Annotated in this window: 53 protein-coding genes and 2 pseudogenes (2 of these 55 running past the window's edge); 13 read left to right on the top strand and 42 right to left on the bottom strand. The window is 43.9% G+C overall.

What is annotated here, in order from left to right:
• From deoB to IGI76_RS01045, 10 genes are all read right to left on the bottom strand, one after another.
• Positions 1–467: the beginning of a phosphopentomutase gene (gene deoB / locus IGI76_RS01090; protein ID WP_015508806.1), read on the bottom strand. 700 nt of this gene lie to the left of the window's left edge; only the first 467 of its 1,167 coding nucleotides appear in the window; its start codon is at positions 465–467; its stop codon lies beyond the left edge, outside the window.
• A 194-nt stretch (positions 468–661) separates the two neighbouring features.
• Positions 662–1,615, bottom strand: coding sequence for an ABC transporter permease (locus tag IGI76_RS01085; RefSeq protein ID WP_005232556.1), 954 nt, complete (start codon positions 1,613–1,615; stop codon positions 662–664).
• Complete coding sequence (locus tag IGI76_RS01080; RefSeq protein WP_005226844.1) at positions 1,615–2,766, bottom strand: ABC transporter permease; 1,152 nt, start codon at positions 2,764–2,766, stop codon at positions 1,615–1,617. The genes IGI76_RS01085 and IGI76_RS01080 overlap by 1 nt, the downstream gene beginning before the upstream one ends.
• Positions 2,759–4,369, bottom strand: coding sequence for an ABC transporter ATP-binding protein (locus IGI76_RS01075; protein WP_005232559.1), 1,611 nt, complete (start codon positions 4,367–4,369; stop codon positions 2,759–2,761). Before IGI76_RS01075 ends, IGI76_RS01080 begins: the two co-directional genes overlap by 8 nt.
• A gap of 137 nt (positions 4,370–4,506) precedes the next feature.
• A complete protein-coding gene (locus IGI76_RS01070) occupies positions 4,507–5,625 on the bottom strand; it encodes a BMP family lipoprotein (RefSeq protein WP_010748607.1) in 1,119 nt (372 codons plus the stop codon).
• Positions 5,626–5,688: 63 nt separating this feature from the next.
• Positions 5,689–6,087 (bottom strand): cytidine deaminase, encoded by a 399-nt coding sequence (locus tag IGI76_RS01065; protein WP_005226837.1) that lies wholly within the window; start codon positions 6,085–6,087, stop codon positions 5,689–5,691.
• 54 nt (positions 6,088–6,141) lie between these two features.
• Complete coding sequence (deoC, locus tag IGI76_RS01060; RefSeq protein ID WP_333718885.1) at positions 6,142–6,804, bottom strand: deoxyribose-phosphate aldolase; 663 nt, start codon at positions 6,802–6,804, stop codon at positions 6,142–6,144.
• 13 nt (positions 6,805–6,817) lie between these two features.
• Complete coding sequence (locus IGI76_RS01055; protein ID WP_005226834.1) at positions 6,818–8,119, bottom strand: pyrimidine-nucleoside phosphorylase; 1,302 nt, start codon at positions 8,117–8,119, stop codon at positions 6,818–6,820.
• Positions 8,120–8,242: 123 nt separating this feature from the next.
• Positions 8,243–9,262 (bottom strand): LacI family DNA-binding transcriptional regulator, encoded by a 1,020-nt coding sequence (locus IGI76_RS01050; RefSeq protein WP_005226832.1) that lies wholly within the window; start codon positions 9,260–9,262, stop codon positions 8,243–8,245.
• A gap of 250 nt (positions 9,263–9,512) precedes the next feature.
• Complete coding sequence (locus IGI76_RS01045; RefSeq protein WP_010748606.1) at positions 9,513–10,118, bottom strand: class I SAM-dependent methyltransferase; 606 nt, start codon at positions 10,116–10,118, stop codon at positions 9,513–9,515.
• A 336-nt stretch (positions 10,119–10,454) separates the two neighbouring features.
• On the opposite strand from IGI76_RS01045, the gene coaA reads away from it, so the two are divergent.
• Complete coding sequence (coaA, locus tag IGI76_RS01040) at positions 10,455–11,378, top strand: type I pantothenate kinase (RefSeq protein ID WP_005226828.1); 924 nt, start codon at positions 10,455–10,457, stop codon at positions 11,376–11,378.
• A gap of 80 nt (positions 11,379–11,458) precedes the next feature.
• On the top strand, positions 11,459–13,024 hold the full coding sequence (gene guaA, locus IGI76_RS01035; RefSeq protein ID WP_010748605.1) for a glutamine-hydrolyzing GMP synthase: 1,566 nt from the start codon (positions 11,459–11,461) through the stop codon (positions 13,022–13,024).
• Positions 13,025–13,289: 265 nt separating this feature from the next.
• Here guaA and IGI76_RS01030 read toward each other — a convergent pair whose 3' ends face one another.
• From IGI76_RS01030 to IGI76_RS01020, 3 genes are all read right to left on the bottom strand, one after another.
• Positions 13,290–14,099: a PTS system mannose/fructose/sorbose family transporter subunit IID gene (locus IGI76_RS01030; RefSeq protein ID WP_034695281.1), complete on the bottom strand. Its 810-nt coding sequence runs from the start codon at positions 14,097–14,099 to the stop codon at positions 13,290–13,292.
• On the bottom strand, positions 14,083–14,871 hold the full coding sequence (locus tag IGI76_RS01025; protein ID WP_005226797.1) for a PTS mannose/fructose/sorbose/N-acetylgalactosamine transporter subunit IIC: 789 nt from the start codon (positions 14,869–14,871) through the stop codon (positions 14,083–14,085). The genes IGI76_RS01030 and IGI76_RS01025 overlap by 17 nt, the downstream gene beginning before the upstream one ends.
• Positions 14,872–15,011: 140 nt before the next feature.
• Positions 15,012–15,974: a PTS mannose/fructose/sorbose transporter subunit IIAB gene (locus IGI76_RS01020; protein ID WP_010748603.1), complete on the bottom strand. Its 963-nt coding sequence runs from the start codon at positions 15,972–15,974 to the stop codon at positions 15,012–15,014.
• Between the two features lie 190 nt (positions 15,975–16,164).
• Here IGI76_RS01020 and IGI76_RS01015 point away from each other — a divergent pair, with 190 nt between their 5' ends.
• Complete coding sequence (locus IGI76_RS01015; RefSeq protein WP_010748602.1) at positions 16,165–16,872, top strand: GntR family transcriptional regulator; 708 nt, start codon at positions 16,165–16,167, stop codon at positions 16,870–16,872.
• Positions 16,873–16,896: 24 nt separating this feature from the next.
• Here IGI76_RS01015 and IGI76_RS01010 read toward each other — a convergent pair whose 3' ends face one another.
• From IGI76_RS01010 to IGI76_RS00940, 15 genes and pseudogenes are all read right to left on the bottom strand, one after another.
• Positions 16,897–18,672, bottom strand: a complete 1,776-nt coding sequence (locus IGI76_RS01010; RefSeq protein WP_010748601.1) for a glycoside hydrolase family 35 protein — start codon at positions 18,670–18,672, stop codon at positions 16,897–16,899.
• A gap of 13 nt (positions 18,673–18,685) precedes the next feature.
• Positions 18,686–19,849 (bottom strand): glycoside hydrolase family 88 protein, encoded by a 1,164-nt coding sequence (locus IGI76_RS01005; RefSeq protein ID WP_010748600.1) that lies wholly within the window; start codon positions 19,847–19,849, stop codon positions 18,686–18,688.
• A gap of 150 nt (positions 19,850–19,999) precedes the next feature.
• Positions 20,000–20,827, bottom strand: coding sequence for a DUF7402 domain-containing protein (locus IGI76_RS01000; protein ID WP_010748599.1), 828 nt, complete (start codon positions 20,825–20,827; stop codon positions 20,000–20,002).
• Entirely contained in the window at positions 20,802–22,568 is a 1,767-nt protein-coding gene (locus IGI76_RS00995; RefSeq protein WP_333718883.1) for a DUF2264 domain-containing protein, read from the bottom strand. The genes IGI76_RS01000 and IGI76_RS00995 overlap by 26 nt, the downstream gene beginning before the upstream one ends.
• Positions 22,569–22,985: 417 nt before the next feature.
• Positions 22,986–23,195 (bottom strand): annotated as a pseudogene (locus tag IGI76_RS00990) (tagatose-bisphosphate aldolase); the annotation flags it as partial.
• Entirely contained in the window at positions 23,122–23,532 is a 411-nt protein-coding gene (locus IGI76_RS00985; RefSeq protein ID WP_010748597.1) for a PTS sugar transporter subunit IIA, read from the bottom strand. The gene IGI76_RS00985 and the pseudogene IGI76_RS00990, both read right to left, overlap by 74 nt.
• A gap of 647 nt (positions 23,533–24,179) precedes the next feature.
• Positions 24,180–24,776, bottom strand: coding sequence for an alpha/beta hydrolase (locus IGI76_RS00980; RefSeq protein ID WP_010748596.1), 597 nt, complete (start codon positions 24,774–24,776; stop codon positions 24,180–24,182).
• Positions 24,777–24,789: 13 nt separating this feature from the next.
• A complete protein-coding gene (locus IGI76_RS00975; RefSeq protein WP_008376465.1) occupies positions 24,790–25,398 on the bottom strand; it encodes a flavin reductase family protein in 609 nt (202 codons plus the stop codon).
• A gap of 17 nt (positions 25,399–25,415) precedes the next feature.
• Positions 25,416–26,309, bottom strand: a complete 894-nt coding sequence (locus IGI76_RS00970) for a VOC family protein (protein ID WP_010748595.1) — start codon at positions 26,307–26,309, stop codon at positions 25,416–25,418.
• A gap of 13 nt (positions 26,310–26,322) precedes the next feature.
• On the bottom strand, positions 26,323–27,285 hold the full coding sequence (locus IGI76_RS00965; protein ID WP_010748594.1) for a ring-cleaving dioxygenase: 963 nt from the start codon (positions 27,283–27,285) through the stop codon (positions 26,323–26,325).
• 10 nt (positions 27,286–27,295) lie between these two features.
• Positions 27,296–27,724 carry a MarR family winged helix-turn-helix transcriptional regulator gene (locus tag IGI76_RS00960; RefSeq protein WP_010748593.1) on the bottom strand — a complete coding sequence of 143 codons (429 nt, stop codon included), beginning with the start codon at positions 27,722–27,724 and terminating at the stop codon, positions 27,296–27,298.
• A gap of 300 nt (positions 27,725–28,024) precedes the next feature.
• On the bottom strand, positions 28,025–29,089 hold the full coding sequence (locus IGI76_RS00955) for a bifunctional transcriptional activator/DNA repair enzyme AdaA (RefSeq protein ID WP_438781734.1): 1,065 nt from the start codon (positions 29,087–29,089) through the stop codon (positions 28,025–28,027).
• Positions 29,090–29,384: 295 nt separating this feature from the next.
• Positions 29,385–29,897 carry a hypothetical protein gene (locus IGI76_RS00950; protein WP_010748591.1) on the bottom strand — a complete coding sequence of 171 codons (513 nt, stop codon included), beginning with the start codon at positions 29,895–29,897 and terminating at the stop codon, positions 29,385–29,387.
• Positions 29,898–29,909: 12 nt separating this feature from the next.
• Complete coding sequence (locus IGI76_RS00945; protein WP_333718882.1) at positions 29,910–31,016, bottom strand: glycosyltransferase; 1,107 nt, start codon at positions 31,014–31,016, stop codon at positions 29,910–29,912.
• Between the two features lie 11 nt (positions 31,017–31,027).
• Entirely contained in the window at positions 31,028–32,515 is a 1,488-nt protein-coding gene (locus IGI76_RS00940; RefSeq protein ID WP_010748589.1) for a phytoene desaturase family protein, read from the bottom strand.
• A 747-nt stretch (positions 32,516–33,262) separates the two neighbouring features.
• Here IGI76_RS00940 and IGI76_RS00935 point away from each other — a divergent pair.
• Complete coding sequence (locus tag IGI76_RS00935; protein ID WP_010748588.1) at positions 33,263–33,640, top strand: DUF7006 family protein; 378 nt, start codon at positions 33,263–33,265, stop codon at positions 33,638–33,640.
• Between the two features lie 201 nt (positions 33,641–33,841).
• Here the strand turns inward: IGI76_RS00935 and IGI76_RS00930 are convergent, their stop codons facing one another.
• Both IGI76_RS00930 and IGI76_RS00925 read right to left on the bottom strand, forming a co-directional pair.
• Positions 33,842–34,375: a hypothetical protein gene (locus tag IGI76_RS00930; protein WP_228077336.1), complete on the bottom strand. Its 534-nt coding sequence runs from the start codon at positions 34,373–34,375 to the stop codon at positions 33,842–33,844.
• Positions 34,376–34,398: 23 nt separating this feature from the next.
• Positions 34,399–35,340 carry a helix-turn-helix domain-containing protein gene (locus IGI76_RS00925; protein ID WP_010748586.1) on the bottom strand — a complete coding sequence of 314 codons (942 nt, stop codon included), beginning with the start codon at positions 35,338–35,340 and terminating at the stop codon, positions 34,399–34,401.
• Positions 35,341–36,088: 748 nt separating this feature from the next.
• Here IGI76_RS00925 and IGI76_RS00920 point away from each other — a divergent pair.
• Positions 36,089–37,575 (top strand): annotated as a pseudogene (locus IGI76_RS00920) (helix-turn-helix domain-containing protein).
• 160 nt (positions 37,576–37,735) lie between these two features.
• Here IGI76_RS00920 and budA read toward each other — a convergent pair.
• The 3 genes from budA to IGI76_RS00905 form a co-directional block, all read right to left on the bottom strand.
• Positions 37,736–38,452 carry an acetolactate decarboxylase gene (gene budA / locus IGI76_RS00915; RefSeq protein WP_010748584.1) on the bottom strand — a complete coding sequence of 239 codons (717 nt, stop codon included), beginning with the start codon at positions 38,450–38,452 and terminating at the stop codon, positions 37,736–37,738.
• Positions 38,453–38,470: 18 nt separating this feature from the next.
• Positions 38,471–40,123 carry an acetolactate synthase AlsS gene (gene alsS / locus IGI76_RS00910; RefSeq protein ID WP_010748583.1) on the bottom strand — a complete coding sequence of 551 codons (1,653 nt, stop codon included), beginning with the start codon at positions 40,121–40,123 and terminating at the stop codon, positions 38,471–38,473.
• Between the two features lie 254 nt (positions 40,124–40,377).
• A complete protein-coding gene (locus tag IGI76_RS00905) occupies positions 40,378–41,337 on the bottom strand; it encodes an alpha/beta hydrolase (RefSeq protein ID WP_015508776.1) in 960 nt (319 codons plus the stop codon).
• A gap of 218 nt (positions 41,338–41,555) precedes the next feature.
• Between IGI76_RS00905 and IGI76_RS00900 the strand changes: the two genes are divergently transcribed.
• The gene (locus IGI76_RS00900; protein ID WP_081116133.1) at positions 41,556–42,482 is read left to right on the top strand and encodes a methyl-accepting chemotaxis protein; all 927 of its coding nucleotides are present in this window, start codon (positions 41,556–41,558) and stop codon (positions 42,480–42,482) included.
• A gap of 100 nt (positions 42,483–42,582) precedes the next feature.
• Here IGI76_RS00900 and IGI76_RS00895 read toward each other — a convergent pair whose 3' ends face one another.
• The 4 genes from IGI76_RS00895 to IGI76_RS00880 are packed head-to-tail and all read right to left on the bottom strand — an operon-like array spanning position 42,583 to position 46,108.
• The gene (locus tag IGI76_RS00895; RefSeq protein ID WP_333718881.1) at positions 42,583–43,173 is read right to left on the bottom strand and encodes a hypothetical protein; all 591 of its coding nucleotides are present in this window, start codon (positions 43,171–43,173) and stop codon (positions 42,583–42,585) included.
• A 15-nt stretch (positions 43,174–43,188) separates the two neighbouring features.
• The gene (locus tag IGI76_RS00890; RefSeq protein WP_333718880.1) at positions 43,189–43,356 is read right to left on the bottom strand and encodes a hypothetical protein; all 168 of its coding nucleotides are present in this window, start codon (positions 43,354–43,356) and stop codon (positions 43,189–43,191) included.
• Between the two features lie 4 nt (positions 43,357–43,360).
• Positions 43,361–44,746 (bottom strand): hypothetical protein, encoded by a 1,386-nt coding sequence (locus IGI76_RS00885; RefSeq protein ID WP_010748579.1) that lies wholly within the window; start codon positions 44,744–44,746, stop codon positions 43,361–43,363.
• Between the two features lie 45 nt (positions 44,747–44,791).
• Positions 44,792–46,108 (bottom strand): hypothetical protein, encoded by a 1,317-nt coding sequence (locus IGI76_RS00880; protein ID WP_010748578.1) that lies wholly within the window; start codon positions 46,106–46,108, stop codon positions 44,792–44,794.
• 462 nt (positions 46,109–46,570) lie between these two features.
• On the opposite strand from IGI76_RS00880, the gene IGI76_RS00875 reads away from it, so the two are divergent.
• On the top strand, positions 46,571–47,671 hold the full coding sequence (locus IGI76_RS00875; protein WP_333718879.1) for a serine protease: 1,101 nt from the start codon (positions 46,571–46,573) through the stop codon (positions 47,669–47,671).
• 109 nt (positions 47,672–47,780) lie between these two features.
• On the opposite strand, the gene IGI76_RS00870 is transcribed toward IGI76_RS00875, so the two are convergent.
• The 4 genes from IGI76_RS00870 to IGI76_RS00855 form a co-directional block, all read right to left on the bottom strand.
• Complete coding sequence (locus IGI76_RS00870) at positions 47,781–48,281, bottom strand: hypothetical protein (protein ID WP_010748576.1); 501 nt, start codon at positions 48,279–48,281, stop codon at positions 47,781–47,783.
• 241 nt (positions 48,282–48,522) lie between these two features.
• The gene (locus tag IGI76_RS00865; RefSeq protein WP_010748575.1) at positions 48,523–48,951 is read right to left on the bottom strand and encodes a DUF1761 domain-containing protein; all 429 of its coding nucleotides are present in this window, start codon (positions 48,949–48,951) and stop codon (positions 48,523–48,525) included.
• Between the two features lie 107 nt (positions 48,952–49,058).
• Complete coding sequence (locus tag IGI76_RS00860; protein ID WP_081116136.1) at positions 49,059–50,405, bottom strand: amino acid permease; 1,347 nt, start codon at positions 50,403–50,405, stop codon at positions 49,059–49,061.
• Positions 50,406–50,700: 295 nt separating this feature from the next.
• A complete protein-coding gene (locus IGI76_RS00855) occupies positions 50,701–51,069 on the bottom strand; it encodes a YxeA family protein (protein ID WP_034695268.1) in 369 nt (122 codons plus the stop codon).
• Positions 51,070–51,389: 320 nt separating this feature from the next.
• On the opposite strand from IGI76_RS00855, the gene IGI76_RS00850 reads away from it, so the two are divergent.
• From IGI76_RS00850 to IGI76_RS00825, 6 genes are all read left to right on the top strand, one after another.
• Positions 51,390–51,941: a GNAT family N-acetyltransferase gene (locus IGI76_RS00850; protein WP_194185215.1), complete on the top strand. Its 552-nt coding sequence runs from the start codon at positions 51,390–51,392 to the stop codon at positions 51,939–51,941.
• A gap of 75 nt (positions 51,942–52,016) precedes the next feature.
• Positions 52,017–52,943, top strand: a complete 927-nt coding sequence (locus tag IGI76_RS00845; RefSeq protein ID WP_010748571.1) for an ROK family protein — start codon at positions 52,017–52,019, stop codon at positions 52,941–52,943.
• 57 nt (positions 52,944–53,000) lie between these two features.
• Complete coding sequence (locus IGI76_RS00840) at positions 53,001–53,759, top strand: MurR/RpiR family transcriptional regulator (RefSeq protein ID WP_010748570.1); 759 nt, start codon at positions 53,001–53,003, stop codon at positions 53,757–53,759.
• Between the two features lie 159 nt (positions 53,760–53,918).
• Entirely contained in the window at positions 53,919–55,229 is a 1,311-nt protein-coding gene (locus IGI76_RS00835) for a PTS sugar transporter subunit IIC (protein ID WP_010748569.1), read from the top strand.
• 32 nt (positions 55,230–55,261) lie between these two features.
• Positions 55,262–56,701 (top strand): 6-phospho-beta-glucosidase, encoded by a 1,440-nt coding sequence (locus IGI76_RS00830; RefSeq protein ID WP_010748568.1) that lies wholly within the window; start codon positions 55,262–55,264, stop codon positions 56,699–56,701.
• Positions 56,702–56,906: 205 nt separating this feature from the next.
• Positions 56,907–57,410, top strand: a complete 504-nt coding sequence (locus IGI76_RS00825; protein WP_010748567.1) for a GNAT family N-acetyltransferase — start codon at positions 56,907–56,909, stop codon at positions 57,408–57,410.
• 43 nt (positions 57,411–57,453) lie between these two features.
• Here IGI76_RS00825 and araD read toward each other — a convergent pair whose 3' ends face one another.
• On the bottom strand, positions 57,454–57,671 hold the end of the coding sequence (araD, locus tag IGI76_RS00820; protein WP_016609058.1) for an L-ribulose-5-phosphate 4-epimerase AraD. The gene runs 469 nt beyond the window's last position; only the last 218 of its 687 coding nucleotides appear in the window; its start codon lies off the right edge, out of view — the gene reads right to left on this strand; the stop codon is at positions 57,454–57,456.

Genomic DNA, 57,671 nt, shown 5'->3' with positions numbered 1-57,671 from the left:
AACACTGGGTCAGCCGAGGTGTAAACGATCAGATCGCCTGTCTTCATTTGATGTTCGCCAAAGTCATCAATGACTGCTGTCCCAGAATACGGTGCATTGCAGACGATTTTGCGTCCAGAGAACGCTTCGATCTGTTGCAATAATTCATCGGGAAACCCATCGGGAAATACGCGGAAAGGCTTTTGGATATTCAAGCCCATGATCTCCCAGTGCCCCGTCATCGTATCTTTCCCAACGGAAACTTCTTCCAATTTGGTTGCATACCCATCATGGTCAGCTACCGCCTTCACGCCTTCTAAAGGACGGATCGTCCCTAGGCCTAATTGTTCCAAGTGAGGGATCGTCAAGCCTGCTTCTTTTGCAATATGGCCTAACGTATCTGAACCGACATCACCAAAAGCTGCCGCATCAGGTGCTTCACCAATTCCGACTGAATCCATCACGATCAAGTGTACACGTTTAAACATTCTATTCCCTACTTTCTTTATTTTATGCTTTTACAAGCGGATCTACTACCTCTATCATACTAAACTTAAGCAAAAATTGCGCTGGGTTGCTTTGGAAATTTCCTGATGCGTTCCTTTCACCCAGAGGATAGAAAAAGGGCAGGACACAGCAACACATTCATGTCCCATAGCCCCACCCTTTCATACTGAAAAAATTATTTAGATTTAATGTAGTTCTTCCCGTTAGCTTTCGGACCAGCGGCTTTTCCAAGGAAAAGAACGAGCACGATGATCGTCAAGGCATAAGGCGCAGCTTGTAAGTAAACCGCTGGAATGGAAGAGATGATTGGCAGTTGGCCACCTACGATACTGATGTTTTGCGCAAAACCGAAGAAAATCGCAGCTCCCATTGCACCAAGTGGATTCCATTTACCAAAGATCATCGCAGCCATCGAGATAAATCCTTGACCGGCGATCGTTGTCACGGCAAAGCGACCCGCGATCGATTGAGCAAACAAGGCACCGCCCATCCCGCCAAGGAAACCAGAGATCAAGACACCTGAGTAGCGCATCACGTAAACATTGATCCCTAAGGTATCCGCTGCTTGTGGATGCTCACCGACAGAACGAAGACGCAACCCAAAGCGTGTTTTGAAAATCACGAACCACGCGATCACTGAGATCAAAATAGCGAAGTACGCCGGTAAGAATGTTTGATTAAAGAAAATCGGGCCAATGATAGGAATATCTTTAAGAATCGGGAAATTGAAATACCCCAATGTCCGTTGGATGTTATCCGTTTGCCCTTTGTTGTAGATCGCTTTGACTAAGAACACAGCCAAAGCTGGTGCCATCAAGTTCATCACCGTACCACTGATGATGTGGTCGGCACGGAAGTTGATGGTTGCCACCGCATGCAGCAAGGAGAAAACCACACCGACAAGTCCGCCGACGAGCATCCCTAACCATGGTGTCCACGCACCAAATTGTGACGCAAATTCAATATTGAAAACAATCGAGCTAAAAGCACCCATAACCATGATTCCTTCAAGACCCACGTTAACGATCCCGCTGCGCTCTGAGAACACGCCACCTAGCGCCGTCAAAATCAGAGGAGACGCATAAATCAATGTTTGAGTGACGATCGAAGAAATTAAACTAATATCCATTAGATGGTTCCTCCTTCCTGATCTTGATCGTTTGGTTGGGCTTCAATCTCCTGTACGACCAGCGCTTCTTTTTTGCCGTCAAAGATTTTTGCCAACAAGAAACGAATCACAAAGCTGATCGCTACGAAGAAAATAATAATTGCGATATTGACATCGACTAATTCAGATGGAATACCTGCAAACTGCATGCCTTGTCCACCTAATTTCAAAATACTGAACAAGAGGGCTGAAAGCAAGATTCCGATCGATGAGCCGCTTCCTAACAAGGATACAGCCATACCGTCAAACCCGATGCTCAATGATGACCCTTGAACGAAGAAGTTTTCAAACGTTCCTAGTCCTTGAACGACTCCACCTAATCCAGCAAGCGTTCCAGAGATGATCATGGAGATAATGATCGTCCGTTTGCTGCTCATCCCCGCATATTCAGAAGCGCTTGGGTTCAAGCCCACCGCGCGGATTTCATAACCAAGAGTGGTTTTTTTCATCAAGAACCAAACCAAAACTAAGAAGATCAAGGCTAAGAAGATCCCTAAGTTCAAGCGAGAGTTGCTCGTGATGCTTGCTAGAAACGGCGTCTGCATGGAGGCATTTTCCCCCACCATTTTTGTGACCCCTTTTGTCGTGATCATGGATTCGCTCATCACATTATTGACTAAATGGTTCCCCGTATAAAGCAAGATATAGTTCATCATGATCGTCACGATGACTTCACTTGTTCCAAAGAATGCCCGTAGGAAACCAGGAATCGCAGCTGCGATCGCCCCGCATAAAGCCCCTACGATCACGGCTAATGGCAAGACCACCAACCGAGGCGCATCTGGCATCGCTAGTGCGACCCAGATACTAGCAACCCAACCTGCTAGCGCTTGACCAGAAAGACCGATATTGAAGAATCCGGCTGAATTTGCAACGGCAAACCCCAGAGCGGTAAAGATCAATGGTCCTGCTGTAACAAAAATCTCACCAATGTTGCGGGCATTTAACCCACCTGTTTGTCCGTTGATAAAAACGGTCCGAAACATTTGTGTATACCCTGTGATCGGGCTGTAGCCGAAGGCCGCCATGATGATCCCGCCAAGGACGAATCCTAACAAGACAGCGATGATCGGCACTAATATATTGCGGATCTTTTCTTTGCGGTTATTCAACCGAACCACCTACTTCCTCCATTTGCAGCTCTCGTCTTGCTTCCTCCAAGGAGTACCCTGCCATCAACAAGCCAAGCTCTTTCTCTGATGTTTCTTTCGGATCAACGACCCCAACGATCTCACCAGCATGAATAACAGCAATGCGGTCTGATACATTCAAAATTTCATCTAATTCAAAGCTGACTAACAACACCGCTTTGAACTTATCCCGCTGTTCAATCAAGCGTTTGTGGATAAATTCGATCGCTCCAACATCCAACCCACGGGTCGGATTGGCAACGATCAATAGATCAGGATCGCGGCTGATTTCTCGTGCGATGATCGCTTTTTGTTGATTCCCGCCGGACAATGCCCGTGCTGGTACGATCTCGTTGACTGTTCGTACGTCAAATTCTTGAATCAAATCACGAGCAAACTCGTTGATCTCTCCGTAATCCAAGACACCTGCATTACTCAAAGGTTTTTTGTAGTAGGTTTGCAAGGCGATGTTTTCTGATAACATCATATCCAAGACAAGTCCGTATTTGTGGCGGTCTTCTGGCACATGACCAACGCCGGCTTCGGTGACTTTCCGAGGCTTGAAGTTGGTGATGTCATCACCATTCAGCAAGACCTTGCCGCTTTCGACTTTCCGTAAACCAGTGATGGCTTGTAACAGCTCTGATTGCCCATTGCCATCGATCCCAGCAATCCCCAATACTTCACCTGCACGTACTTCTAAGCTTAAGTTTTTGACTGCTTCTAAGCCACGGTTTTCTTTTACAACTAAGTTTTCAACAGAAAGCACGACTTCTTTTGGTGACGCTTCTTTCTTCGGTGTCTTGAAGGACACAGAACGACCAACCATCATATCGGCCAACTGTTGTGAGCTGACGTCTTTGACATTGACAGTGCCGATCCCTTGTCCTCGACGGATAACTGTACAACGGTCTGCCACCGCTTTGATCTCATCCAGTTTGTGGGTGATCAAGATGATCGATTTGCCTTCACGCACCAATCCGCGCATGATCTCGATCAGCTCTTCGATTTCTTGCGGTGTCAAAACTGCCGTTGGTTCATCAAAAATCAGTACATCTGCGCCGCGGTAAAGAGTCTTCAAGATCTCTACCCGTTGCTCCATCCCAACAGAGATGTCACGCACATAAGCATCTGGATCAACCGATAAACCATATTGTTCAGAAACTTTTTTGATTTCTTTGCGGGCTTTCTTGCGATCTAACACACCGAGATGATGGGGTTCGCTCCCCAAAATGATATTTTCTGTTACAGTAAAGGCGTCTACCAGCATGAAATGCTGATGCACCATCCCGATCCCCAATTTGTTTGCTGCGGTCGGACTCGTGATATTCACTTTTTCACCATTCATCCAGATTTCACCAGATGTTGGTTCCAATAATCCTGACAGCATATTCATCAAGGTCGACTTGCCCGCTCCATTTTCACCAAGCAATGCGTGGATTTCTCCTGGCCTTACTTGCAAGTTGACATCGTCATTGGCTTTGAACGTTCCAAACTCTTTGGTGATATGACGCATTTCTACAACATATTTTTCCTCAGCCAAATTACTCACATCCTTACTTTCTAATTCGCTTATACAAACCATTCGTCATGTCAAAAAAATAATTGCTATTGCTTAGGATGATTACTATCCTCATGAAAACCCGTAGCTTTCATCAACATAGTAATCCAATGACGATCATCTTGCCCTAAACTAGGGCAAGATAACCGAAAAGAACAACTTTATTTTTCAGGTGTTTCTGGTACTTCTACTTTGCCGTCGATCACGTCTTGTTTCGCTGTTTCGATCGCTGCTTTGGCATCATCTGAAAGGAACCCTTCAGTAATGTCTACACCGCCATCTTTCAAGCCGTAAACAATGTGTTCGCCGCCAGGGAAGTTGTCTTCTAACGCACGAGTTGAGATATCTTGAACCGCTGCGCCAACACCTTTCAATGTTGAAGCCAATGTGAAGTTATCTTCTTTGCCATCAGCAGTTGTGTATTTTCCTTCGTCTTGTTGATCGCTATCTACACCGATGACCCAAACTTTTTTGTCTTCTAGGTCTGCTTCGTTCAATTGTTCATTGATTGCTTTTGCTTCTTGGAAGACACCTGCACCAGTACCACCAGATGCGTGGAAGATTACGTCAGCGCCGCCTTGATACATTGAAGCTGCCAATGCTTTCCCTTTGGCAGGATCACCAAATGATGCTGCATATTGAGAATCAATTGTAATTTCTTTGCCTAATTTTTCAGCTGCGTCTTGAACACCCTTCGTGAAACCAGCTTCGAAACGGTCGATAACGACGCCTTCTTCACCACCGATGAAGCCGACTTTGTTTGTTTTGGTTGTATACGCTGCAGCATAACCAGCTAAGTAAGCTGCTTCGTTATCTTTAAATGTTGCTGAAACAACGTTGTCTTTGCCTTCGATCACATCATCAATGATCCCGAATTGTGTATCAGGGTTTTGGTCAGCTGCTGCTGCGATTGAATCTTTCAATAAGTAACCCACACCGAAAATCGTTTTGAAACCATTTTGAACGGCACCATTTACGTTGGTTGTGTATTCTGAAGCTTCATTTGATTGCACGTAGTCATAACCACCAGCACCGCGAGCGATCCCGTGTTCCTCACCCCATGCTTCTAAGCCTTCCCACGCTGATTGGTTGAATGAACGGTCATCCACCCCACCGATATCGGTAACGATTGCGACACTATGCGCTGCATCAGTCGTACCGTCTGCAGAACCGCCGCCAGTTGAATCAGTTGAACCTGAATTTCCTCCGCCACAAGCACCAAGTAAAGTCAACCCAGCTACTGCAACAATACCTAAACTAAATAATTTTGCTTTTTTCATTGCTGTAAAGCCCCCTAAAAATATAGTTTTTTTCAACAGCCGCATCGACTGAATGAACATGGTTTATAAATCTTTGTTCGTGAAGTAATAAGGCAATAGGCCTTCTACCGTGGTTTCTTTGATGACACCATCATCGCCGACTAAGGTCACCGGCATATCTGGCGCACAAAATTCCACCATGACCTGGCGGCAAGCACCGCAAGGAGAGATCGGTTCTGGCGTATGACCCGCCACAACCAAATGTTGAAACTCTTTTTCGCCTTCAGAAACGGCTTTGAAAAAAGCGGTTCGTTCTGCGCAATTTGTTAAGCCATATGAGGCATTTTCAATGTTGATCCCTTGATATATCGTACCATTTTTGGCAACGAGACAAGCACCGACCGGAAACTTAGAGTACGGCACATACGCTTTATCTAAGGCGGAAACGGCGGTGTCGATCCACTCTTTTTTCGCTATTGTCATTGTCTTCCCCGCTCTTATTTTTATTTTTTGCTACTTTACTTAATAATGCTAAGCTTAGTAGCCAGCACCTGTTGAGCCAGTCACGATAGCAACACTTGCGCTTGTTCCTAAGCGGTTTGCGCCCGCTTCGACCATAGCTGCAGCTTCTGCTTCATTGTGGATACCACCAGAAGCTTTGACACCCATTTCTGGTCCTACTGTTTCACGCATCAAGCGAACATCTTCAACGACTGCCCCACCAGTTGAAAAGCCAGTTGAGGTTTTCACGAAATCTGCACCAGCTGCTTTGGCTAATTCACAGGCTTTGACGATTTCTTCGTTGTCTAATAACGCTGTTTCAATGATTACTTTGACAAGCGCTTTGTCTTTGGCTGCTTCAACGACTGCTTCGATGTCTGCTTGAACTTTTTTGTATTGTTTTGATTTCAAGGCACCTACGTTGATCACCATATCGACTTCATCTGCGCCGTTTTTGATCGCATCTGTTGTTTCATAAGCTTTGACCTCAGATGTGTTTGCCCCTAAAGGAAAACCGATCACGGTACAAACAGCCGTTGGTTCGCCTTGTAATTTTTTTGCTGCTAATGAAACCCACGTTGGATTGATGCAGACAGAATAGAAGTGATAGGTTTTTGCCTCTTCGATGATTCGTAAAACATCTTCCTCCGTTGCGTCTGCTTTCAAAATCGTGTGGTCGATCATGCGATTCAATTCCATTTTTATTCGCTCCTTATTCTGTAATAATGTCATGGATCAATGGCGGTTCTGCGCCATCTTCCCCAATTTCAATATTTTGGTCGATCAATGCTTTGACATCCTCGATTGCTTCGGTATTGCTATAGATCGTCAATAGCGATTCCCCTTTGCTTACGGATTCGCCCACTTTCTTATGCAATTTGATGCCCACGGCATGGTCGATGTCTTCGTCTTTGGTCTTACGACCTGCCCCTAACATCATCGCCGCGATCCCTAGCTCATTGGCAACTAATTTCGTCACCACGCCGCTCGTTTTCGCTGGGACTTCCACTTCATATTTCGCTGTCAAAATCTTGCTCGGGTCATCGATCACTGTAGCGTCTCCGCCTTGGTCTGTAATCATCTGTCTGAATTTTTCTAACGCTTTGCCTGAATGCAGGGCTTCTTCCAACAGTTGGCGTGCTTCTTCCAATGAATCAGCTTTTTTCGCTAAAACGACCATTTGGCTGCCCAGTGCATAGCACATTTCTTCCAAGTCTTTCGGTCCTTTTCCTTGCAGTGTCTCAATGGCTTCCACCACTTCCAAACTGTTGCCGATCGCTTCCCCTAAAGGCTGTGACATATCAGAAATGACTGCCATCGTTTGGCGATTTGCCAATTTTCCGATGCGGACCATCGTTTGGGCTAAGCGTTTAGCATCCTCCAAGTTTTTCATAAAGGCGCCATCGCCTGTGGTTACATCTAACACGATCGCATCGGCACCTGCCGCGATTTTTTTACTCATGATCGAGCTGGCGATCAATGGGATCGAACTAACCGTTGCCGTCACATCTCGTAAGGCATACAGTTTTTTGTCTGCAGGAGCTAAATCTCCTGATTGACCGATCACGGCCACTTTGCTTTCGTTGACTAATCGGATAAAGTCGGCTTCAGAAAGCTCGATTTTAAATCCAGGGATCGCTTCAAGCTTGTCTAAGGTCCCACCAGTATAGCCTAAGCCGCGGCCAGACATTTTCGCAACCGGTACGCCAACACTAGCCACTAATGGCGCTAAGATCAATGTGGTCGTATCACCAACACCGCCAGTCGAATGCTTATCGACTTTGATTCCTTCAATTGAGGATAGGTCGATCACTTCACCAGAATTTGCCATTGCTAGCGTTAAGTTCGTGATCTCTTCATCTGTCATATCTACATAAAAAATAGCCATCAACAAGGCACTCATTTGATAATCTGGAATACTTCCTTCAGTATACGCAGTTACAATGTAGTCAATTTCTTCCTTCGTCAATGACTTGCCGTCACGTTTCTTTTCAATTAAATCCACCATTCGCATCGAAATGACCCTCGCTTCCTTTAACATTATACAATAATTTTTCGTAGGGTAAACCACTTTAGTAAAACAGTTTACTAAATATCGCAAAAATATGAAAACACTTACAAGAAGAAATATACCGCATTATTTCTCGCTTGTCAATGTCTTCACGCTCTCACGAATAATTAATTTTGTATCAAAAATCTTATTTGGAATTCGCCGTGTCGGAAACTCAATGGCGTCCACTAAAAACTTCGCTGCGGTAAACCCGATCTCAAAAGTCGGCTGCATGACCGTGGTAAGCGGTGGTGTGATGTATTCCGATAATTTCAAGGCATCAAAGCCGATCACCGAGTAGTCTTCTGGTACTTTTTTGCCCGCCTCATAAATCGCTTGATAACAGCCGATCGCCATGGCATCGTTGCCACAGAAGAACGCTGTGATCTCTTTATACTTCAATAATTCCTTCGTTGCTTCGTACCCGCCGGTAACCGTTAATTCAGCATTTTCTACATATCGGCCTTTAAAAGGGATCTGATGATCCTTTAAGGCATGGCGATAGCCATTGAACCGTTCCTCTAATTGATAGTAGCCGGTGATTTCTTTGAGCATCGCAATGTTGCGGTGACCATTTTTGATCAAATAGCTAACAGCTTGGTAGGCGCCTTCGTATTCTTTCACGATCAAACGACCATTGTCCCGCTGATTGATCCCACGATCAACTAAAATAATTGGTCGGTCATCAAAGAACCCGCTCTTCAAGGAATAATCCTCTGGCAGCAAATGCGGCGTCGCTAATAAGATGCCATCTACCGAACGATGAGACAGTTCATTCAAATATTGAACCTCTTTTTCTTGGCTGTGGCGCGAATTGCATAACACTAGCATGTAACCTAGTGGATTGAAATAACTTTCCGCCCCTTCAATGACTTTAGAGAAAAAGAAATCCGTCACATCAGGCACGATCATTCCGATCGTTTTTGAATGGCGGTTGATAAGATTCGAAGCAAAAAAATCCGGCTTATAGTGATATTTATTTACGATATCTAAGACCCGCTTTCGGGTTTCTTCACTAAAACGGCTGCCTTTATTGTTTAGGATCTGCGACACGGTCGTGACAGAGACGCCAGCCATTTCAGCAATCTGTTTAATCGTCAATTTCATCTGCTTCTCTCCTCTCTTGCCTAAAGTGTAGCAAATTTTTCTCAAAAAAAATAGCACACTTTCAACAAGTGTGCGACTTTCTTTTTCGTTGATCAAAAATGGCCCGATGATACAGACAGCTCTTTTAGCGGAGCTGCGATTGCTCCAAAGACTGATGACAACAGGCTTTTTGAGAAACCAACTGGTCCAGTTGCCGCTAACCAGCGCTTGTCTTGGCGATGCCTTTGATCTGTTGAGAATCAAAGAGCAGCTACGCTTCTTTTACGCTTTGAATGATGTAATAGCCTTTGTCTTTTTTGATGATTTCGGCATTGCCAAAGGTCTCTTGCATTTTCTTTTGAGCACTCGGCGCCCCTTGTTTCTTTTGGATCACGATCGTTAAAGTCCCGCCTACTTTAAGCAAAGGAAACGCCCCCGTCAAAATCTCATGAACGACTTCTTTTCCTGCCCGAATCGGCGGATTGCTGAGGATCGCCGCATAAGCAGGTTGATTTAATTGGGCATAGATATTGGATTGATGGATATCTACCTGTTCAATGCCGTTACGCTGGGCATTGCCTTTTGCCAAATCCACTGCCCGCTGATTGATATCGATCATCTCGACAGGTCGTTGACTCGCATAAGCCAACGCTAAGCCAACAGGTCCATAGCCGCACCCAACGTCCAGCAGACTTCCTTCTGGCAGCTCCCCCCACTCAAACGCATCGATCAGCACCCGCGAGCCATAGTCCACCGTGTCACGGGAAAACACCCCGCTATCTGTCACAAAATGAAAGTTCTTTCCTCTTAATTCAAACGACCACTGCTCAAAATCATGGGCCGTATCAGGATTTTCTGTATAGTAATGATTACTCATGGTTATGCTCCTTTCTTCTATTTCCTCTTCGCTTGTTTTTTCTACTGGTTTCTACTAGTTTTTCCTTGTTTCTTCTATTCGAACAAGTGAACATAGTGAAATCACCAGTAAAAAAGCCCTGCAAGATTTGTCTGCTGCTTCTTTCTAATCATACCGAAAAACAGCCAGAAGTAAACGCCCAGCAAAAAAAACAACGAAAAAACAGTTTTTTGTTGTTTCTGCAAAGGAAATCATGTCTTTTTTCCAAGTTCCGCAAGTTTCTATGGTAAAATACTTTCGAACAGTGGCCTATCGCTTCTAATAGAAACCGATGATGCCGCAAAAAAGGAGCCTACTATGCAAGAAACCATGAATTTTTATCAAATTCCTCGTGAGCAATGGCAAGGGTTTTATACGAACGGCATGATGCCTTTCACTCAAGAAGAATTGGATAATATCAAAAGTTTGAACGACCGGATCTCGGTTCAAGATGTGGAAGATGTTTACGTGCCTTTGTGCCATCTGATCCATCTTTATATGAAAGAATTTGAATCATTGACCCTCAGCAAGGGACTCTTTTTACACCGCTACGTCAAAATGCCGCCTTTTATCATCGGCATCGCTGGAAGTGTCGCCGTCGGCAAAAGCACCACCGCACGGCTCGTCCAAAATTTGTTGGCCCGTTTGTTTCCCCGTAGAACCGTCCAACTGATCACCACTGACGGCTTTTTGTACCCGAACGAAGTCTTGGAAGAACGCGGCAGCTTGAATCGCAAAGGATTTCCAGAAAGTTATGACATGGAAGCCTTGATCAACTTTTTGAATGCGGTCAAATCAGGAGAACCAGACATTCAGATCCCCGTCTACTCCCATGAAGTCTACAATATTATTCCTGATACGTATGAAACGATCAGTCAACCAGATATCTTGATCGTGGAAGGCATCAATACCCTACAACTGCCTGCCAACCAACAAATCTATATCAGCGACTTTTTTGATTTTTCAATTTTCGTGGATGCCCAACCAGCACTGATCGAAAAATGGTATTTGGAACGATTTGAATCATTACTAGATACTGCCTTTCAAGATCCCAGCAATTATTATTACCAATATGCGATCGGGGATCGCAAGGAAGCGATTAAAATGGCAAAAGAAGTATGGAAAAATGTGAATTTAAAGAATTTACACGAGTATATCTTGCCTACACGCAGCAGAGCCGATATAATTCTTCATAAAACAAAGCACCATTTGATCGATGAAGTGTTCTTGCGCAAGTATTGACCGCTTCATTTTTATGATTATGCTGTTGAAAAGGCCCAGCCTTTTTTCAATAAAAACTAAAAGAATTGAGGTAATTTATTGTGACAAACGTTGACACTTTGCCAAACGTCGAAAAAATTATCGTACTTGATTACGGTAGTCAGTACAACCAGCTGATTACACGCCGTATTCGTGAGTTCGGTGTTTTCTCAGAATTATTGAGCCACCGCATTACCGCTGAAGAAGTAAAAGCGATGAACCCAAAAGGGATCATCTTATCTGGCGGACCAAACAGCGTCTACGACGAGAACTCTTTCGGCATCGACGAGAAAATTTTTGAGTTAGGCATCCCAGTTTTAGGGATCTGTTACGGCATGCAGTTGATTACTTATAAATTAGGCGGAAAAGTTGAACCTGCCAAAAACCGTGAATACGGCAAAGCAGAATTGGAAGTCACTTCTGATGCAGCGGCCCTTTTCCAAAACACGCCCGCAACCCAAACCGTGTGGATGAGCCACGGAGACTTGGTCACTCAAGCACCTGCAGGATTTGATGTCGTGGCAACGAGCAAAGATTGCCCGATCGCTTCTATCCAAGATGCCGAGCGCAAAATGTACGGTATCCAATTCCACGCAGAAGTTCGCCATTCAGAATACGGCAACGACTTATTGCGTCACTTTGCCATTGACGTTTGTCAATGTACGGGTGATTGGACAATGGACAACTTCATCGATATGGAAATCGCAAAAATCCGCGAACAAGTGGGCGACAAAAAAGTCTTGCTTGGTCTTTCAGGCGGGGTCGATTCTTCTGTCGTTGGTGTTCTTTTACAAAAAGCGATCGGCGATCAACTGACTTGTATTTTTGTTGACCACGGCCTCTTGCGTAAAGGCGAAGCCGAGCAAGTAATGGAAAGCTTAGGCGGCAAATTCGGCTTGAACATCATCAAAGTTAATGCCAAAGAACGTTTCCTATCAAAACTTGCTGGGGTTTCTGATCCTGAAGAAAAACGCAAGATCATCGGAAATGAATTCGTGTACGTCTTCGATGATGAAGCAACCAAACTAGCTGGCGAAGAAGGCGTTTCTTTCCTTGCCCAAGGAACCCTTTATACCGACGTCATCGAATCAGGAACCGAAACTGCGCAAACCATCAAATCTCACCACAATGTGGGTGGTTTACCTGAAGACATGCAATTCAAATTGATCGAACCATTGAACACCTTGTTCAAAGACGAAGTCCGTGAATTAGGGACTCAACTTGGCATGCCAGACAGCATCGTATGGCGCCAACCATTCCCTGGACCAGGTCTAGGCATTCGTGTCCTTGGCGAATTGACAGAAGAAAAACTAACGATCGTCCGCGACTCGGACGCAATCTTGCGGGAAGAAATCGCAAATGCCGGCTTAGACCGCGACATTTGGCAGTACTTCACCGTCTTACCAGGCATCCGCTCCGTCGGTGTCATGGGTGATGGCCGGACCTACGATTATACCGTCGGCATCCGTGCAGTCACTTCAATCGATGGCATGACCGCTGACTTTGCCCGCATCCCATGGGAAGTCCTACAAAAAATCAGCGTCCGCATCGTCAACGAAGTCGCACACGTCAATCGGATCGTGTACGATATTACGAGCAAACCACCTGCTACTGTGGAGTGGGAATAATCTTCAAAAAGACAGAAACCCTCTGTATCAAGGGTTTCTGTCTTTTTTTATTTTGATTCTTTCCAACAGATATTCAATACACATCAAAATATTAGTAGACGAGCAAAAAGGGAATAACCAATTTTATTTTTTTCTATGTTTCCAATTGAACTAAATTCTTTACGAGTAAAAACGGGCAAATTATTTTATAAAAAAGAGTGCGGAAAAATATTCCACACTCTTTTTCTATTTACATATTCTTATCTATCAGTTGTTACTGATAATCTTAACCCAAAATACCAAACGCACTCAAAACGATCGACAAGATCAAGATGATCCAAATTACTCGAGTGGAATTTAGTTTCTTTTGGCCTAGCATCCAGTAGGTCAGCAAGACGAGCAAGATAGGTACAAGGGATGGCAAGATGGCATCCAACGTGTCTTGGATCACTAATTCGACGCCGTCTTTTTTATAGACAAAAGGAACAGTTGCTTTGACCACAGAGGGAATCAAGGCACCAATCACTGTGACCCCTAAAACGGTTGCGGCATTGGTGAAGGCAGATAATTTGTCTTTCAAGGTCGTCACTAATTTGACCCCTTGTTTGTAACCTAGAGGTAGCAACGCTGCCCGACCGAAAAGTAACGCGATGTTGGCGATGATCCAGATGACACAGCCAACGACGGAACCATTTTGCGCCAATGTGCCAGCAACAGAGCCAAAGATCGTTCCCCAAATCACGTGGAACAAGGAGTCACCGACACCGGCCAAGGAACCCATCAAGGCCGTTTTCAAGGCGATGATCGTTTCTTTGGCTTTGTGTCCATCTTGTTCTTCAATCGCGACATCAATCCCCATGATCAAGTTCCCAAAGATCGCATTGGTATTGAAAAATTGATTGTGGGTCCGCAGCATATCTTGCAGCTGAGCTTCATCGTGGCCATAGAATTTTTTCAAGACGGGCAGGATGCCGTAAAGGTAGCCTGAACTCATCATTCGCTCATAGTTCCAGTTTAATTGGCTTGCCAAAATATAGCGCCAGCTAATGGTATTCAACTCTTTTTTTGTCAGTTTTTGATCACTCATCGCCATCATATCCTCCTTCAAAATCTCCAGCAGCTGCCGTTGCAACGGTGCCTTTTTCGCTATCTCGTTTAAAGACTAACATTGCTGCTACGAGCCCAATGATGGAAACGCCGAGCATTGGGACTTGCAGATACGCAGCTAAAAAGAAGCCTAATAACAAATAAGGAATATAGTGCTTTGTTGGCAAGTAGCGCAATAAGATCGCTACCCCGACGACTGGCAAGACGCCACCAGCGGTTTTTAGTCCAGTCATCAGCCATTCTGGCGTGTTATCGGTAATCGTCGTAACGACTGCATCTCCAGCTAAAAGCATCAATAAAATCGGAATCGCCCGTGACAATCCCCATAAGAAAGAACCCGATAAAACTAACCGTGGGATTCGTTTGACTTGCATGTTGTCGATGGCTCTATCGATTCGGTGTAGTAGAAATACGTTACAAAAACGAGCCACGACGTCCAGTTGCAGCATCAGTAAGGACACTGGAACTGCTAAGCCGATGCCGTATTCCGCGCCGTTTCCTGAGATCACGGCAAACGCCGTTCCCAGTACTGCGCCGGTAAAATAATCTGGGACGGATGCACCACCAAATGCGGCGATCCCTAAACGCATCAACTGCAAGGTACCGCCGACCATCAAACCGGTCTTCAAGTCCCCCATGATCATTCCAGAAATCATTCCGGCGATCGCTGGTTGGGTCAACGTATTGGAAATAAGTGAATCATTAATAGCAATAAAAGCATAAACAGTAATAAGAATGATTTGATACGCTGCTAAATGCATGAATTTTCCTCCTAATTGTATGAACGAGTCTTAACTGACTGGTTATCGATCGTTGTGTCGCCTCAGATAAATCGTGAAAAACACTCGTTTTTTGACAAATCTTCCGCTACATATTCTCCTCGATCGAAGCGCTGCCTGATTTATCCTCGTAATTTCTTCATAAAGTCGATCGATGGTTCATTGGGTACAAGCTGTGCCGTGACGGTGATTCCTTTTGCGGCGATCGCTTCAAAGATCGGCTCTTCTTCTGGCAGCACTTGAATGCTTTTGGTCACTTCCCGTGCGCCTTCTTTGTAGCTCATGTTGCCGACGTTGATCGCTTTGATCGGTCCATCTGCTTCAATATAACGCAAAACATCTTGGGGATTTTTGAAAAGTAAAAACAACCGTTGCTTGCCGTAACGACCAGCGCGAATATTCTTGGCTGCAGTTGCCACTGGAAGGACGGAAAGTCGCATCGAAGTTGGCGCTGCCATTCGTAAAGAAGATTTTTGTAATGGGTCTGCGGCGGCTTCATCATTGGCCACGATGATCCGTTGCGTGTTTAAACTGGTGGACCAGATACCGGCGACTTGTCCGTGGATCAAGCGCTCATCGATCCGACTATTGACGATATTTTCTTGCCCAGCATACGCACTGTAATCCCCTAATTCCTCTTGCTTTTCTTCTAAAATTTCTTGTTCTGCCTGGTTCATCCCTGCTTTGACATCAACGATGTTTTCTTTGGCTAAGCAAAGCAGCTCGTTGATCGTCGCTCGTTGATTGACGACTGCCTCGATCACTACGGACAATGTCATTCCAGCGAAAATCGCCACTTCGTCATCCTCTAAATAATTCTTGACTGCAACGTTGCACGGGGTCCCTCCTAATAGATCCGCAATAATCAATGTTGAACCGTTAAGGGCTTTCATTTTCTCGTTCAATTCTTTTTCAAACTGCAGATTGTCACTATCTGGTCGTAATGAAACGGTGTGAACGTTTGCTTGCTGGCCTACGATCATCTCCAGACTGCTTTTGACCCCTTCTGCCATGCCTCCATGACTGATCAATACAATGTTTTCCACTAATTTCCCTCCTACTCCGTAGGTCGCCCTACTTAACATGTTATGTTCCTTGTAAGCATACTATACCACATGGCAAGCCATCCGTAAACCTAATATCTTAACATATTGAATTTTATTTTTTAGGCCTGTACAGACTGGAAAACAACATATTTTCTACAATAATTAAGTGGCAGGAAAGGATTTAACATGTTATGCTTGATGTATTCATATGGAATGGAGGGAAACCACTGTGTTGCCAAAGTATGAGCAGATCAAGCAAGATCTTTTACAAGAAATCAAAGACCATAAATTCATTCCCGGCGATAAGTTTTATTCAGAGGCGGATATCAAGCGAAGGTATTCTGTTAGTTCGATCACGGCAGTCAAAGCATTGAATGAATTGACGAGTGCTGGCTATCTGTATCGCATCCAAGGCAAAGGGACCTTTGTTTCAAAAGCAAAAGTATCTCAAAGTGTGAAGTTTTCCGACATCGAGCTGCATTCACTGGACCAAGAAAAGGTCAAGGTCCTTGCGGTGGAAGAAGGAAATGACCCCGAGATTTTGAAAGAATTAGGGTTGGCTGCCAGTGCTTCCTACTACCGAATCAAACGAGTCCGCTATTTTGGCGATGTTCCTTTCTTGGTTCACATCACTCATCTGCCGAAGAAACTGATGAAAGAACCGATCGCCAAAAACCTCAACCGGTATGCCAGTGTTTATGAGCGGGTCCGGAAAGACTTTGCGATCGACCTTTTCTCATTGGCTTCTGTTGAAACCAATGAAATCGTCTTTCCTGATGATGCTGAATTGTTGAACTTATTGCAACTGAGCTTCCGAGAGCCTGCGGTTAAACAAGTCAAGCACTCCTATTTAGCAGATGGAAGTGTCGCTGAATACATCGTCAGCTACAAGCATTGGAAATATTTCAAAACAAAAATAGAAGTAGAGCCCGCGTAAATTTGGGTCTCTACTTCTATTTTTTTATTCCACGACAGGTTGATCACAGAAAACGAGTTCCTTGATCTCCACGCCATCGGTTTCAAATACCACGACTTCGTTGCTGCCTTTTTTCAAAAATTCTTTCGGACAGTATAAGGAATGCACGGGGCCACGTTGCCAATAGCGACCAAGATTGATGCCGTTGACGATAACGACGCCTTTGCCATACCCACGGCAATCGATGAACGTATCTCCTACCTCTATCAGCGTGAAGGTCGTTTGATAAAAGGAGGGGTGTGTCGGATTTTTTCCTGCTTGATAATCGATGGCTTGTAGCTGCTCTGCGGAAAGCGTCAATGGGTAATGACGATAGCCTTGGTGGAAATGAATATCTTGCATGATGCCCCCACGGATGCCTTTGGCTTGCGTAGGCCCATTCAATTTAAACCCGTAATTCACGCGCCCTAAGTTTTCCACTAAGACATCTAGCTCAATGGTTTCTTTATCTGGTGCCCCTTGGATCAACAGCTCCTCGCCTAGCGTCTCTTGGTATTGGATCGCCTGTAATTGGCCGTCGGTAAAAATATGCAACCGATCGCTAGCTTCTACCACTTTTAGTTTGTTTTCTCGATGATAGTTTTTTAACTGAACCGAATAGAGCAAATAGCCGTAGCCTGTGCTGGCAGCTTCCATTGTTAGTGGATACATGTTTTCTTGCGGTGCCATCAGCTGATCTTTGATGGCCAGTAACGAGACACTGTTTTCGATGGGAAAGGTTCCTAATGCCGCTAATTGCTTGGTCCGTGGTTTGGCTTGCCACACTTCGGGACAGGCTTCTTTTATGGCTTTTTGTACCTGATAGTATTTGTCGGTAGGTTCTCCTGCTTCTGTCAGTAAAGCATCGTAATCATAGCTGGACACTTGTGGTAGATCCAGCGCCCCCCGAGCGGAACAGCCATTGGAAAAGCCAAAGTTCGTGCCTCCATGGAACATGTAAAGATTCAAGGAACCGACTGCTAACATCTCTTTGACTTCATTGGCTAAGTCTTGACCGTCTCGCTTGATGATCGGCTCGCCCCAGCGGTTGAACCAGCCATCCCAATATTCCATGCACATGATGGGCCAATTTTTGCCATGTTTTGCCATAAACTCTTTCATCACAGCCGCATTTTCTTTGGAACGACTGCCGAAATTGCCTGTGACAAAGACGTCGTCTTCAATCAATGTCCCAGCGTCCAAGACTTCTTCCCATGCCCCATCTGAAGTAAACAAGGGTACATCGATGCCGCATTCTTCCATCAACTCCTTGGTCTGGCGCAAATACGCTTTTTCCATTCCATAAGAGCCGTACTCATTTTCCACCTGCATCATGATCACTGGTCCCCCATGGGTGATCTGCAACGGCACAAGCTTTGGCAGCAAGACCTGGAAATAGTTACGTACCTTTGCCATGAAGCGTGGGTCGGTTGAGCGCAACCGCATCGGTTCGTTTAACAGCCAAGCTGGCAGCCCGCCAAATTCCCATTCAGCACAAATGTAGACGGAAGGCCGCAAAATGACCATCAAGCCTAGCGCTTGGGCTTGCTTTACAAAAGCACAGATGTCTTTCATTCCTTCAAAGTCGTAGACTCCTTCACGAGGTTCGTGGAGATTCCAAGGAATGTAGGTCTCAACTGTGTTGGCTCCCAGTGCTTTTAGATTGTAGAGGCTATCTGTCCATTGCGCCGGTGTCATGCGGAAATAATGGATCGCTCCGCTGATCAATTTGATTGGTTTTCCATCTAACAAAAAATCTTCTTTTATCTCAAACGTTCGCATGTCGTCTTCCCCTTTACCAGTATCTTCGCCAATTAGGCAATGCCAATCGGATCAATGCTTCTAAATAGAAATAATCACCCCAAAGATTGGGTTCATCGATGCCTTTGCCTTCCGCATGAGCATACACACCATGCAGCAATAAGCCCTCATTTTCTGGCACTTGGCTCGCTGCATACTGCTCGCCTAATTGGTAAAGCATCCCTTTAGCGATTTTTTGGGCATCAGGATATGCCTCCATTTTCTCTGCTTCCAACAAGCCACAAGCCGCGATCGCTAAAGCTGAGCTGTCTTTTTCAGCAGGATGTTGGTCGTTAAAATCAAAGTCCCAATACGGCACGAGATCTGCGGGGAAATGAGCCAAAAACACCTCCACGATCTGCGGATAATTTTCTGGAAAAGGCTGGCTATGCAAGTAGCTTTCATTCAAAGGAAGCCCTAAAATCGCCCAGCTTTGCCCTCGTGCCCAAATCGATTGGTCGCTGTTTCCTTGATGCGTCGCACCGTGACTTGGCTGCCCCGTTTCAGGATCGAAATAATACGTATGAAAGGTGGTGGCGTCATTTTTGATGACAGTCTTTCGCACTGTCTGATAATGCTTACTCGCGGCCTCTGCGTAACGAGTCTCTCCCGATAATTGGGTTGCTGCAAATAAAAGCGGCAAGTTCAGTAGCGAATCAATAATCAAGCGGTATTCTTGTGGGTCGCCATAAGTGCCCCAAGCTTGAATAAATTCCCCCTTTTCTTGAAAACGTGCCAACAAAACATCTGCTGCTTGAATGACTTCTTGCTTGCAGTGTTCATCGCCAGTGATCTTGTAGCCCGCACCGGCAGATAAGCTATATAAAAATCCAATATCATGATGATCTAATACAAAATGGTCGTCTAAGCGCGTTTGAAAACTGTCGATATTCTCCATTGCTCGAGTCAAAAAGTTCTTCTCTTTGGTCCACTCATAGGCGAGCCACAACATCCCCGTCCAAAAGCCATTGGTCCAATCATCGTTGCCTTTCAGCCGATATTTGCCATTGGTGGCACAGGCTGAAGGAAACTGTGTGCCAAAGCGCTGACTATTTTTTTCGATCTGTTGGATGCACGCGGTGATTTTATCCGCTAACCACACATCGGTCACTTTTTCTCCTAACAGGATCAAGCGTTGTTTGTTCTCTTGCAGACGCATGTTTACCCTCCTCTTAACTTGTTAACATATTAACTGAAATCATTATAACGTAAACGAACAAAAAAAGCGACCTTCCTTCATTGATTCCTAAAAAAAGAGCATGACAACTGCCCACAAATGCAGACCTGTCATGCTCTTGTCCTCTTTTTTTTAACAGTTCCAACCAAATACTTCGATTTGTGTAAGAGCTGGAAATGGGGAATCATCCTCTGCTTTTTGCAGCTCTTTATAGGTTAGCTTAGTCGTTTCTTTTTTCGGAAAACGAACTTCTTGAAATGACGCCGTATTTGTAGTTTCCACCACCAGCTCTTCTCCATCAGCAAAGACCAAGGTCCCTTTGGTCCAATAGCTATCATGAGGATAATCTGCCCGTAATAGGAAGCGAACCCGATCGATCAAGACAGGACGACCAAAATCAATGGTCAATGCAGCATCGGCTTGCTGATTGATGCCCCAAGAAGCAAACGGATACGAACCGTGGGATCGGTTGCCATATTTTCCATCGATCGCATTCTTGGCAAAAAAGACGGAATCATCTCGCGTCTCCACATTCGCTGAAGCATGAGGATACGCCCCTGTCGCTGACTTTTGATCATGGGCATTGAAAGATAAATTTTGATAATTCGTGATCTCAAACGCCTGGGCTTTGCGCACCATCAGGTGATGGCGCTGCGAGGCAAAGGCCGTTTCCACCGAGGACTTTCGATGAGATTCCGTCCAAGGGATCTGATATTCCCAAGTGGATTGGGAAAGATAGATCAGTGATGGTGCTAAGGTTTCATCAAGCTGAAGGACATAATACGGATTTTCCCCCGTCACCTCAACGACGATCTTATCCCCTTCCTCATAGGGATAGTTTTTAATGGCTAATACGGCCAAATCATCACCTGAAACTTGAAACGGCGCGGGTTCTTTTTCATGGTCGATGCGACCGACGATCACCTGATCCTGCTTATTTTTTATTGCTAGCGTAATCATTTGGATCGCTCCTTTCTTTTTCTACGATACCACCGACTAAACAAATCAAACGGTGCTTCCCTGGTGGAATATGTTGTGCTAAGTATGGAAAACTAGTTCTTGGAAAAAAGACGGAGGTATTGGCTTCTGGCTGAACAATACTGGCTTGTTGATAGCCTTCGATGTTGATGATTTGAGAACAAAAGCCTCCTTCACTGACTCGACTCCAGGTCGGTCCTATTTGGGCCTGAGGCAACCGTCCAGTCAGCGGTACACTAAACCCGCCCTCACGAAGGTCCAACGAAATCGTCGTCGTCAACTCGTGCACGCGCACATGCCACTGACCAAATGGATAAATCTCAGTTTCAATCACTACCTCCTCAAAGAGCGCCCATTGGTAAAAGACGCCTTTTTCCGTCACTCGATAATCCCTGACTGCGCCCTTCGTGCGAAAATAGCTGCCATCTCGAGCAATAGCTAATGTGCTATCGAAGGCGCCTTCGGCATACGTGACGCCGGCTTTCGGCACACTGAAACCAAGTTTGCTCGAATAGACAAATTTGCTGTATTTTGCTTGAGCATGGGCTTGCTGTTCAAGCATCAAGCCTGCAGGATACCCCAACAGATGATGGCTTTTTTCATTGTGCACCAGCAACATATTGCCTTTTTCAATCCGTTTTTGCGGCTCTCTTTTGATTGGCTCAGGTTCAGCCCGCCAAAAAGGATGCGTTTCTGCGACCGCTAAAAGCAAAAAGGTCTTCAGCCCCCAATAAGGCGAGCCTGGTGCATTATACCCTTCTGCCATCACATGATTTTCATAGTGGTACCCGATGGACAAGCGACCATCGAAAGTGAAAATCCCCTGTGCCATCCAATTGCGCAAGTGCTTCGCTAGTAGTCCTCGCACCTGTCCCCATGGGATCGCTTCGACATCTGCAAAAACCAGTGCCGAGAAAAACGCCCCTTGTGCAAACCGATAAGTCAAGCTGCGGCCATAGGGCAAGGCTTCGCCGTCTTCATCAAAATAATAGACGAAGTCTTGCGCAAATAGCGTGGCTCGCTCTTTAAAACGCTGCGCCCATTCTGGATCTTCGTCTTGCATAAATGTAGCGTAAATCAAGCCGTAATAATGAAACGCAAAAGGAATGTAGTAATCTCGCTGCGTCGTTTTCCCGTCTACGTACCAACCATCGCCAACGTACATGGAATCGATCAATGCCAACTCTTGGGACAATTCTTCTTTTGCCAACGGTTCCCCACAGTGAAACAAGGCAACGCGTATCAACACTTTGAAGAATGTCCAGTTGTTCTTAGGAATCTTGCACTCAAGTGCTTGGGAAAGCCAAGCCACTAGCTTTCGCTGGTTCTTCTGCGGCAACGCTGTCCAAAAAGCGTCCTTTTGCAACAATAGGGTCAATGACAATGCGGCTGTTTCCACGATGTATTGATCATAATCCGTGATCCTTCCCCAGTAAAATGCGTGTTCAGGATCTGTCCCCGCTATCACTTTTTCCACATAAGCTGCTCGTAACGGATCATCTGGGCAACCCCCCCAATAAGGCGCCAGCCCCCACAAAGGACGCACAAGCGCTTCCATCTCAGCCCGTGTTCGGTCATACACGGCCCCACTGCTACCTAGATTCAATCCTGAATAGTCATCTGCCAAGATCGCTGCTTGCAAAGGAGCGATCATGTCTTCCAATGCCCGCTGATAATCCAGACGCGTCAAAAACGGATTCTCTTTGATTGCCATTTGCTTCATACGCCATCTCCTTCTGTCAATTTACAGAACAGAATAGCAAGCCACGGCTTTTTTATCAAGCGATCTTCTACTGGCAATACTGCTGAAAAATGAGAAAAGATTTCGAGGGATTTTTGACTTAACCTGTTAACAAATCTTTTAGGATTGATTTTCTTCCCTTCTTTTTCTTTTAACTAGCAAAGTTAACTTAGTCTATATGAAAAAATTATGATAAATCATCCATAGTGCTCTGACTTTTTTTCATAATTTTTTGCTAACCCTTTTTTGTCTAGATGAGGGCAGCGTCCGTTATACTATCAACCTTTTTTCACTAGAAAAAGACACCCTAAAGCCTTAAGTCAGAAGCCTACCACTTCTTCTCAAAAGCCCTTAAGATGTCTGATTACTGGCCATTTCTCTTGTCAAACAGCGAAAAAACTATTCTTCGACCGTGACTTTGTCCCACCAAGAAGTGGCGGTCTTTTGGATCACTTCATTCAAGTCTTCGATGTGCTGTTTTCCAGTACTTGCTAGCCATTCTTTGGCTGCTTCTGTTCCTTGTTTTACAAAGGGTTCAACACCATCTTTCCACGTTGCCCGGCCGCACAAGACGCCATTGAAGGTGGAGCCAGCTTCTTTGGCAAAAACCCTCTGGATCAGTTGCCGTATATCTAGTCAACGAACCTTCCACTAGCATCAGTAGATTGCTGCCGCCGATGACCTCGACTTGCGGGTCCTCATTGGCAGCGGTCATCGCAACATTAAAAGGGGTTCCGCCCACAAGGTCTGCACAAATCACGACCCCATCACAGGTTTCCTTTAATTGATCGATAGCTCCTTGCAACTCTTTTTCAAAGCCAACTAACGGATTTTCCTCTAAAAACGGCACTGCTAGAAACTGTTCTTGCGGCCCTGCAATCATCGCAAGCGCATTTTCCATCCCTTGCGCAAATCCTCCATGACCTGTTAAAACCAAACCAAGCATCTTATGTCCTCCCTTTACTCTCAACTGGTAGTAACCACATATCCAATATAAACGCTTTCATTTTGTCTGTCAACAAAATTTTTGTTTTTATATAAAAATGTCTTCGTTATCTTTAAATACGAAAAATGGCGCCAAAACACTGATTATCAAACAAAAAACTAACTGAAAAAAGTATTTAAATCCATCAACAGAATGTTCATAACGTTATTTTAAACAAATAAACAAATTCGTTTTCGATTTCTGGTATCTAAAGAACCACAAGTCACTCACCATTCATCGATACAACAATCAACGTTGTTAAATAAAGGAACTATCAGAAAATTTTCTGTCTTAATAAAAAAACCAGTTAGGTATAATCCCTAACTGGTTTTGATCATCGCCAAACTCATTTTCCATTATGCGTTTTATTAAATTTTATTGCCATTTTTTTTAAGAATAATTCATGTTATTAACTTAAACAGGTTAGAGATAACATGCTGCCTTATAATCCTGAAACTTTAAGAATATAAAAACCACCCATACTAACAGATCTCATGTAAAGCGTATCTTGGTGGAGCCGATTTACTCTAGATACACTGTTTTCACGTGAAACAAAAAAACCTAACCAACCAGCAGGATCGCTGTTTGATTAGGAAAGAGGCACTGCTTTATTGTTCGGTCAACCACGTGCGCGAGTGTTCGACTTCTTCATACGTTAACTGATGACTTGGGGTCCAAACGGTTGAAAGGGCTGCGCCCCGGGAGGTGAAGATCTCTTGGACGTAAGCACTGTCAGCTAGGGAAACGATCGGGTCGTTTCTGCCAAAACTCAGAAACACATGAGTGTCAGGCAAGGAATTCGTTGGTAAATTCTCGACTGGATACATGGCGTGGTAGAGGATCGCTTTTTTGAAGTGGTCACTATCATTTAGTAATAAGCGAATGGCAATGTTGGCGCCATTGGAATAACCCACCAGTACCACTTGGGCTAATGAAAAGTTGTATTCTTTGGCGGCTTGCCGAATGAAATCGGCTAATTCGTCGCCGCGAAGTGCTAAGTCGGTTTCATCATACACCCCTTCAGCTAGACGTTTGAAGTAACGAGGCATGCCGTTTTCTAAAACGTTCCCGCGAATACCTAATAGTGATGCTTGGGGATCAAGGGCTTTGCCTACTTCCAGCAACGACTGTTCGTCGCCACCGGTGCCGTGGAGCAGCACCAAAACTGGTGCGTCAGCTGCTCCTTGTTGATAGATTGCTTTCATCGAAGTTCCTCCTTTAACTTGGTCGTTTGATATCGAAAATCTCCCCAATCGTTGCGTAAGAATTTCCCGCTAGCCGGCTGACTGCTTGTAAGGCACGGGGATCGATCTTGCCATCTTGATAGACATCCTCTGCAATCTGGTAGCCGACGACTTCCAACAATAAGAGATCGGCAGTGGTCTGCTGGTCTTTTTTGATGGGTACGTGCTGATGCAGAATCGTTTCTAGGCGTACACTGGCTTCGTTCAAGCCAGGAACGGCAATCGTTTTCGATGTCGTTGTGGTAAACCCAGAAACCGTCAACTCGCTTTGGTCTGCGGGCAATAATGCCGCGGTTTTATTGGCCTCTTGGACATTTGTTTGATCCAAAATATGCACGACGGCTTCTTTCGTCGCCAACAGATTGCGGGCGGTGTCTTTCAGTTCCCCCTCTTTGCGCTGGATAGCCAACGAGAGGATCACGGGTTCTGAGCTGACGATGTTAAAAAAACTGAATGGGGCGATGTTGACGATACCATCGGCTGATTGCGTACTGACCACTGCCACTGGCCGTGGAATGATGGAGCCAATCAGTAGCTTATAATTTTCTCGTTGGGTCAAATCCTTGGGATCTAAATAGTGCATACAGCGTCTCCTTTTTTCTAAACCGATAAGTCTGGCAAGCGATCCTCGATCTCTACACGGCGGCTTTCAAATTGGGCTGGCAGCATCAACTGCTGTCCTAACGTTTCTAATGGTTCATCAACTAAAAAGCCTGGGGTTTCTGTTGCGATCTCAAAGACGATGTTGCCCCGCTCTTGGAAATAGACGGCTTTGAAATAATTGCGGTCTTTGATTTCAGTGACTCCGTATCTTTGATCGTACAAGTACTCTTGCCACTCTTTTTGCACTGCTTCCGTTGGCACAGACCACGCGATGTGATGGACGGTGCCGACACCCCAGCGCCCTGCTGGCAGTGCTTCATGGGGCACGACGATCTCATGAGCGAGGGTGCCTGCGGTATGAAGATGGGTGCTTTTCTCTGTTTTGTTAAAAATGTTCAGTCCTAGATCATCTGCCAGCGTTTGAATGGTCGCTTCTGGTTGTGCCGAAAGCAAGACGGCCCCATGAAAGCCTACAATCGCTGGTGTTTCCGCCGATTCTTCGGCTTCGACTAGCGCCAAAGACAGGTCATGCTGATCATGAAGTTCTAAAGTTGGTCGATCAAACAATGTACTTTCTTGAACAGTTACTTGATGTTTCGCCAAATGTTCTTGCCAATAGGCACTGCTGCCTTTAGGAATACGAAAGGCGATCGTGCCGACTTGTCCGCTTCCTACTCGTCCAGGATGGGCATTTGCCCAAGGGAAGAAAGTGATGATGGTCCCATTTTCTAACGCTTGATTGCTGTAATAAAGATGATACGTGTAGGGATCATCAAAATTGACGGTTTGTTTGACGAGGCGCAACCCCAACACGTCACGGTAAAAGGCAACGTTCGTTTGAGGATCGCCTACGATGGCTGAAATATGGTGGATCTGTTGAATGGGTTGCATACTATGTGCCTCCTTAGGCGCGTTTTGTATTGAAGGGTTTGATGACTCCTTCGATGTATTCACGGCGATTTTCTAAAAATGGTGCCAATGATAAGGATTCACCCAATGTTTCATATGGCTCATCCCCCATAAACCCTGGTTCATCTGTCGCTAGTTCAAAAAGAATATGGCCGATGCGCACATACAACGATTCAAAATAGTAACGATCGACATAGCCAGAGTTGGCCAATCCCAAGTTATCAAAGACTTCTTGCCAGACTGCTAACGAATCGTGATGGGCTAAGCGAAAAGCCACATGATGCACTTCGCCGTCCCCTTGTTGTGCTTGTGGGCTCGTGGTGTCTTCCACTAAAACGATTTGGGCGCCATTGCCGCCTTCACCGACTTCTAGCAAATAGCGATTGTCTACTTGATCAATGGTTTTGAAATCAAAAACGGATTCCAGCAGCCCTTTGAAATCTGCCAAGTAAGATACAGACATTTCGACAGGACCTAAGCCATAAATCGCAAACTCAGTAGGAACGGGTCCTTTTTTCCAAGGGATACCAGCTTTCACGCCAGTATTGTGTTCATCAGAGATCAGTTGATAGGCTTGCGTATCAAAATCCCAAAAGTGCAACACTTTTTTCCCAAATTCGGTGGTGATTGCCTCGTGTTTTACCTCAAATTCATCAAAGCGTGCGGCATAATAATCAAGGGCTGCATCACTGGGTACTCGAAAACTGGTGCGGGTGATCGAATTGGTTCCTTTGCTACCACGAGCGGTATTGGGAAAATCAAAGAACGTCATGGTTGTTCCCGGTGTCCCTAAATCATCCGCAAAGTAAGTATGGTACGTATAGATGTCATCTTGATTGACTGTTTTTTTCACTAAACGCATCCCTAACACATCTGTAAAGAAATGGTAATTCCGTTCCACATCACTTGTCATAGCCGTCACATGGTGTACCCCTAATAATTGGTCTTGTTTTCTCATTTTCTTTTCCTCATTTCTGATCGTAAGTTATTTTTCGTAAAATTGTTTTTAATTGTTGCAATTCTTCACTGCTAAGTTCGGAAAAACTCGCCGCAATCTTTTGTGCATGACTGGGAAAAATTTTCTCCATCAACGCCCTGCCTGCTTCCGTAATACTGACGTATGTTACCCGTTGATCTTCTTGGCTAGGTTCCCGTTGCACGCAGCCTTTTTTGACTAATTGATCGACCACGTAGGTTGTGGAGCTGCTGGCGATCAAGATTTTTTCCTTGATGGCTTGCGTCGTATGGGTGCCTTTATGGTAAAGCAATTCCAGTACGGAAAACTCTGTAATATTTAAGCCATAACAACGAACATCTTTTTTTGCCACTTGTTCCAAACGACTCGCCGTACGCAGCAAACCGATGTACGCTTTGAGCGCTTCTTCTTGATGCGCCATTTTCCTCACCTCTTTATTTCGAATTCGAGATAATCATAACTTACTTTTTGTAAGTTGTAAAAAGATATGCTTTGGTTGTTTAAGAAAATCATTCAATGCTTATTTTTGTAGAGATAAAGAACGCTTAGACACTAACGACGGTCCTCGCCTTTTCTCTATGAACCCGCCAAATCTAAGAAAAAAAGCGGAACTTATGAAAGGTTCCATAAGTTCCGCTAAATATATATTTCAATGAAAAGGATTCGATCCATTCCATGTACCGATCAATGAAGCGCTGATTCCGACGCATACTTGTCTTTTTTAGATCATTGTGGTCGGCTGCACCTGTTTTTCCAAAGCCAGCAGCCACTTTTTGCGTTCGACACCGCCGCCATAGCCGCCGATGCTGCCATCGCTATTGATGACGCGGTGGCATGGAACGATCAACGCCAATTGGTTTTTTCCGTTGGCATTGGCAACAGCTCGGGTAGCTTTTTCATTGCCGATTCGCTGTGCCAATTGTTTGTAGGAGTATGTTTCTCCGATCTTCATCGCCAACAGCTGCTGCCAGACGGCTTTCTGAAAATCGGAGCCGATCAATGCAATTGGAATCGTGAAAACAGTTCGATTTCCTGCAAAATATTCCGTCAGTTCTTGCTTGAGTTGCTGAATGATTGCTGTTTGCTGCGGAATGATCACTGCATTCAAGCGGCTTCTCAAAACAGCAATCTCCGTTTCTAGCCCTCTGCGATCCACGAATTCTAACAAGTAAAGCTGCTGCTGGTCGCTGATCGCCAACATCGATCCCAGCTTGGTCTCAAGCCAAGCAGAAGAAAGAATCGTTTTTTCGCGGCTGTTGGAAGGCAACTCCCCCATAATCCGAGAAAACGCATCTCGAAAGCCGTTGCCAGAATCGAAACCGGCTTCTAATTGCGCTTGGATCAGCGGTTCTCCTTCACGAATCTGCTTAAACGCTAATCCTAAGCGGCGTGCACGGGAGTATTCGATAAAGGTCATGCCAAAATATTTTTTGAATTGTCGGCGTGCGGTATTGGGATGGATCGCTAGTGCTTCAAAATCTTTGTCGGTCCACTTTTTCTCTGGGTTACTCTCCACGGCTTCCACCAGGCTTTTCACGTCAGGGGATAAGTGGCTAGGCGAGCTGAGCGGGCGACATCGTTTGCAGGGACGATACGCCGCCAGCAGCGCTTCTTGTGCCGTCTGAAAAAACTCGCAATTTTTTTTGAGCGGTTTTTTCGCTGGGCAGGTGGGACGGCAAAAGACGCCGGTGATTTTTACCCCAACGTAAAAAATCCCTTCATATTGGGAATTTTTTTCAATCAACATGTCGTAATAGTGGTCCCGTTGTCGGCTATCTTCAATCATCTTGCGCATCCCTCCCTCTTTTCTACACTTACAAAAATACTTCGTGCCTGTCCAAACACACGATCAACCAATGTAGCAGTCTGCAATGGCAGTTCGAAAATTTGCCCACATCCTTCTGATGACATACGATCATCCTTTCCTCTGAATGACCTTAGTGTACAAAAAACGGTCTTGGCACATCCCATAAAAATTAACACCAATTTTTTAAAAAAGATCGAAGGCAGTTGCCCTCCGATCCTTTTGATTTCCAGTTTGCCTATTTTTCAGCGAATCTTAAAGCGGCACCTACAGGAACCTAGACCGGCGCCTTCTGCTTGACTTGCAGGGCACTTTTTTTCCGCAAGACTCGCTCTAAACGGGGGCGATTGTAGCGTTGGATCATGATAAATGGGCAGTTAGCCAATAACGCATAGACGATCATCACCCAGCCCGCCCACGCAGGATTCCAGAGGAAAAAGAACGGTGCTGGAACCATCAGCAGCCAATGGGTCAGCTCTGCTCGGCGTGTCTCGATGACGAATTTTTCCAGATAGTCCTTTTGCTGTTGAGCCAAGCGGGATTTGTCAAAGCCTTTTTTGGCAATCACAGTGCCGTCGGGCAATTTGTCTTTCCACTGACGAATACGAAACACGTCCGCCCAGATCCTACCGCCTTTTTCAAAGGCAAAAGAACGGAACCAGTTGGCATGACGTTCAAAAAAGGCATCACTGACTTTGCGCAAGCCAAAGGAGATGCCTAGATGAAACAGCAGCCAAGCCAAGCTGTCTGTAATGAGCAAGAGCAGTGGGGATAAGATGATCAGCGGCATGTGCATCGCCTCCTATAAATTGATTTTGCGTCCTTTCCAGGTCACGGATTTCAACAAATGGGTTTGGATCCACGACCAACCAAATAAGCCTAGGAAAAAAAGAAAGTAACATGGGAAAAAAAGCAGCAGGATTCGGTTGAAGTTGCCGACACGGCGGGCAAAGCACAGAGTTTGTCCAAAATAAGCAGCATAAAAAAGCAGTCCTAGCCAAAGCGGTTCCATCAGAAATGGTGCCGCCAGTACCCCAATGCCGCCGCTGATCCACAAGATGACGCCCGCCATAATCAAAGGGCGAGTGGATTGCGAAGCAGTGGCAAAGTCCTTCGTCCAGCCTTGAACAAGTTGACGAACACCAGCTGGATACATCCGAAAGGCCACCAAGTCTTTTCCACCATACAAGGCGATCGGCAAGCGTTTTTTCTTAAAGCGTCTCGCTAATGCTAGATCATCTAAGATTCCTTGTGGCATGTCCTGATGTCCATTGGCTTGAAGGTACGCAGTTTTGCTGCACAAAATACACGGACCAAAGGCGCCGCCAGCTGAGAGTTTTTCGCCTACGATAGAAAAGCGGTTCAACCCGACAGGTAAGACGACATTAAAGACGGCAGACAGTTGTTCATACAGGCGCTTCGTTTGATGATAGGGCTGCACCGAGAGCAGTCCTTGTCCCGATCGCTCCTCATACGCAGCGAAAAGACGCTCTAAGCCATCTTCTGCTAGAAAGAAGGTATCGGCATCCAAAAATAATAGATACTTGCCCACCGCTTGTGAGGCGCCTAACCAACAAGCCGCCGCTTTCCCAGCAGAATCAGCAGTGGTTTGCAAGACCGTCGCACCGAAGCCCTTAGCACAGGCGATCGTCTCGTCTTCCGATCCGTCATCAACCACCAAAATCTCCACAGGATGAAGGGTTTGCTGCTGCAAGGACGCCAACAATTGCGGCAAATTTTCTGCTTCATTGCGGGCGGGGATGATGATCGACAGTTCTCCCCTCTCCGTCAAGTCTTTGGATGCGGCTGTCTCCTTGCGGGTGGGTATCGTCGGCAGGCGGAAAAAAATCAGCCAGCCTGCTAGCCAAGCAGCGCAAATACCAGCGAGCAGCAGGTACACAGTCATCATCCTTTCTTGTCTTAGTGTTCTCTTTTGGTGATCATCTCACTGACTTGCTGGCCACTGAGGGTCACCATCGGCATGCCGGCACCTGGATTGACCGTACCGCCAACGAAGTATAGATTGTCGTAGCGTTCGCTGTGTTTCGGGTGTTTAAAGCCATGATTTTTCTTGCGGTTAGAGACCGTGCCGTAGATGGCGCCACGATGTGACAAATAATTCTTTTGGATGTCTTCGGGTGTCCAGCGGTCTTCATACACGATGTGCTTACGTAGATCTGTTAAACCCATGTTTTCCAGCTTGATCAAGATCCGTTCACGAAAGGCATCGTATTCCGCTTCCGTAAAGGGTTTATCCTGCAAATAAGGGATATGAGGCAAGATTTTGATGTTCTCATGCCCTGCCACTGTTTGCGAAGGATCGGTTTTGTTGGCATTGACCAAATAGATCGTTGGGTCTTCTGGCAGCTGATGCTGATGGAAATTTTGATCAAAGTTTTCTTTTGAGGCATTTGAAAAGAAAAAGTTGTGATGGGCCAATTGCGGATAGGAGGTTTTGACCCCTAAGTGCAAGACAAAACCAGAACTTGCTGGTTCAAATTTTTCTTCCAGTTTTTGAGTAAAGGTCGGCGCTTCTTCTAACAGCTCTTCATAGGCCGGGATCACTTCCATGTTGGAAACAAAATAGTCGGCTTCGATCAACGTGCCATCATCCAAACGAGCGGCACGGATCTGTTCCTGTTCAACGATCAATTTTTCCACTTTGTGTCCCGTGTGGAAGGTCACACCGATCTCTTTTGCTAAGCGAACGATGCCTTCGGCTAAACGATGCATCCCGCCTGGCACGTACCAGACACCTTGGGCATGCTGCATATAGATCATCATGTTCAAGACGGCTGGGGCGTCATAAGGAGATGAGCCGACATACTTGATAAAATAGCTCAGCATGTCTTGCAGCTGCGGATTGCTGACACGTTTTTGAATAGCATCATGCATCGAAGAGAAATAATCAAAGCCTTTCAGCGCTTTGATCACGCCATGATACTTCAAGATTTCTTTCGTGGTATCTAAGCCTTTCTCAAAATAGCCTTTTTCTGTGATTGCATAAATCTTTTGCGCATAGTCCAAAAAGTCTTGGTACTCGGCCATGTCTTTTTCCGACAAGTGCGGGTTTTCCTTTGCCATACGTGCAAGATCGCCATAGAGATCGATCTTGGTTCCATCAGGAAAAAAGGAGCGCCATTCCAATGGCAATCGGCGAATCGCAACATAATCTGCCATATTGCGATTGCTGCCAGTAAATAATTTTTCGAAAATCTGCGGCATCGTCAAAATCGAAGGACCTAAGTCAAAGCCGAAACCGTTTGTTTCCAGTCGGTTCAACTTGCCGCCTAAGTGTTGATTTTTTTCATATAATGATACATCAAAGCCATTTTGGGCTAATGAGACCGCCGCTGATAGACCACCAAGTCCGCCGCCGATCACTACAACTGTTTTTTTCTCTTTCATTGAATTGCTCCTCGTTTGCTTTAATGAACGTCCCTATTTAGCCAAACCTTCTCGTCAAAACAGACGGTTGCTTCTCACTGCAACTGCGTTTCTTGGCACTGTTTTGGCATTGGCAACTTGAATCAAAGGATCGTTTTTCTAGATAATTCTATAGTATCACACCTTTGAAAAAATGACGGGGATGAGCCTACCGGTCATGGGATGACAGGAAAGTCTCCCTTACATGTATCCCGACATACTGGAGGCTGACAGTGATGTACTGAATGAAGATCTGATTGCGAAAAGAGAAAAATCCAACTATATCAATGATTTTTTTCCAGCATTTCGAATCAGTTATTCGCCTAATATGTCGATCGTACCCCTAAACATACAAGCAAGGTGCCAAGCAGTTGTATCGAGTCCTCCAGTGAGATTAGAATCAATGATATTAGTGGTTATGATTTATAAGGTATAGAAAAAAATAATTTTGCTGAGCAACAAAAACTATTTATTTTAGCTGAACTAGAAAAAGCAGTATTATTCTTTTTTTATATTTATATATAAAAAAGTTCTTCTTATGGATACGAAAAAAAAAAATTTGAGACAGTTGATTGAATCATGTAAATTGGAGATACAAACAAATGATGATCTCCGATTACTATTTGACAGGAGGCAAACCATTCTAATTTTACAATTCAACGGTCAATCATTTATATATATTGATCGAAAATTTCCAAAAAAGTTTACATATCACTAAGGAGAATCCATATGAAATTAAAAACAATCCGATCAGCTGAACAATACTTGAATTTCTTTGATGATGAATTTATTCATTCATTTTGTTCTTATGAATATCCTAAGATTCATGAATTTTATCTATCTTTACGAGAAAGATTCTTAGATATATATGAACAATCTGATGACAATTTTTTTGAAAAAATGTCATCATTACTAGATATTGATGCGCAATTACAAATTTTAAGAGAACTTTATGTTTTAAAAAACTCTTCTTTAAATGAATACACGGAAGAAGAGATTATCAAATTGACAATAAATGATAAAAAATGTTTTTATCGAGAGTTAACTGGTCTGAATCTAAGTCAAAAAGCTCCTTGGAGTCTAATCTATTTAAGTGAGCTACAATGACAACGACCTGCTCTCATTTCGAAATGATTGCTCTCTCCCAAAGGCTACTATCCATCTATAACTTCCCTACTTCCCCTATCCCCAAAGCAATGATGGATAAAATTATGCCTTGAAAAAAATAGAACATACCTTCTAGTACAAAAATCGTAAGCTAGGAGATATGTTCTATTTTATTTATCCAAAAATTTTTATCAACTAAATCTATAAAAGATCCTTTAAAGCAAATTGTCTAGTTACATTTGGATTAATTCGATCTATCAAGCGATTCCAATCAGCCGAAGTTGGAATCGTCTTGAAAAAAATACATTCTACGATATCACGAAAATCTGCCGCATGTTCAGCGTAATTTGTCACGAGCAAATCAATATTTTTTTGCATTATGTACTCTGCATTTACTTCGCCAGAATCTGGATAATACAGCTGATGTGCATGCCCAAAATACCTCTTAGACCATCCTTCAATATACTGGACAATATTATTATTTCCTTCAAAAATAAAAGCAATATTTTTTTGGGGAAACCAATAACGTTCACGCACAGCTTCAATATAGATGACTAGGTTTGCACAAAAATCCACTAAATATTCTTCCGAAAACATCAATTGATAAAATTTATTGTTTTCTAAAAAGCATTTATAGGTATAAAATTCCTTCGAAAACGTATCTTGAATAAATTCATTAACGTCATTTATATTTCTTTTAGCAGATGTCGAAAGACACTCTTTGAGTTTAGCCATCGTAAAAAAAGATTCTATTAAAATCAAATCATTTTTTTTCTTTTTCCAGTAGATTTCATTTCCAGCAATTGATAAAAACTATTTGTCAATTCACCTATCTCCGGCCAATGATTATAGGAAAGACAAAATTTTTGTTCAACGATCACTTCTTGTAATTTCCTTTTTGTGATGATACTAACAAATAAAAATATAATTTCATCACTCGTAAAATAAAAGTGAAAATATCTACGTATAACTTCATTGATTCTTTGATAATGCATAAGTTGGATACTGTGTCTTAACGCATGGTGTAGTTCATCTTTAATTAAAACCGTCTCACCTCGTAGAAATCGCTCGATAGAGATATAAAGTATATAAGAATATTGCGAAAAAGAAGCGGTGTGGTAGCTGCTTTTATCAAATAGGCCACTAATCTCCTTCACCGCTTGTTGCACAGCAATAGAAGGAAAAACAGTATGAGGAGTGATGTCTGTTTCATAAAAAAACGTACAAAAAAAATTACGTATATCCGCTTCGTTTCCAATAATATTCACTGGATCATTAGCGAGTTCTAAATCAAAATGAATAAGTTGTTTGCGGACACGCTGTAAATATTTTAAAAGCGTTGCTTTAGATAAATAAAAGTGATCAGCCCACTCGTCAATGGACTTTAATTCTCCTATAAAAATATTCTCCAACAGAATAAATAAAGGTTCGTTTGCTAAAAATGAGGCTTTTTGTTGCTCGTAACATGCATAGTCAAATAATTCAAAACAGTATCCTAGATTTGTTGAAGATATACGAACTAACTCTCCAAAATATTCATTTAGATAGCCAATATCTTTTCCAATAGTTCTAGTCGTACTATTTGTTAGTTCAGAAAGGTGACTTGCACTACAAATTTCATTTTTTTCAAATTCATTTAGAATCTGTAACCATCTTGCTACTGATTTATTTGTCACAAAACTTAATTGGAAATTTTTCAAATAAAAGCTCCTTGCTTGAAAAAAGTTAATTTTGGACGAGTGATTATATGAAATACCCAAATGATGTAATTATATAGATTTAGACAGAAAGAAGAAAATTGACATTTTCATAAAGTGGTGAAATAAGGATTTTCTATAAAGTAACTTTCCTATAATATTCATTTTATCTTTTAACGGAAAATGCGCAAGAATTTAGCATTTTATATGGTTTATTGAAAAATTTAGTGATTTTCCAACGATATATTTTCTTAATTTAAACATCTATAATCTATTTCCTTTTTATAGTAAGATAATATTGAATGATTAAAGAAAATACTCTTCGTGCTTTTTTTAATGCTGTCTCCTCTATCTAAACTACATTCATTTCTTTTTTCATTGTTTAAAAAATATTATCTGTTATTATATCAATATTGGATATTTTTAATGGTATTATCTTGACAATTTCCTTTAACTGAGCCTTTATTAGCGGGTCATCATCTATGCCCTACAACCAGCGTCTTTGTAGAATCCTTGGCAGAACTTAATTTAGATTTTTGCTATACTGATGTAGCCGATTTTTAGTATAGTATGCATTTGTATTTTGTAACTACTAATTTTAATAGAAATCTCGATTTTCTTTCTTATTGGGCTTTTTACATTGCACACTTTCACTATTCTATTTCATTTTGATGATCAAATTATATTTCCTAAAAGGGTTGTATTTTTTATAATAGAATAAATTCACACAAGTATTTCCTAGGAGGCTGAAATGAAAACATTTCAATTAAAATTTATGAAAAACAACTCACTTGTTCGTTGGTTAAAGCTTTTGGACAAGTTTGAAAAAAAAACTACCTGCACGTTAGGTGAGTTGTCAAAAGTTACTAACAGTAGCTCTCGAACATTGATTTCTGATATAGCAAACATCCGAAATTATTTTCATGGTACGATAGAGATAAGCTCTTCTAAGGTCGGCTATTTTTTTGAAGAGATTGATGGGGAAGCTTATAGAAGAAAAAAACAAAATTTAGTGAAAGATGAACCTATTTTTTAATATTGGAAAGTATCTTTTTCAACGAATTACAGTCTTTGATGGATTGGAGCTTAGCCCTTAACATTTCCGAGCAGGCATTAATTAGTTACTTTAAAAAGATCGAAGTATTTTTACAGCCTTTTAATCTTCATATCGAAACAAATCCAGTGAATTTTGTCGGTTCAGAAATTGATATTCGAAAATTTTTCTGCCTATTTTATTATGAATCTGACATTAATGTTAACACTATTTTTCCTTCAATTAATGTCCAAGAAGCGGTTATTGAGATCACTGATCTATTAAAAGCGAAGCAATTGCAGTCTTCATCGTTCTCTTATTTTGCCTATGTCCTTTACTTGTGCGTGGAACGAAGTAAACGTGGTTTTTTAGTAGAGCCTAACCCAGAGTTAGTGTCAATGATTCAACAAAATGATTTACTTCCTCATTATGAATCTTTAAATCAGATTATGCAGCGCCATTTCGAGTGTGAATTACCAAAATCTGAAGCAATTTATCTATTTACTTGTGTGATTTGTCGCCGCAAGTTAAATGATACTTCCAGTGAAAACTTTTGCCGCAACTACAACCACTGGCCAGAGCTGAAACAATTAGCCCATGATTTTTATGCAAAAAATAAAGGCAACAGCTTCGATGAACAAAAAGACTTACTTTGGTTAGAAGCTTTTTTTACAGTAATAAAACTGCAGGAATTATTATCTCCCTCAATGACCATTAATATCGATGACCTCAATTACTTCGTCCAAGAAAAATTTGCTCAAGAGTACCAAAAAAATTACTATTTTCTCCACAATCACCCACTAGTAGAGAAGGTTTATTCGTTACAAAATTTAGCTGATATCTGTGCTAGCTTGACGTTGCATATGGAAGCTATAAAGGAAGAAAATTGGGGATCTCATCGAACGATTGCAGTGATATTTGAAGGTAATGACTACGTATGCGAATATGCTGAAAGTATCGTTCGTCGTTACCTAGATGCCTATCATACAATGTACTATCCTGATTCAAATGAACTATCACATGAATACTTGAAAGAAAAAAAAATCGATCTTTTGATTACCAATTATTCAGAATATACAACGGAATATTTACTTGATGTCGAAAGTGTATTGCTAAAATCGATTCCAGATGCCTCTGATTGGAATCGGCTACTCAATCATATCAATCCACGGATTTTACATTTAGTAGTGCTTGACAATCAATAGACTATTCCATTTTATTCCTGTATTGTTACGTGAATAGAGCAACTAAAACTATTAAATAAAGCCAACGCTTCCTATCTTCCTAAGAGGACCAGCGTTGGCTTTTTATTGGGAAAGTAATTTATTCTTACGTCATAAATTGCCATTCAATTTTAAATCTCTTTTATTCGGCAGCTTCAATATCTTTGGCGATTTTTGCGACATCGATCTCCCGCTGCAAGTAGTCTTGGTTGTCGATAGGAAAATGCTGACGAAATTCGGCTAGTTCCATCAATTCGACTTCACCAGCTGCCACTTCAAAGTCTAAGACATGGCCAGCAAATGTCCGATCATCACTAATAAAATGCAGGTGGAAACCAGCAGCCGCAGCGCCGTGGAACAACAGCGGGGTAAAGAATCCGACGATCGTTCCGCTGATATTTTCTGTCTGAAATTCGGGCTGATGCTGGATGATCTCAATGAATTTTGGATATGGTTTTTCTTGCTTTGGGGCAACGCGGACGTGCATCTTGGTAAATACCCCATGGATTTTGACAGCGGAAAACAAATTCGGGCTGACTTCGGTCAGGACGTGGTTTTTCACTTCTTCATCGGTCATTTCTTGGCTAACCTGCAGGTGCTTCGCCGCAGAAAAATCAACGACTGCCGCATAGGGGGTTCCTTCATTGCCTTGGAGCACTCGCACCTTGCCCGACTCGTCTACATGGTAGATTTCACCATCTAAAATAATCACTTCACCATTGGAACCAGCCAATGTACCGATCCCAAAATCGCCATATTCAAGCATTTTGCCGATTTGCTCCGTGCCATCCATTAAATCCTGCATCAACCCACCTAGGGTGCCATGCTGATATAAATAACTTTTGTTTTTCACTTTCATCTTGCTGCTCCTTTGGTCTTAATAAAATTGATCAGGTAGGATCGTTTTGCCAAGATCGGCATTATCTGAATAATCCACAGGGATATCAATGATCACTGGACCATCCGTTGCAAAGCCTTCTTCGATGGCTGCCATCAATTCTTGTTTAGTGGTTGCCCGTAAGCCTTTGGCACCAAACGCTTCGGCATATTTTACGAAATCAACGGGTCCAAAATCAACCCCAGAAGCACGATCATATTTCATTTCTTCTTGGAATTTCACCATATTGTAGGTACCGTCATTCCAAATCAAGTGAATGATGTTTTGTTTCAAACGGACAGCTGTTTCTAACTCTTGGGCAGAAAACAAGAAGCCGCCATCGCCAGATACAGAGATCACTTGAGTATTTGGTCGCACGAGCGCTGCAGCGATCGCCCATGGCAAAGCGACTCCTAAGGTCTGCATGCCATTACTAAAGAGCAGATGCCGTGGCTCATAACTACGGAAATGACGGGCCATCCAAATGTAATGGCTGCCGACATCCACTGTTACCGTCATGTCGTCGGTCACTTCTTGTTGCAAAGCATCGATGATTTCCAAAGGATGCAAGGTATTGTTGCTGCCTTCGACATCCGCTGGTTTTTCATTGAGTTTGGTTTGCAGCGTCGTTAAATAGTTTTGGGCGTCTTCGCTCAAGTGATACTGATCGATGGCTTTTGATAGTTGTTCAATAATTTTCGCGATACTGCCCATCAGTTCAACTTCTGGCTGCATAAATGGATCGATCTCCATCGGTACTTCATCGATAACGATCACGCGGGCATCTTTTTCCGCATTCCAGTTGCGGGCTTCGTATTCGATCGGGTCGTACCCCACAGCGATCACTAAGTCGCTGCGTTTCAACAGCATATCACCAGGCTGATTGCGGAATAAGCCGACGCGGCCAAAGAAATGCTCTTCTAATTCACGAGAAATGATCCCAGCACCTTGGAAGGTCTCTACGACAGGCAACCCAGTTTTTGCAACTAACTGACGAATCGCTTGTGTTTCTTTCACGCCTGAAGCCCGCATCCCTAAGAGTAAGACAGGCAGTTTGGCTTCTTTGATCCGATCGACGAGTGCCTGGATATCTTCTGCATCGGCACTGCCTAATTTAGGCGAAGATAGAGGTTTGATCGCCGCCCCTTGAACGGTTCCGTCTGTCACATCTTGAGGAATGGATAAAAAGCTCGCCCCTTTTTTCGCTGTTTTTGCGATGCGAAAGGCGTTGGCAATACTTTCAGAAAGGGTTTCAGGATCTTGGACTTCACTGCTGAATTTCGTGATCGGCGCAAACAACGCCGCATTATTCATGCTTTGGTGGGTCAATTTTGAAAGGTCAGAACGCTTCACTTGGCCTGCTAGTGCCAAGACGGGATCACCTTCGGCAGTTGCCGTGACCAACCCAGTCGCTAAATTACTGGCTCCTGGTCCACTTGTTGCAATGACTACTCCTGGCTCTCCTGTCAGGCGACCGATTGCTTGTGCCATAAAGGCCGCGTTTTGTTCATGTCGTGCCAAGATCAACTCTGGTCCTCGATCACTCAACACGTCAAACACGCCATCGATTTTTGCACCGGGAATCCCAAAGATATAAGGCACCCGATGATTTTCTAAACTTTCAACAATGATTTCTGATCCTTTTGCACTCACTGTATTACCTCTTTTCAAAAACTGTATTAATCACAATACATATAATAGCACTTTTTATTTATTTATCAACAAAAAACACTCATTAAAATCTGTATTACAAAAGCGAGTTTTTTTAGAGAGCGTTTGCATCTGCTTCAGACTGCAGGTGTACGTCTTTCAATTTTTCCGACAAAAAAAGGAGTAGATCGCTCCACTCCATACATCCTTTTCTGTATCAGAACACCGCATAAAAAGAAGCTTCTTTCGTCGGTTTCTTATTCTGCAGGGACATTTTTTTCCGTCAGCCAACCGACAGCCAGTGTCATGGCCGCTCGTGCGGCTTGGGTCTGATCCATCGCATTGACCATCACAAAATCATGGATGATCCCTTGCATCCGTGCTTGGGTGACTTCCACGCCAGCTGCTCGTAAATGCTGCGCATAGGCTTCCCCTTCATCCCGCAAGACATCTGCTTCGCCTGTAATGATCAACGCTGGCGGAAGATCGGCTAACTCCTCTTTGGTCGCGCGTAGTGGAGAAGCGGTCATTTGATCCCGCTGTGTTTCATCCGTCGTGTATTGATCCCAGAACCATTGCATCCCTTCTTTGGTTAGAAAATAATTTTCGCCGAATGCTTCATACGAAGGCGTATCAAAGCGGGCATCTGTCACAGGATAAAACAATAATTGCTGTGCGATCGGAATGCCGCCACGGGCTTTCGTCAACAAGGTCATAACCGTCGCCATGTTCCCACCTACGGAATCGCCAGCCACGGTCAAACGGCTAAGGTCTAAGCCTTTGACATCGACAAATCCCGGTAATTGCTGCAAGACCGCATAATTTTGTTCGATCGCCGTTGGGTATTTTGCTTCTGGTGAACGACTATATTCAGGAAAAATGACGATCGAGTTGGTTCGTACCGCCAATTCACGGATCAATTTATCATGAGTCGCGGCACTGCCGAAGACCCAGCCCGCACCATGGAGATAATAAATGACAGGGAGAATCGCATGATTTCCTTCAGGACGAACAAAACGAACATTGATGGTCCCCCATTCGCCTGTATCTACGGTCTGATCTTCTATCTCAACCGCCAATTTATTGACGGGTGACTCTTGGACTTGTTCCAATAGTGCGCGCCCTTCTTCTGGCGGTAATTCATAGATCCGTGGGTGCGGTGCATTTGCCTCACTAAATTCAACGGCTGCTTTTTCCAACGAAATTCTATCTGTCATACGATTCTCTCCTTTTGTTTGAAATCGTTCGTGTTGACCTTAAGGGTACCACCAAGTCATTCTGATGCAAAGAATCTTGCTTCCTTCTGCTTCCAGGCATTTCGCTCGACAAAAAAGGTGGTTTTTGCACTCTTAACTGCCTTGCCTTCATCACCGATAACTGTAAGACACTCGCTGTGTAAACTTCCCAAAAAACTGAAAGGCGTAGGTAAGTACGTATGAAATTCACATTAGATGAAACACAAAATAACCGTCTGCTCGCTGCTATTTTTCAAGAACTCGCTGTCATAGTCTTTGATCCGCAAAAAGAAGTTGTTTTCGCCAATGCCAACATGACGGATATCCTAGGTTATAGCCAAGAAGAAATCATTGGCTTGCCGCATCGGACCTTTTGTTTTGACCATTATGCTGCCAGTACGGATTACCAAACTTTCTGGAATCAACTGCTTTACTCAAAGCAACGGTTTCAAGACAAAATCATTCGGAAAAACAAACAAGGAGAAAAACTGATTTTAGAAGGGATCTACTTCCCCGTCCTCGATGAGCAGCAAGAAGTCGTTAACGTCGTCAAAATCGCTTTTGACATTACCCAAAGAGAACAAGCCTTAGCGGTCACTATCAAAAAAGTGCAAGAAAGTGCTGCTTCCCTGACACGACTTTCTGCCAACGGACACCAGCAAGTCGATCATTTGTCAGAGAACTTGGCGCAAGTCAAACAGCTGTCTGATCAAAATCAAGCAACGACCCATGCCTTAGAAATGGATAGCCAACAGGTGACAGCGGTGCTGCATGACATCGACCGCATTGCGCAACAAACCAAACTGCTGTCCTTCAATGCTTCCATCGAAACGGCACGGATCGGCGAACAGGCAGCTGGCTTTCGGGTGGTTGCGGATGAAATGCAAAAATTAGCTGAACAGACCAAGCAGTTGACCCAAACCATTGCCGCAACCATGCAAGCCATCAACCAACAAGCCTTAGTCGTGTTAGATAGTGCCGATTCGACGACCATGAAAATCAGTGATTCGCAAAAAAGCCTCGCTGCCGTTTTGCATTCTTACGACACGCTGCGAACGACGGCCAGTCTATTAAACGATGAAGCCGAGTATTTATCAGAAACCAACGACGCTGAGTTGGAAACCTAGAAATCAAATGAATAAAAAAAGAGCGCCGCTGTTTGCGACGCTCTCTTTGGTTTTCTAACTAATAAATTGATTCCCTATTTGATTTTATTGATACTCAGCACTAGCCAGCCTCCCACCCTTGCAACAACTGCTGTAATTCTTGCAAAAATGATTGGGTCGTAAAGCCCAATGCTTGAAGAGGAACACGATATTCCTGTTGAACCACCAAAAAACTGCCAAAGATTTTATGTTGGACCTCAAAGGCGAGGTTTTTCCAAATACTCCACGAAAAACTGGCTATTCGTTTTTCTTTCTTTTCGTAGGTGCACAAATACACTCGCTCGATACCAAAAAGCAGCCCCGCATTCGCTTTCTTGCCAGTCATCTGTGCCGTTAGCAGTGCCAGAGGCGTCTCCGTTTCAGGCACTTGAAAACTGGTAAGGACTTGTCTTTGCCATTGCCGTGGCAGCACTTGTCTTTCTCCAGAAAAATAGAACAAAAAATCTTGCTCTTGCAAAAAAGCATTCAAACGAGTTTGTCGCTCCTTGACTGGATCGCGTGGCGCCCGCTGAATCAAAGACGTCTGATTCATTGCCGATTGCTTTGACTGCTTGTGATCACTTGAACCCCCTGCCGCTGAGGAGTTTCCCATGGGAAGAGGATCCATCGTTTGGTTGGCAGCAGCTGACTGACTGATTTTCTTCAGCAACACAGCAAGGTGCGTCAACTAAAGCTGTTTTGCTGCCATAGAATTGGCATGCGGGCTTTTGGTAGGATCGAAAGATTGTTTGATCACCATTTTCCCACGACAATACAGACAAATCGCCGTGCCAGCGTCCCAATTGACTTCTAGTTCTCCTAAGCAGTGTGGGCATTGAATCGGAATAATATCCATTGAATCATCCTTTCGTTTCGATACAGGTATCGGAGCTATCCGTGGTAAAGATACGGATCGTATTCCAGCTGACAAACGCCAGCAGCACTAGAAGCGATAAGCCATAAAAACCGAAATACCAAGTCAGGATTGCTAAAAAAAGGATCAAGGCAAATTCATACGCCATGTTTTCCAGACCGCTGTAAAATACTGTCTTTCGGACGAGTTTCTTCCTACGGGCTTCAAAAGCTTTCTTCACAGCAGCCGTTGATCCATCCGACTGACTCAACGCCTGAGAAAGTTCTGCTTTGAATCTGCCGTACTCTGAGAAAAACTTAACCTCTGGTACGAGCAAGAAATACCACGTCGCAAGACAAGCAATCAGCAAGATGACCGCTGAAGCGAGCAGACTAAAGGCAACAGCAGGCATTAAAAAGCCACCAAAAAGAACATTTAAAAGGGTCCCTGAAATTATTCCGAATGAAAAAAAGGTATAGCAGAACTGCCATAGGACACTGCTGGTTTTGGAAAAACTTTTTTTCACTTGCACGAGCTGTTCACATTCAGGAAGCTGGGTTGGAAAAAGACGTTCAGCATCGGTGCCATCAGCCACGAAAGAATAGGTTTGGTTTCCGTACTTGAATTCGCCAATGTAATAAGGAAAATACAGTTTTTCCGTATCACATTGTTTCGGAAAAAGAGTCAGTTGAACCTCATTGGCAACCTCTGCTCCCACCAAATGGTCTTTGGCTTTTGCTTCAAAGACTTCCAATAGATGGGTATCAGCAAGTGCTGCTTCTCTGGAAATATCAAAGGGCAACACCTGAACGTCTTGGCTAAGTGCCGAAAACTGCTGCATATCCGTGCAATAGGCGGCACCTTTTTGAAGATGCAGCGGCAGCTTGCCATTGATACTGTAATCCGCTTCTTTTTGGGTATCCGTAGGGAAATATTCATTGAAAACCGTTGTGTTTCCGCTGTTATGTAAAGAAATGTCGGCAGTAATGCGCCCACTCTCCCTCTGCTGTTCCTCGTGGACATAGCTTCCTCTCACTTGCGCATCATAAGCAATTTGAAAATAATACATCGGGATGAATACACGTTTTAGATGAACCATCTCTAGCTCAAAAAAGATACTTTCCGAGATGGTCTCTTGCCAGGCTAGTTTATTTTTCAACGCCTCTTCACATGCCTTTTCATCATAGGCAAACGGATAAAATCCTTCTTTGACGGTCCCTTGAATGCGTGGCAACTCTTTCAGCGAGACGGCTTGGTTTGTTTGTTCCTGTTTTTTTTGTTCCGGTTTGATCAACAGCTCATTCAAGCAATACTGACAGACTGCTTTTCCTGAGTCCCAATCAACTTCTAGACGCCCTAAGCAACTGGGGCATTGGATTTGTGTGATTTTCATTTTTTCTCCTTTTTTATGAATCATTTTTTTCAACAAGATGGCTTATCAAAAAAACCGACGAATGTTCCAAATAATATTCCAAATAAGGGTAGCAACCACGACCACATAAGCGAGTGTATCAAGCCATTCAGAAAATTTCCTGATTCTTGCAAGGTGCTTCCCACGCTTCTCATAGTTTGCTAACAAAGCTGCCCCAGCCGTTTTCTTACCTAATAATTCTATTTTAAGCTCATCTCTAAATTTTTGGACTGTTTTGAGATACTGTTCTTTTAGAAAGTGCAACACTATCCCCGATACTACCCAATAGACGGCAGTTGGCAGGGAACTCATGACAATCCCCCCTATGACAACTCTGAACACTCTTCCTAGAGGGAGCCATTCAGAAATGAATAGTGCAAAGAACAGCAGGAGCACACCTAACGTAAAAAAGAGTACGGAGGACCAGCCAAAAACCTTGCGAGCTTTTGAAAAATTCGCAACCGTTTGTAAGGTTTCTTGGCATTGTGGGATAATCGGCAGCTTCATTCGGTCAGGATCTTTGCCGTCGATCGCAAATTCAAAGGATCGCTCTTGGTACTTGAAGGTGCCCATATACAGCGGAAAGTAGAGCTTTTCTGTTGCACAGCTGATCAGGGAAAGATCTAGGTGCAGCTCTTTTAGATGATCGGCAGATTCTTTCTTCTGGATCACCGCATTCGCCTGGGCTCTCAGTTCCGCTTGTTTTTCAGAACCAAAGAGCGCCTGCTCTTGCTCAATATCAAAGGGAAAAACATGAATAGCATGTGCTGAGACTAGCTGTTGAAATTCCTTTTGATCGGTACTAAAGTACGGTTTTCTTTTCATTTCATCATTGACCTCGAAGCTCTGAGGAATTTCTTGCTCGATCACCTCCGAACTGCCGCATTGATAGAGTATGACCGTCTCATCTGGATGGTCGCCGCGCTTCTTTTCCCACGTGGTCGTATGCGAGCCGTCCCAAGCAATGGAATGGGTATCGTAGCCAAAGGCCCCCTCCCATTGCATCGTATAGGTCACCTGAAATTCATAAATCGGAATAAAATATCGTTTTACCTCGCTGACTTCAAGATGAACGACAATGTCCTCAGGAACTGATTCCTGTTGGATCAGCCATTTTTTCAAGGCATTTGCTACCTCGTCTTCATTAAAGGTAAACGAATAAAACCCTTCTTTGACTTCTTGAAAAACTACGGGAGCTTGTTCATTCGAAGCTTCTTGCGTTTGTTTTGGCGGCGAATGTAGGACTGACTTCGTTAAGCAATACTGGCAGACTGCTTTTCCTGTCTCCCAGTCAACGGTTAACTGACCCAAGCAGCTGGGACATTGGATTTGTGTGATTTTCATTGCTTCTCCTTTTGCACATACTGATTTTCTTATCAATGAAGTGGCTTGGTTGCAAGTGAGGGGGAATATCTTTTTTATGGTGTTAGTTGGGGGAAGCAGCGAAGGAAAGCTGCTTGTTTGCAGGTAGTTGCTCGCTCTCATCCGTTTGTTCGAAACATTTTTTCCAGTGATGAAGCAAACAAGTGTATTTGTACCAAGAGCTGTTTATCCAAAAAAACAACCGCAAACGAAAAACAACTCTTTACATATGATTTTATAATAAAAAATACCTTAAATCTATTTAATATTGATAAAAAATAATTGCTGATTTGCTAGTTGAGCTTCTTCCGTACGCTCAGCAACCCTTACTAGTCGGTTATTGATGGCGGATACGTTAGTAAAAATGTTATAATTAAAATATTCACAAGAAAGGAATTGGAAAGAGTTATGGGGATGTTTATTTTTGTTATAGGTTTTTTGACAATGGTTGTAAGCGGAATCTTTTTTATTCTTGGATTGATCAAGAAAAAGCCGCTTCGCAACAAAATCGTTATTTTTATGGGTGGTTTTCTCTTATTGATTGGCGGGGCACTATTGACTCCTGCAGCAACACCGGAGCTTCACGTAGATGAAGCAGAACTGGTTACGAATGAGCAAGGCGAAGCGGCGATCACTGGGCGAACCAACCCAGAAGCGCAACTGACGATCAACGGGGTGGAGGTTTCGCTGGCGGACGAAACATTTTCTTATGCTGTCCAACTGGAAGATGAAGAGGAACAGGAATTTACTGTCCAAACCTCCATGGGTGGAATCACTAAAGAAGAGGTCGTCACCGTCAAACCTTCTCACGCATTTCTAGCGAGTTTGCAAGCTGAAAAACAAGAACAAGAAGCACTGGTAAAAGCCGAGACGGCACTGGCTCTTGCCGAAACCCAGCCAAACCAAAAGAATTACAACGAAGCCGTGACGCTGATTCATGCTTTAAGTAAAACCTACGAAGATCTCGCTACTCGGCTCGCGGTAGTTGAAGACCATCTTGCCATCGGCAAAGCCCTTGATACTGCTGAAGCTTCTCTTGAACGCAGTAATTTCGATCAGGCAAAAGAATTGGTCGCACAAGCGGTTTTGAATAAGGAAACGTTTGAAAGTCGGTTATCCACTGTAGAAACCAAGATTTCTGAGAAAGAAGCAGAAGCCCTCGTTACAGAAGCTGTCCAAGCGGTGGAAGCAGCAGAGGCGGAACCGACAAAAGACCGACTCGCTCAGGCAGAGGATGCCGTCGCTCGTCTCAAGACCCCCGATGAGGAATTAGCTGCTCGAACGAAAACAGTGGCGCAAACGATCATTGCCAACGAACAAGCAGCCGCCCAAGCCAAGGCGGAGGAAGAACGACAAGCAGCGGCAACTGTGCCAGAACAAAGCCAGCCAGCCGCTGCTAGCAACCAAGCCCAAACGTCGGTCCTCGTGACACAAACAGGTTCGAAATACCATACGAGAAAATGCGGCAACGGTACCTACACGCCTGCAACTTTAGCAGAAGCGCAAAGTCGCGGACTTACTCCTTGCGCAAAATGTTTTCCGTAATAGCCACTAAGTTTTGCAACGAAAAAAAGACAAACCTCATTTTTGTCTAAGGTTTGTCTACTGTCTGAAGCGGTTGTCTCGTCGGAGGCAGCCGTTTTTTTGTCACTTGCTAGTTTTCCTCATACGAAAACTCGTACTCGTTTTGTTCATCATCGATCAGACGCTTGTCATTGTTGTCCGCCATTTTGAATACTTTCTCAAAATCATCGCCAGTCATGCGCACTTCCTTTTTCTCTTGATCAATGATCACTTGGGCATTGGTCACTTCAAAGGTGTGCATAGGACCGATGTCTGCCGCAGTCAGTGCTTTGCTTTTGGGAAACTCTGCTTGTAGTGTTTCGTTGATTTGCGCTAATTGCGTCTCTTGTTCTTCTACCAAGTCCGCAGGTTCCTGATTCGGATTGGTAAAAAAAGTCAGCGTTTTATTGACAGTGATTCTTCCATCTTCAAATAGATACAAAGCATATTGTTGATGACTGTTGCTATTGGTCAATACTTGATTCGCAGCTGCAGAGTCAACCCCTGAGCTGCTGCAGCTTGTCAAGAAAAATAGTGTCCCTAAACAAACGACAGCAAATATTCCTCTACCTAACATGCTTTTCGTTTTCATTTTTTCCTCCTCTTTGCCCCTAATTTTGTTTCTTTGATGATTTTTCCGCAATCCGCGGATTTAGGTTTCCTACAGATTAAAGTGCTTTTAGTATAGCATAAATTATTTGCTTTTATAGCTATTTTTTATAGTAAGATTAATTTTACGCACAAAAAAACCAACCTTGTTGAAACAAGATCGGCTTTCTTTAGGATTGATTCGTTGAGACCTTTGAACGCTCTCGCTGGGGTATGATCGTTGCCTACTGTCCAATCAAGCCGACAACAAGTCCTAAAACGATCACTCCTAGAAACCCATTCACAAGGTGCAACCCGACTAATTTGCGGGACTGTCCCGAGTAAACAGCCATCACGAAGGTGGCGACCCCATAAACCCCTAACCACAATAAGCAAGCGACTTGCAAGGAGGTCATCAGCCAACCATCATGATCGAATTTTGCAAACCAATAGACGACTTGATAGGTCGCTTCTGATAAGAGGATCCCACCAACGATCGTGCCGCCAAAGGTAAAGAGCATGTCACCGGTCGTCATCTGCTGATCAGCCATCTTCTCTGTCATTCCTGATTCTTTCGCCCAAAACTTGCCCCACTTATGCATCGGGTTGTAAAGCAGACTTTCCACCACGACCCAGCTGAGGGTGCCGAAAATCAATGTCCAAAAATTAACCATTTTCGTTTTCTCCTACACTTTATTTTATCGTCACATTCCTGAGAAACGAAGAAACAACCGAACGCGGGGTTCCTTCCCCATCAGTTTATGTCTTAAGGGACGTTTCTTCAACTTTTTTCACTGGTTTCCTCAATTTTTCGATGGTTCCAATAAAAACTAAGAAAAATGATCGTATACAATAGTGCAGTGAAGCCAGTGACCGCCAATGGGTTAGTGATCAAAATACCGACAAACAGCAAAATCAGTGCAAGGATCGCCCCACTCAAGAAAATCGTATAGCCCATTTTCTTCTGCTTGCGTACCAAAACAAACGCAGCCGCACTGATCAACAACCAAATCAGCAATACAGTATAAGACAGGGAGCCTGCTAGATAATTGAAGAGTTTGTCGCCTAAAAAGTAAGAAAGAACGACCCCAAGATATAAAGTACCGCTGCAAAACATGATCGCTCGTTGGGGCACGCTGTTTTTATTCAGCATCGTAAAGCGGCTTTTTTTCTGGCCATTGTTGCTTAATCGGAAAAACAACGTTCTTGAAGAAGCATAGACTCCAGAATTGATTGACGAAAACAAAGCCAAAATAATCACTAAATTGACGATGTCGGAGGCAAACGGGACATGGATTTTTTGAAACACCATCACAAAAGGACTGACATTTGGATCGGCTAATTGATTCCACGGATAAATGATCAGTAAAAGAAACAAGGGAATGATGTAAAAAGCGGCAATCCGAGTCATCACTCCTTTGATTGCTTGCGGGATCGCTTTTTTGGGATTTTCCGCTTCACTGATCGTAATGGCTACTAACTCAGAACCGCCGTACGAATAGATTACGACCAGTAAAGAATTGATAAACCCTTTGATGCCATGGGGGGCAAAACCACCATAGTCTGTCATTTGTCTCATCGTCGGGAAAAAGCCCAAATCAAAGACTTGCGTGGCAACCAGATAGAGACCCACCAAGATCAACGCGATCACCACACTGATTTTGGCCCAGGAAAGCCAATATTCTGTTTCCGCAAACAAGCGAACCGAAAACAAATTGATGATGGTCGTGAGTAGTGCCAAAATCAACACAAAGATCCAAGCTGGAATATTGGGAAACCACAACTGCAAAAAGCTTGCGGCAGCGACTGCTTCGGCGATGATGTTGATCATCCACATTGACCAGTAGATCCAGTCGATGAAATCGGCTGTATGCACTCCGAGATATGGCTGGACTAAGCCCGAAAGGCCATGTTGTTTTTGGTCAGATAAGACCAACTGTCCCAGTCCTGTCATGACGACAAATAAGATCAGCCCGCAAAAAATAAACGCCAGCAAGACCGCAGGCCCCGCTAACTGGATCGCTTCACCGCTGCCTTTGAATAGGCCAGCACCGATGGCGCCACCTAGTGCCAACATAGTGATATGTCTGGTTTTCATCTGCTTTTTTAATTGATTTTTTTCTGTCATAGGTTCCTCCTTGAAAACCGTTGATCCTCCATACAAGGTGATTCTCTCACTGTTGCTATTTTTAATTATATGAATGATTTTTTTTAACTACCTCATAGAGAATACCAGACGCTTCTGCTATTGCAACGAAGAATTGAAAAAATTATCTATTTTTTCTGAAAATTCTATCATCCTCTAATCTTTTTCACCTAAATCAAATCTTGGCGAGCTTTAATCTAAGTGAACGCACGAAAAAAGCCATCTCCCAACTTGCGGGAAATGACTTCCTGTCCTTTTTTTCAAGCAGGCTTGATGATCAATGAGTCGTAACCAACTCGGCTTTGACGGCGTCAGGGAGATCTTGCTCGGTCACCTCTTGATACGACTCCACATGTTTGCCCTTTGCATCAAGCTCTAGGTAGGCATTTTCTTTTAGCTTTTGTGGTGCCCAAAACGTGATTTTTATCTTTTGCCCATCTTCATTGACTCCTTCTTGTGTATATTCGTAGGAATCGTGTTCTTGCAACACGCCATACTCGTCGGATGTTTTGACATAGACTTTTTTCTCCGGTACGAACGGATTGAAACGATCCACCAGCTGAACCAGTTCGCTGGAATCATCTTTCGTAAAATAAGACCATGTAACCAATGTGACGGTCCCGATCGTTAACACGAGCAGGATCATACTAATTGCTTTCTTCAAGTGATTGTCCTCCGTTTTTTCTATCTACCTTCAGTATAAAAAAACAAGCGATAAATATAATCAAACTTAAGGCGTATTTTTCCGTCGGTCATTGTGACTAAGGTATCAATGAAATATTTCTGCTTTTTCCAACCTCAATGTATAGACAAACAACTAAGTTCTCCTACAAAAACGTCCCTTCTCACAGGAAGACCAGACTGTTTAATAAGTATCGTGATTTTTCATTCTTTGTAGTAAACTAAACTGCAACAACTTACTTTTAAATACTCATGATTGAAATCTATAGAAAATCGAGGTGCCCCATGCTAGAAATCAAACTGATCGATCAAAAACATCAAGCTGACATCCGCTTAAAAAACGAACCCTTCTCCTTATGGGGGAAAATGCTGCCGTCTTATAATGAGGGCAGCTGGCAGTACACGATCTGTAAATTTGCATCCGAAGACATTCAGACGATGCGTTTCCCCGATGAAAATTATTGCTATGACGAAATGAGCCGAAACAGTCTGTTTATCGGTGCTTATGATGATGGAAAATGCATCGGCTTAGCGATTGTTCAAGACGCTTTTTTCAAGTATCTGCACCTCTATGACTTAAAGGTCAACACAGACTACCGTAAGCAAGGAATCGGTCAACTACTGATCCACCAGGCACTGAAAGCGGCCCTTGCCAAAGGCTATCACGGCATCTACACACAAGCGCAGGACAACAATCCTTCTGCCTGTCTGTTCTACTTGCGAGCAGGCTTTCGTATCGGAGGTCTGGATACGGAAGTGTACAAAGGAACCAATCAGGAAGGCAAAAGTGACATTTTGTTTTATTTGGATGCAGCGGAAACGGCAGGCAAAAAATAGCTGAAAAAAGAAAAAAATTCCTCCTGCCAGATGGTACACTTAAGGCAACAATGTTTTAGAAGGTGAGGAAGAAGAATGTACGTAGGATTTGATGTTGGCGGAACAAGTATTAAATATGGTGTTTTAGATGAAAGCGGAGTGATCCTTGAAAAATCAGCGATCCCTACTAGCTATGAGCCAGCCCAGTTTTATCAGGATCTACTCACGATCATCGAAGATGCCCAGAGCCGCCACACGATTGATGGCATTGGGATCAGCGCCCCGGGGATCGTTCAAAAAGACGGCTTTATGTTAACTGCGGGCGCCATCAAATCGTTATATGGCGAAAATTTCAAAGCAGTCTTGGAAGCGCGTACAGGTTTGCCTGTGGCGGTGGAAAATGATGCCAATGCAGCAGCGATCGCTGAAAAATGGATCGGCAATGCGCAAGAGGCTGCCAACTATTTGTGTCTTGTCCTAGGCACAGGTGTAGGCGGTGGGATCGTGATCAATAATCAAGTCTACCGAGGTGCTCATGGCATGGCTGGTGAATTTGGCTGGATGGTGATCGATCAGCTGCCAGAAGAAGGCAATATCGAGGAAAGTTCCATCAATAAAAAAACTGCCGTCGTGGGCGGCTTGATTCGCCTCTACAATTTAGCGGGGGCAGCAGATCCTGGCTTTGAACCCACCCAAGACGCCAAAGAGATTTTTGACCGCGCGCAGCAAGGCGAAGCGTTGGCGCTGAAGCTGACGGACCAATTTCTGACGGATCTGTCTGTAGGGCTGATCAATTTGATCAGCTGCTTTGACCCAGAATTGGTATTGATCGGCGGCGGCATCAGTGCCAATCCTTATTTCTGGGAACGCCTGCAGGCTCGCTTGACGATCACGGAAACACGGCATGAAGCGATCAATTATTTGCGCGGACAAACCATCGCACCTGTTCGTCCAGCGAAGCTGAAAAACGACGCCGGCTTGATCGGCGCAGTCTATCAGATCCACCAACAGCTGCACCGTTAAAAGTTCGGATATGCTATACTGGTGTAAATTGATTATCTAGGACAGCGAGGAACCAGCATGGCGCTTTTTGAACAATTAAACTTGAACAAGCTCTCTGCGGTAGAACAAGAAATCTACCGTTTTATCGTCAATCACTTAGAAAAGATCCCGTATATGCGTGTGCGCGACATTGCCGATGATGCTCATGTCTCTTCGACTTCGGTCTTTCGTTTTATTCAAAAAGTCGGCTTTCAGTCGTTTCCAGAATTTCGCTTCTATATCAAAAATCATTTAGAAAAAGCCCATTTTGATGCGCACCCTGAACACTTAGGTTTAGAAGCGCGCATCAAAGGCTTGAATATGCAGATCTTCCACCCTGATGCGGAATACCAAATACGAAAACTCGCCGAAGCGATGCGGGATGCCGATTTGATCTTATTTATGGGGATGGGGGCATCTGGTGCGATCGCGCAATACGTTGCCCGCAAACTAGCCAGCCTCGGTTACTTTAGCATCAGCATTGATGAGCTGACCTACCCGATCAAAAGCTTTTTGCGAAAAGATCAAAAGAATGTTTTGGTTTTTTTGAGTGTCTCTGGTGAAACCAAAGAACTGATCGAAGTCATTACCGGTTTAGACAATCAGGCGATCGTGCAGAAGTACTGCATTACCCCCAATCGGGAAAGTACGTTGGCACGCTTGTGCGATTATTCGATCGAGTATGCGATCAAAGAGGAACGCAAAGACATCTTTCTTGATTTGACTAGTCAACTGCCTTCAGTAGCGATTTTAGAAACACTGATCGGCTATTTGCAAGATTATCGTACCCATTCTTGATGGTTCAGTTTACTGAACCATCTTTTTTTGTAACACTGTGTTCCAGCTGCGGAATTTTTTTCATTTCTTGAGAGATATGTACGGAATCCGTATCCGCTTACTTTTAGTCGTTTACATTCGCTATAATGATGGCATCAATTAATGAAAGGTGTTATTATTATGCAAAAATTCAATGACCTGTTAGACCGCTCGTTGGTACCAATCGCAACAAAGTTGAACAATCAACGCCACGTAGCAGCGATTCGAGATGCGTTCATGCTGATTTTCCCACTGACCATCGCTTCTTCTCTCGTTATTTTGGTCAACAATATTTTATTTTCCAATGAGAGTTTCATCGTGCAATTATTTCAACTGAATCGACTTTTCCCAAATCTGGAAAGTGCCCAGCAAGTCCTAGCTTCCGTGGCGAACGGGACCATCAACATTATGAGTTTATTTATTGCGTTTCTTGTTGCCCAACTTTTAGCCAAGCATTTCCAAGCAGATGCTACGCTAGTTGGTTTGACAAGTGTCGCTGCCTTTATGATCTTGTACCCGACCTCGTTTGCAGTAGATGATGTCAATGTGATCTCTACACAATATTTAGGCGCCCAAGGGTTGTTCGTAGCTATGATCGTGGCTTGTTTGGTCGGTGAATTCTTACCGAAGCTTTTCAAGGTCAAACGATTGCAGATCAAAATGCCTGAAATGGTACCACCAGCTGTTTCCCGTTCCTTTTCTGGCATGATTCCGATCGTGATCATCGTGGCAGTCACTGCTTTGATCAATTTCTTAGTTTTGATGATCGCACCAGAAGGCATCAATGAACTGATTTACAACGGGATCCAAAGTCCATTGCGGGATCTGGGGGGCAATGTCGTCGGTGTCTTGATCTTGGCGTTCTTGCAAACTACGTTGTTTGCGATCGGGATCCATGGACCAAATACTTTGAATGCGGTTCGTTCAGCGATTTTTACCGAACAGGACCTAGCTAACCTAGACTTTATCAACCAAGGCGGCTCCTTGTGGGACGTTCCTTACAAAGAAACTTGGGGCGTTTTAAATGATATGTTCGCAAATATGGGCGGTACTGGTATGACATTGGGCTTGATCATTGCGATCTTCATCGCTTCAAAACGTCCAGAACAACGTGAGATTGCTAAGATGTCCTTAGTTCCAGGAATTTTCCAAATCAATGAGCCGATGATCTTCGGTCTACCGATCGTCTTGAATCCAATCTTGATCATTCCGTTTATTTTGACGCCAATGGTCAATATTTTAGTGGGTTATTTTGTCACTGTTGTCTGGCCGATCATGCCGACCCCAGCGATTGGGGTACCATGGACGACCCCCGGAATCATTAATCTCTTTTTAGGAACTGGAGGAAATGCGATCGCTGCGGTTGTCGGTGTCGTTTGTCTTGCGATTTCGGTCTTGATCTATTTGCCATTCGTGATCGCCTCTAACCGTTCCCAAAAAGTAGAATTATAAGCAAACGAATGAGTCGAGGAGGAATGAAATTTATGTCCGCAAAAATGCCAAAAGATTTTTTATGGGGCGGCGCGATCGCTGCCCATCAAGCAGAAGGCGCTTGGAATGTTGCTGGCCGTGGAATGAGTACCGCTGATGTTATGACGGCCGGCGGCAACGGTATTCCCCGTAAAATCACCAAAGGCGTCATTGAAGGAGAGTATTACCCGAACCATGAAGCCATTGACTTTTATCACCGTTACAAAGAAGATATCCAGTTATTCAAAGAGCTGGGCTTGAAATGTCTACGGACATCGATTTCTTGGAGTCGGATCTATCCAACTGGAACAGAAGAAGAACCAAATGAAGCCGGTCTCCAATACTACGATGATCTTTTCGACGAATTGCAGGCAAACGGCATCGAACCCGTGATCACTTTGTCCCACTTTGAAATGCCTTATGCCCTCTATGAAGAATTTGGTGGGTTTGCTAACAAAGAAGTGATTCCCCTCTTTGTCAAATTCGCCAAGACTGTTTTTCAACGGTATCGTGACAAAGTAACGTATTGGATGACCTTCAATGAGATCAATAATCAAGCAGATGGGCAAGAGCCGCTGCACGTTTGGACCAATTCTGCCATGATCATCGAGGATGACAGTCAAAAAGAAGCACTCGTCTTTCAAGCGGGCGTCAATGAGTTGATTGCCAGTGCGGCAGCGGTGATCGAAGGCAAAAAAATCAATCCAGATTTTCAAATTGGCTGTATGATGGCCTATGTCCCAGTCTACCCCTACTCTTGCGCACCCGCTGATTTGATGGCATCCGTCAAAGCCAATGAACGGCGCTATTTTTACAGCGACGTCCACGTACGAGGCAAGATCCCAACCTATGTGCAAAAATATTGGGCGAAAAAAGGCATCACGATTGAGATCACGCCCGAGGAACAAGCGCTATTAAAAGCGGGAACCGTTGATTATATTGGGTTCAGCTATTACATGTCAGGAACGATCTCAACCCTTAATGAAGTGGCTGGCACACCAACTGAGGATATCCCAGGAGCAAAAATCGTGAGTAATCCTTATATCAGTGCTTCTGATTGGGGCTGGCCTATCGATCCAGTCGGGTTGCGCTATGTGTTAAATACGATCTATCAACGCTATGACTTGCCGCTATTTATCGTAGAAAATGGCTTTGGTGCTTATGATCAATTAACCGATGAGCAGCAAGTCCATGATGACTACCGCATCACTTACCTGAAAGAGCATATCGAACAGATGGAAAAAGCGGTGGTTGAAGATGGTGTACCGCTATTAGGTTATACGCCTTGGGGGATCATTGATATCGTCAGCTTCGGCAGCGGCGAAATGGAGAAACGCTATGGCATGATCTATGTCGACAAAGACAATACTGGCAAAGGAACCTTGAATCGTTTGAAAAAAGATTCCTTTGCGTGGTACCAGCAAGTGATCGCCTCTAATGGTGAAACGCTCTAATTACTGCTTCCATAACTAACGTACAAAAACCGCCCCTCGTTGCGCCATACTCCTTTTCACATTAGGAGCCCGGCAACGAGGGGCGGTTTTTTTATTAAAGAGGGGCGCCATTGCGAGGATGGCTTTTCTTATCATCACTAAACACTACCTCAATGCTGTGGTACACTATAGCTATTCATTTACTTTCACTTTAAGGAGGAGCTGCATGAAGCCGATATTTCGTTCGATCCAATCTCAAGATGATGCGCCCTTAGCCGCTATCATTCGCAAAAGCTTGACCGACCACCAGTTGGCGGTTCCAGGGACTGCCTATTTTGATCCCGAGTTAGACCACTTAAGTGAATTTTATGCAGCAGATCCTGCTAGCCGCCATTATTTTGTCGTCACTAATGAATCGGGTACCCTTTTAGGCGGCGGTGGTCTTGCCGCTTATGATTCAGAAGGGAAAATCGCCGAGCTGCAAAAATTTTATCTCAGTGATGCTGCCAAAGGGCAGCGCCTCAGCTATCCCTTGCTGGCGAAGATCGAGGCCAAAGCTGTTGAACTAGGTTATCGGCAACTCTATTTAGAATCCCATCATTCTCTAGAAGCAGCCTTGCATGTCTATCAAAAAGCCGGCTATCGCGCATTGTGTCAGCCACTATTGGCAGCACAGCATACCACGATGGATCGCTTTTATGTGAAAACACTCGCTGAAGAAAACGAATAGAAAAGCAGCCGTTCCTTGATCGCTAGGAATGGCTGCTTTTCCGTTATCCTTGTCCATAATAAGCATGTTCGCCATGCTTGCGGAAATAATGTTTATCCAGCAAATAATCAGCGATCGGTGTTCGATCCAAGGTCAAAGCTTCGGTACCTAATGCCATTTCTGCGACCTCTTCTAAAACAATACTATTGCTGACCGCTTGTTCCGCAGATTGCCCCCAAGTAAAGGGACCGTGTCCCGCTGTGAGGACAGCTGGGCATGCAA

The sequence above is a fragment of the Enterococcus sp. DIV2449a genome (assembly GCF_051711225.1).
GTDB classification, from domain to species: Bacteria; Bacillota; Bacilli; order Lactobacillales; family Enterococcaceae; genus Enterococcus_D; species Enterococcus_D casseliflavus.
The sequence above is the reverse complement of the archived record's forward strand: the minus strand, read 5'-3'. Positions and strand labels throughout refer to the sequence as shown.

Coding starts and splice junctions, on each gene's coding strand:
- IGI76_RS00885 (WP_010748579.1), bottom strand. CDS start 44,746: ATGAAAATCACACAAATCCAATGCCCCAGTTGCTTAGGGCGTCTAGAA.
- IGI76_RS01025 (WP_005226797.1), bottom strand. CDS start 14,871: ATGCATTTAGCAGCGTATCAAATCATTCTTATTACTGTTTATGCTTTT.
- IGI76_RS00840 (WP_010748570.1), top strand. CDS start 53,001: ATGGCGCTTTTTGAACAATTAAACTTGAACAAGCTCTCTGCGGTAGAA.
- IGI76_RS01075 (WP_005232559.1), bottom strand. CDS start 4,369: ATGGTTTGTATAAGCGAATTAGAAAGTAAGGATGTGAGTAATTTGGCT.
- deoC (WP_333718885.1), bottom strand. CDS start 6,804: ATGGAATTGAATCGCATGATCGACCACACGATTTTGAAAGCAGACGCA.
- IGI76_RS00940 (WP_010748589.1), bottom strand. CDS start 32,515: ATGAAAGAGAAAAAAACAGTTGTAGTGATCGGCGGCGGACTTGGTGGT.
- IGI76_RS00905 (WP_015508776.1), bottom strand. CDS start 41,337: ATGACAGATAGAATTTCGTTGGAAAAAGCAGCCGTTGAATTTAGTGAG.
- IGI76_RS01000 (WP_010748599.1), bottom strand. CDS start 20,827: ATGATTACGCTAGCAATAAAAAATAAGCAGGATCAGGTGATCGTCGGT.
- IGI76_RS00995 (WP_333718883.1), bottom strand. CDS start 22,568: ATGAAGCAAATGGCAATCAAAGAGAATCCGTTTTTGACGCGTCTGGAT.
- IGI76_RS00970 (WP_010748595.1), bottom strand. CDS start 26,309: ATGCAACCCATTCAACAGATCCACCATATTTCAGCCATCGTAGGCGAT.
- IGI76_RS01065 (WP_005226837.1), bottom strand. CDS start 6,087: ATGACAATAGCGAAAAAAGAGTGGATCGACACCGCCGTTTCCGCCTTA.
- IGI76_RS00960 (WP_010748593.1), bottom strand. CDS start 27,724: ATGGCGCATCAAGAAGAAGCGCTCAAAGCGTACATCGGTTTGCTGCGT.
- IGI76_RS00880 (WP_010748578.1), bottom strand. CDS start 46,108: ATGAAAATCACACAAATCCAATGTCCCAGCTGCTTGGGTCAGTTAACC.
- IGI76_RS00935 (WP_010748588.1), top strand. CDS start 33,263: ATGAAATTAAAAACAATCCGATCAGCTGAACAATACTTGAATTTCTTT.
- IGI76_RS00945 (WP_333718882.1), bottom strand. CDS start 31,016: ATGATGACTGTGTACCTGCTGCTCGCTGGTATTTGCGCTGCTTGGCTA.
- IGI76_RS00930 (WP_228077336.1), bottom strand. CDS start 34,375: ATGGCTAAACTCAAAGAGTGTCTTTCGACATCTGCTAAAAGAAATATA.
- IGI76_RS00950 (WP_010748591.1), bottom strand. CDS start 29,897: ATGCCGCTGATCATCTTATCCCCACTGCTCTTGCTCATTACAGACAGC.
- IGI76_RS01070 (WP_010748607.1), bottom strand. CDS start 5,625: ATGAAAAAAGCAAAATTATTTAGTTTAGGTATTGTTGCAGTAGCTGGG.
- IGI76_RS01085 (WP_005232556.1), bottom strand. CDS start 1,615: ATGGATATTAGTTTAATTTCTTCGATCGTCACTCAAACATTGATTTAT.
- IGI76_RS00965 (WP_010748594.1), bottom strand. CDS start 27,285: ATGAGAAAACAAGACCAATTATTAGGGGTACACCATGTGACGGCTATG.
- IGI76_RS00875 (WP_333718879.1), top strand. CDS start 46,571: ATGGTTGTAAGCGGAATCTTTTTTATTCTTGGATTGATCAAGAAAAAG.
- coaA (WP_005226828.1), top strand. CDS start 10,455: ATGCAAGAAACCATGAATTTTTATCAAATTCCTCGTGAGCAATGGCAA.
- IGI76_RS00980 (WP_010748596.1), bottom strand. CDS start 24,776: ATGAAAGCAATCTATCAACAAGGAGCAGCTGACGCACCAGTTTTGGTG.
- IGI76_RS00975 (WP_008376465.1), bottom strand. CDS start 25,398: ATGCACTATTTAGATCCCAAGGATTTGACCCAACGAGAAAATTATAAG.
- IGI76_RS00890 (WP_333718880.1), bottom strand. CDS start 43,356: ATGGATATTATTCCGATTCAATGCCCACACTGCTTAGGAGAACTAGAA.
- IGI76_RS01055 (WP_005226834.1), bottom strand. CDS start 8,119: ATGCGAATGGTGGATTTAATTGAAAAGAAACGTGACGGCAAGTCATTG.
- IGI76_RS00860 (WP_081116136.1), bottom strand. CDS start 50,405: ATGACAGAAAAAAATCAATTAAAAAAGCAGATGAAAACCAGACATATC.
- IGI76_RS00850 (WP_194185215.1), top strand. CDS start 51,390: ATGCTAGAAATCAAACTGATCGATCAAAAACATCAAGCTGACATCCGC.
- IGI76_RS00835 (WP_010748569.1), top strand. CDS start 53,919: ATGCAAAAATTCAATGACCTGTTAGACCGCTCGTTGGTACCAATCGCA.
- IGI76_RS01010 (WP_010748601.1), bottom strand. CDS start 18,672: ATGCGAACGTTTGAGATAAAAGAAGATTTTTTGTTAGATGGAAAACCA.
- IGI76_RS00900 (WP_081116133.1), top strand. CDS start 41,556: ATGAAATTCACATTAGATGAAACACAAAATAACCGTCTGCTCGCTGCT.
- IGI76_RS01050 (WP_005226832.1), bottom strand. CDS start 9,262: ATGAAATTGACGATTAAACAGATTGCTGAAATGGCTGGCGTCTCTGTC.
- IGI76_RS01045 (WP_010748606.1), bottom strand. CDS start 10,118: ATGAGTAATCATTACTATACAGAAAATCCTGATACGGCCCATGATTTT.
- IGI76_RS00955 (WP_438781734.1), bottom strand. CDS start 29,089: ATGATTGAAGATAGCCGACAACGGGACCACTATTACGACATGTTGATT.
- budA (WP_010748584.1), bottom strand. CDS start 38,452: ATGAAAGTGAAAAACAAAAGTTATTTATATCAGCATGGCACCCTAGGT.
- IGI76_RS00985 (WP_010748597.1), bottom strand. CDS start 23,532: ATGCTTGGTTTGGTTTTAACAGGTCATGGAGGATTTGCGCAAGGGATG.
- IGI76_RS01020 (WP_010748603.1), bottom strand. CDS start 15,974: ATGTTAAGTAGGGCGACCTACGGAGTAGGAGGGAAATTAGTGGAAAAC.
- IGI76_RS00845 (WP_010748571.1), top strand. CDS start 52,017: ATGTACGTAGGATTTGATGTTGGCGGAACAAGTATTAAATATGGTGTT.
- IGI76_RS00830 (WP_010748568.1), top strand. CDS start 55,262: ATGTCCGCAAAAATGCCAAAAGATTTTTTATGGGGCGGCGCGATCGCT.
- IGI76_RS00870 (WP_010748576.1), bottom strand. CDS start 48,281: ATGAAAACGAAAAGCATGTTAGGTAGAGGAATATTTGCTGTCGTTTGT.
- IGI76_RS00855 (WP_034695268.1), bottom strand. CDS start 51,069: ATGATCCTGCTCGTGTTAACGATCGGGACCGTCACATTGGTTACATGG.
- IGI76_RS00825 (WP_010748567.1), top strand. CDS start 56,907: ATGAAGCCGATATTTCGTTCGATCCAATCTCAAGATGATGCGCCCTTA.
- IGI76_RS01005 (WP_010748600.1), bottom strand. CDS start 19,849: ATGCGTCTGCAAGAGAACAAACAACGCTTGATCCTGTTAGGAGAAAAA.
- IGI76_RS01030 (WP_034695281.1), bottom strand. CDS start 14,099: ATGATGGCGATGAGTGATCAAAAACTGACAAAAAAAGAGTTGAATACC.
- IGI76_RS00865 (WP_010748575.1), bottom strand. CDS start 48,951: ATGGTTAATTTTTGGACATTGATTTTCGGCACCCTCAGCTGGGTCGTG.